Source organism: Streptomyces sp. SID12501, assembly GCF_010550245.1.
Taxonomy (GTDB): Bacteria; Actinomycetota; Actinomycetes; order Streptomycetales; family Streptomycetaceae; genus Streptomyces.
In genome coordinates this window covers 114571-170790 of record NZ_JAAGLU010000010.1, presented here as the reverse complement: position 1 = coordinate 170790, position 56220 = coordinate 114571, and the positions used below count along the sequence as shown (strand labels likewise).

56 protein-coding genes (2 of these 56 cut by a window edge) are annotated in these 56220 nt (G+C 70.4%); 16 read left to right on the top strand and 40 right to left on the bottom strand.

Features of this window, described 5'->3' with window-relative positions:
• The 4 genes in view from G3I71_RS14355 to G3I71_RS14340 are tightly spaced (each overlapping or abutting the next) and all read left to right on the top strand, a layout consistent with a single transcriptional unit that may run on beyond the window.
• Positions 1-296, top strand: the end of a protein-coding gene (locus G3I71_RS14355; RefSeq protein WP_164314675.1) for an ADP-ribosylglycohydrolase family protein. The gene continues 1087 nt to the left of window position 1, outside the view; 296 of the gene's 1383 nt are visible here — the last part of the coding sequence; its start codon lies beyond the left edge, outside the window; the stop codon is at positions 294-296.
• Positions 293-1225, top strand: a complete 933-nt coding sequence (locus G3I71_RS14350; RefSeq protein WP_164314673.1) for a ribokinase — start codon at positions 293-295, stop codon at positions 1223-1225. The genes G3I71_RS14355 and G3I71_RS14350 overlap by 4 nt, the downstream gene beginning before the upstream one ends.
• The gene (locus G3I71_RS14345; RefSeq protein WP_164314671.1) at positions 1222-2457 is read left to right on the top strand and encodes a CaiB/BaiF CoA-transferase family protein; all 1236 of its coding nucleotides are present in this window, start codon (positions 1222-1224) and stop codon (positions 2455-2457) included. Before G3I71_RS14350 ends, G3I71_RS14345 begins: the two co-directional genes overlap by 4 nt.
• Entirely contained in the window at positions 2454-3296 is an 843-nt protein-coding gene (locus tag G3I71_RS14340) for a CoA ester lyase (RefSeq protein ID WP_164314669.1), read from the top strand. The genes G3I71_RS14345 and G3I71_RS14340 overlap by 4 nt, the downstream gene beginning before the upstream one ends.
• Positions 3297-3360: 64 nt before the next feature.
• Here the strand turns inward: G3I71_RS14340 and lgt are convergent, their stop codons facing one another.
• From lgt to hisI, 11 genes are all read right to left on the bottom strand, one after another.
• Positions 3361-4395, bottom strand: a complete 1035-nt coding sequence (gene lgt / locus G3I71_RS14335; RefSeq protein WP_164314668.1) for a prolipoprotein diacylglyceryl transferase — start codon at positions 4393-4395, stop codon at positions 3361-3363.
• A gap of 137 nt (positions 4396-4532) precedes the next feature.
• Positions 4533-5309, bottom strand: coding sequence for a thioredoxin domain-containing protein (locus G3I71_RS14330; RefSeq protein WP_164314666.1), 777 nt, complete (start codon positions 5307-5309; stop codon positions 4533-4535).
• Between the two features lie 90 nt (positions 5310-5399).
• On the bottom strand, positions 5400-6233 hold the full coding sequence (gene trpA, locus G3I71_RS14325) for a tryptophan synthase subunit alpha (RefSeq protein ID WP_343242960.1): 834 nt from the start codon (positions 6231-6233) through the stop codon (positions 5400-5402).
• Positions 6230-7522 (bottom strand): tryptophan synthase subunit beta, encoded by a 1293-nt coding sequence (gene trpB / locus G3I71_RS14320; RefSeq protein ID WP_164314664.1) that lies wholly within the window; start codon positions 7520-7522, stop codon positions 6230-6232. Before trpB ends, trpA begins: the two co-directional genes overlap by 4 nt.
• Positions 7523-7756: 234 nt before the next feature.
• The gene (gene trpM / locus G3I71_RS52920; protein ID WP_369335569.1) at positions 7757-7924 is read right to left on the bottom strand and encodes a tryptophan biosynthesis modulator TrpM; all 168 of its coding nucleotides are present in this window, start codon (positions 7922-7924) and stop codon (positions 7757-7759) included.
• 21 nt (positions 7925-7945) lie between these two features.
• Positions 7946-8755 (bottom strand): indole-3-glycerol phosphate synthase TrpC, encoded by an 810-nt coding sequence (gene trpC / locus G3I71_RS14315; protein ID WP_164314661.1) that lies wholly within the window; start codon positions 8753-8755, stop codon positions 7946-7948.
• A 166-nt stretch (positions 8756-8921) separates the two neighbouring features.
• Positions 8922-9371, bottom strand: a complete 450-nt coding sequence (locus tag G3I71_RS14310; RefSeq protein WP_203730240.1) for a DUF2752 domain-containing protein — start codon at positions 9369-9371, stop codon at positions 8922-8924.
• 92 nt (positions 9372-9463) lie between these two features.
• Positions 9464-9718 carry an HGxxPAAW family protein gene (locus G3I71_RS14305; protein ID WP_164314659.1) on the bottom strand — a complete coding sequence of 85 codons (255 nt, stop codon included), beginning with the start codon at positions 9716-9718 and terminating at the stop codon, positions 9464-9466.
• Between the two features lie 275 nt (positions 9719-9993).
• Positions 9994-10641, bottom strand: a complete 648-nt coding sequence (locus G3I71_RS14300) for a TIGR02234 family membrane protein (RefSeq protein ID WP_164314657.1) — start codon at positions 10639-10641, stop codon at positions 9994-9996.
• Between the two features lie 70 nt (positions 10642-10711).
• Positions 10712-12190, bottom strand: coding sequence for an anthranilate synthase component I (locus G3I71_RS14295; RefSeq protein WP_164314655.1), 1479 nt, complete (start codon positions 12188-12190; stop codon positions 10712-10714).
• Between the two features lie 11 nt (positions 12191-12201).
• Positions 12202-12624, bottom strand: a complete 423-nt coding sequence (gene hisI / locus G3I71_RS14290) for a phosphoribosyl-AMP cyclohydrolase (RefSeq protein WP_164314653.1) — start codon at positions 12622-12624, stop codon at positions 12202-12204.
• A gap of 182 nt (positions 12625-12806) precedes the next feature.
• On the opposite strand from hisI, the gene G3I71_RS14285 reads away from it, so the two are divergent.
• On the top strand, positions 12807-13442 hold the full coding sequence (locus tag G3I71_RS14285) for a TIGR03085 family metal-binding protein (protein WP_164314651.1): 636 nt from the start codon (positions 12807-12809) through the stop codon (positions 13440-13442).
• A gap of 96 nt (positions 13443-13538) precedes the next feature.
• Here G3I71_RS14285 and hisF read toward each other — a convergent pair whose 3' ends face one another.
• Genes hisF through hisD form a run of 8 tightly spaced genes read right to left on the bottom strand, consistent with a single transcriptional unit; the run spans position 13539 to position 19259 of the window.
• Positions 13539-14294, bottom strand: coding sequence for an imidazole glycerol phosphate synthase subunit HisF (gene hisF / locus G3I71_RS14280; RefSeq protein ID WP_164314648.1), 756 nt, complete (start codon positions 14292-14294; stop codon positions 13539-13541).
• Positions 14291-14689 (bottom strand): RidA family protein, encoded by a 399-nt coding sequence (locus G3I71_RS14275; protein WP_164314646.1) that lies wholly within the window; start codon positions 14687-14689, stop codon positions 14291-14293. Before G3I71_RS14275 ends, hisF begins: the two co-directional genes overlap by 4 nt.
• Positions 14686-15426 carry a bifunctional 1-(5-phosphoribosyl)-5-((5-phosphoribosylamino)methylideneamino)imidazole-4-carboxamide isomerase/phosphoribosylanthranilate isomerase PriA gene (gene priA, locus G3I71_RS14270; protein ID WP_164314644.1) on the bottom strand — a complete coding sequence of 247 codons (741 nt, stop codon included), beginning with the start codon at positions 15424-15426 and terminating at the stop codon, positions 14686-14688. The genes G3I71_RS14275 and priA overlap by 4 nt, the downstream gene beginning before the upstream one ends.
• Positions 15426-16082: an imidazole glycerol phosphate synthase subunit HisH gene (gene hisH / locus G3I71_RS14265; RefSeq protein WP_164314642.1), complete on the bottom strand. Its 657-nt coding sequence runs from the start codon at positions 16080-16082 to the stop codon at positions 15426-15428. The genes priA and hisH overlap by 1 nt, the downstream gene beginning before the upstream one ends.
• On the bottom strand, positions 16073-16237 hold the full coding sequence (locus G3I71_RS50320) for a hypothetical protein (protein ID WP_203690639.1): 165 nt from the start codon (positions 16235-16237) through the stop codon (positions 16073-16075). The genes hisH and G3I71_RS50320 overlap by 10 nt, the downstream gene beginning before the upstream one ends.
• Positions 16238-16240: 3 nt before the next feature.
• Entirely contained in the window at positions 16241-16834 is a 594-nt protein-coding gene (gene hisB, locus G3I71_RS14260; RefSeq protein ID WP_006377508.1) for an imidazoleglycerol-phosphate dehydratase HisB, read from the bottom strand.
• The gene (locus G3I71_RS14255) at positions 16831-17940 is read right to left on the bottom strand and encodes a histidinol-phosphate transaminase (RefSeq protein ID WP_164314641.1); all 1110 of its coding nucleotides are present in this window, start codon (positions 17938-17940) and stop codon (positions 16831-16833) included. Before G3I71_RS14255 ends, hisB begins: the two co-directional genes overlap by 4 nt.
• Positions 17937-19259 carry a histidinol dehydrogenase gene (hisD, locus tag G3I71_RS14250; RefSeq protein WP_164314639.1) on the bottom strand — a complete coding sequence of 441 codons (1323 nt, stop codon included), beginning with the start codon at positions 19257-19259 and terminating at the stop codon, positions 17937-17939. Before hisD ends, G3I71_RS14255 begins: the two co-directional genes overlap by 4 nt.
• 225 nt (positions 19260-19484) lie before the next feature.
• On the opposite strand from hisD, the gene G3I71_RS14245 reads away from it, so the two are divergent.
• The 4 genes from G3I71_RS14245 to ybaK all read left to right on the top strand — a co-directional run bounded on the left by G3I71_RS14245 (position 19485) and on the right by ybaK (position 23523).
• Positions 19485-21083 carry an oxidoreductase gene (locus G3I71_RS14245; RefSeq protein ID WP_164314637.1) on the top strand — a complete coding sequence of 533 codons (1599 nt, stop codon included), beginning with the start codon at positions 19485-19487 and terminating at the stop codon, positions 21081-21083.
• Between the two features lie 98 nt (positions 21084-21181).
• On the top strand, positions 21182-22258 hold the full coding sequence (locus tag G3I71_RS14240; RefSeq protein ID WP_164314635.1) for a hypothetical protein: 1077 nt from the start codon (positions 21182-21184) through the stop codon (positions 22256-22258).
• An 11-nt stretch (positions 22259-22269) separates the two neighbouring features.
• On the top strand, positions 22270-23010 hold the full coding sequence (locus tag G3I71_RS14235) for an LON peptidase substrate-binding domain-containing protein (protein ID WP_164314632.1): 741 nt from the start codon (positions 22270-22272) through the stop codon (positions 23008-23010).
• An 18-nt stretch (positions 23011-23028) separates the two neighbouring features.
• Positions 23029-23523 (top strand): Cys-tRNA(Pro) deacylase, encoded by a 495-nt coding sequence (gene ybaK / locus G3I71_RS14230; protein WP_164314630.1) that lies wholly within the window; start codon positions 23029-23031, stop codon positions 23521-23523.
• A 90-nt stretch (positions 23524-23613) separates the two neighbouring features.
• On the opposite strand, the gene G3I71_RS14225 is transcribed toward ybaK, so the two are convergent.
• From G3I71_RS14225 to G3I71_RS14210, 4 genes are all read right to left on the bottom strand, one after another.
• Positions 23614-24342, bottom strand: coding sequence for a hypothetical protein (locus tag G3I71_RS14225; protein WP_164314628.1), 729 nt, complete (start codon positions 24340-24342; stop codon positions 23614-23616).
• 34 nt (positions 24343-24376) lie between these two features.
• On the bottom strand, positions 24377-25204 hold the full coding sequence (locus tag G3I71_RS14220) for an ABC transporter permease (RefSeq protein ID WP_164314627.1): 828 nt from the start codon (positions 25202-25204) through the stop codon (positions 24377-24379).
• A 121-nt stretch (positions 25205-25325) separates the two neighbouring features.
• Positions 25326-26297 (bottom strand): ABC transporter ATP-binding protein, encoded by a 972-nt coding sequence (locus tag G3I71_RS14215; protein WP_164314838.1) that lies wholly within the window; start codon positions 26295-26297, stop codon positions 25326-25328.
• A gap of 130 nt (positions 26298-26427) precedes the next feature.
• On the bottom strand, positions 26428-27648 hold the full coding sequence (locus G3I71_RS14210) for an NYN domain-containing protein (protein ID WP_164314625.1): 1221 nt from the start codon (positions 27646-27648) through the stop codon (positions 26428-26430).
• 250 nt (positions 27649-27898) lie between these two features.
• Between G3I71_RS14210 and G3I71_RS50315 the strand changes: the two genes are divergently transcribed.
• Positions 27899-28072 carry a hypothetical protein gene (locus G3I71_RS50315; protein ID WP_203690633.1) on the top strand — a complete coding sequence of 58 codons (174 nt, stop codon included), beginning with the start codon at positions 27899-27901 and terminating at the stop codon, positions 28070-28072.
• A gap of 115 nt (positions 28073-28187) precedes the next feature.
• Here the strand turns inward: G3I71_RS50315 and dnaE are convergent, their stop codons facing one another.
• Positions 28188-31724, bottom strand: coding sequence for a DNA polymerase III subunit alpha (gene dnaE / locus G3I71_RS14205; protein ID WP_164314623.1), 3537 nt, complete (start codon positions 31722-31724; stop codon positions 28188-28190).
• A 290-nt stretch (positions 31725-32014) separates the two neighbouring features.
• Between dnaE and G3I71_RS14200 the strand changes: the two genes are divergently transcribed.
• The 4 genes from G3I71_RS14200 (at position 32015) to G3I71_RS14185 (ending at position 36920) form a co-directional block, all read left to right on the top strand.
• Complete coding sequence (locus tag G3I71_RS14200; protein ID WP_164314621.1) at positions 32015-33340, top strand: DUF2252 domain-containing protein; 1326 nt, start codon at positions 32015-32017, stop codon at positions 33338-33340.
• A 114-nt stretch (positions 33341-33454) separates the two neighbouring features.
• The gene (locus G3I71_RS14195) at positions 33455-34150 is read left to right on the top strand and encodes a hypothetical protein (protein WP_164314619.1); all 696 of its coding nucleotides are present in this window, start codon (positions 33455-33457) and stop codon (positions 34148-34150) included.
• Between the two features lie 111 nt (positions 34151-34261).
• Positions 34262-35110 carry a thioredoxin domain-containing protein gene (locus G3I71_RS14190; RefSeq protein ID WP_164314617.1) on the top strand — a complete coding sequence of 283 codons (849 nt, stop codon included), beginning with the start codon at positions 34262-34264 and terminating at the stop codon, positions 35108-35110.
• Positions 35111-35246: 136 nt separating this feature from the next.
• Complete coding sequence (locus G3I71_RS14185; RefSeq protein WP_164314615.1) at positions 35247-36920, top strand: alkaline phosphatase D family protein; 1674 nt, start codon at positions 35247-35249, stop codon at positions 36918-36920.
• A 28-nt stretch (positions 36921-36948) separates the two neighbouring features.
• Here G3I71_RS14185 and G3I71_RS14180 read toward each other — a convergent pair whose 3' ends face one another.
• Positions 36949-37518 (bottom strand): dienelactone hydrolase family protein, encoded by a 570-nt coding sequence (locus G3I71_RS14180; protein ID WP_164314613.1) that lies wholly within the window; start codon positions 37516-37518, stop codon positions 36949-36951.
• A 79-nt stretch (positions 37519-37597) separates the two neighbouring features.
• Between G3I71_RS14180 and G3I71_RS14175 the strand changes: the two genes are divergently transcribed.
• Positions 37598-38713, top strand: coding sequence for a mechanosensitive ion channel family protein (locus G3I71_RS14175; RefSeq protein ID WP_164314611.1), 1116 nt, complete (start codon positions 37598-37600; stop codon positions 38711-38713).
• A gap of 37 nt (positions 38714-38750) precedes the next feature.
• On the opposite strand, the gene G3I71_RS14170 is transcribed toward G3I71_RS14175, so the two are convergent.
• The 4 genes from G3I71_RS14170 to G3I71_RS14155 all read right to left on the bottom strand — a co-directional run bounded on the left by G3I71_RS14170 (position 38751) and on the right by G3I71_RS14155 (position 41709).
• Positions 38751-39221 carry a GNAT family N-acetyltransferase gene (locus G3I71_RS14170; RefSeq protein WP_164314609.1) on the bottom strand — a complete coding sequence of 157 codons (471 nt, stop codon included), beginning with the start codon at positions 39219-39221 and terminating at the stop codon, positions 38751-38753.
• The gene (locus G3I71_RS14165) at positions 39218-40162 is read right to left on the bottom strand and encodes an RluA family pseudouridine synthase (protein ID WP_164314607.1); all 945 of its coding nucleotides are present in this window, start codon (positions 40160-40162) and stop codon (positions 39218-39220) included. The genes G3I71_RS14170 and G3I71_RS14165 overlap by 4 nt, the downstream gene beginning before the upstream one ends.
• A gap of 53 nt (positions 40163-40215) precedes the next feature.
• Positions 40216-40788, bottom strand: coding sequence for a signal peptidase II (gene lspA / locus G3I71_RS14160; protein WP_164314605.1), 573 nt, complete (start codon positions 40786-40788; stop codon positions 40216-40218).
• Positions 40789-40887: 99 nt separating this feature from the next.
• Complete coding sequence (locus G3I71_RS14155) at positions 40888-41709, bottom strand: TraR/DksA family transcriptional regulator (protein ID WP_164314602.1); 822 nt, start codon at positions 41707-41709, stop codon at positions 40888-40890.
• A gap of 579 nt (positions 41710-42288) precedes the next feature.
• Here G3I71_RS14155 and ileS point away from each other — a divergent pair.
• Complete coding sequence (ileS, locus tag G3I71_RS14150; RefSeq protein ID WP_164314600.1) at positions 42289-45447, top strand: isoleucine--tRNA ligase; 3159 nt, start codon at positions 42289-42291, stop codon at positions 45445-45447.
• Positions 45448-45614: 167 nt separating this feature from the next.
• On the opposite strand, the gene G3I71_RS14145 is transcribed toward ileS, so the two are convergent.
• The 11 genes from G3I71_RS14145 to mraY form a co-directional block, all read right to left on the bottom strand.
• Positions 45615-46901, bottom strand: coding sequence for a DivIVA domain-containing protein (locus tag G3I71_RS14145; RefSeq protein ID WP_164314597.1), 1287 nt, complete (start codon positions 46899-46901; stop codon positions 45615-45617).
• Between the two features lie 46 nt (positions 46902-46947).
• Positions 46948-47238, bottom strand: coding sequence for a YggT family protein (locus G3I71_RS14140; RefSeq protein ID WP_164314596.1), 291 nt, complete (start codon positions 47236-47238; stop codon positions 46948-46950).
• An 86-nt stretch (positions 47239-47324) separates the two neighbouring features.
• Entirely contained in the window at positions 47325-47984 is a 660-nt protein-coding gene (locus tag G3I71_RS14135) for a cell division protein SepF (protein WP_164314594.1), read from the bottom strand.
• Positions 47985-48113: 129 nt separating this feature from the next.
• The gene (locus G3I71_RS14130; protein ID WP_164314592.1) at positions 48114-48833 is read right to left on the bottom strand and encodes a YggS family pyridoxal phosphate-dependent enzyme; all 720 of its coding nucleotides are present in this window, start codon (positions 48831-48833) and stop codon (positions 48114-48116) included.
• A 6-nt stretch (positions 48834-48839) separates the two neighbouring features.
• The gene (pgeF, locus tag G3I71_RS14125; protein ID WP_164314590.1) at positions 48840-49586 is read right to left on the bottom strand and encodes a peptidoglycan editing factor PgeF; all 747 of its coding nucleotides are present in this window, start codon (positions 49584-49586) and stop codon (positions 48840-48842) included.
• On the bottom strand, positions 49583-50770 hold the full coding sequence (gene ftsZ, locus G3I71_RS14120) for a cell division protein FtsZ (RefSeq protein WP_164314588.1): 1188 nt from the start codon (positions 50768-50770) through the stop codon (positions 49583-49585). The genes pgeF and ftsZ overlap by 4 nt, the downstream gene beginning before the upstream one ends.
• 276 nt (positions 50771-51046) lie before the next feature.
• Positions 51047-51865: an FtsQ-type POTRA domain-containing protein gene (locus G3I71_RS14115; protein ID WP_164314586.1), complete on the bottom strand. Its 819-nt coding sequence runs from the start codon at positions 51863-51865 to the stop codon at positions 51047-51049.
• A 26-nt stretch (positions 51866-51891) separates the two neighbouring features.
• Positions 51892-52983: an undecaprenyldiphospho-muramoylpentapeptide beta-N-acetylglucosaminyltransferase gene (gene murG, locus G3I71_RS14110; RefSeq protein WP_164314584.1), complete on the bottom strand. Its 1092-nt coding sequence runs from the start codon at positions 52981-52983 to the stop codon at positions 51892-51894.
• Between the two features lie 6 nt (positions 52984-52989).
• Complete coding sequence (ftsW, locus tag G3I71_RS14105) at positions 52990-54360, bottom strand: putative lipid II flippase FtsW (protein WP_164314582.1); 1371 nt, start codon at positions 54358-54360, stop codon at positions 52990-52992.
• Between the two features lie 186 nt (positions 54361-54546).
• Positions 54547-56007, bottom strand: a complete 1461-nt coding sequence (gene murD, locus G3I71_RS14100; RefSeq protein WP_203730236.1) for a UDP-N-acetylmuramoyl-L-alanine--D-glutamate ligase — start codon at positions 56005-56007, stop codon at positions 54547-54549.
• Positions 55989-56220 carry the 3' portion of a phospho-N-acetylmuramoyl-pentapeptide-transferase gene (gene mraY, locus G3I71_RS14095; protein WP_164314580.1) on the bottom strand. It continues 842 nt past the right edge of the window, so 232 of the gene's 1074 nt are visible here — the last part of the coding sequence; its start codon lies off the right edge, out of view; it ends in the stop codon at positions 55989-55991. The genes murD and mraY overlap by 19 nt, the downstream gene beginning before the upstream one ends.

The window sequence follows — 56220 nt, the reverse complement described above, 5'->3', positions numbered from 1 at the left end:
TCCACGCCATCCCCAACACCGCTCTGATCGCCGCCTCCCTCACTCACGCCGACGGCGACTTCACCGGCTCCATCTGCCGTGCCGTGTCCGGAGGCTGGGACACGGACTCCAACGGCGCGACCGCCGGAAGTATCGCCGCCCTCCTCGCGGGCTCCCCCGGCGCCCTCCCCGAGCGCTGGACCAGCCCCCTGAAGAACCGGCTCGCCACCTCTGTCGCGGACTTCAACGGCACCGGCTTCGACACCCTCGCCCAACTGACCCACTCCCTCACCCACTTGGAGACAGCCCACCCATGACCCATATCGCCGTGCTGGGCAGCACGAACATGGACCTCGTCGCGTACGTCTCCAAGGCCCCACAGCGCGGAGAGACCGTGACAGGGCGGGAGTTCCGTACGATCCCCGGCGGCAAGGGCGCCAACCAGGCCGTCGCCGCGGCCCGCGCGGGCGCCGACGTCTCGATGATCGGCGCGGTCGGCAACGACGCGTACGGCACCCGACTCCGCTCCCCACTTGAGCTCCCCCACTCTCGACTTCGCTCGAGCGGGGGGACCCCCATGGGCATCGGCACCGACCACCTCCGCACCGCCGAGGGCGCCTCCGGCACCGCGCACATCGTCGTGGACGACGAGGGCGGCAACGCGATCGTCGTCATCCCCGCCGCCAACGGCACCGTCACCGCTCTCGCCCCCGGCGACGAGAGCCTGATCGCCACCGCCGACGCACTGCTGCTCCAGCTGGAGATCCCGCTCACGGCGGTCGTCGAGGGCGCCCGGGCCGCTCAGCGCCACGGCGTCCGCACGATCCTCACCCCGGCCCCCGTCCAGCCGCTCCCGCCCGAACTCCTCGCCGTCACCGACCTGTTGGTGCCGAACGAGCACGAGGCGGCGGCGCTGACCGGCCTGAGTGACCCGCACAAAGCGGCCACCGCACTCCTCGACCAGGTGCCGGAGGTGGTCATCACGCTGGGCGCGGCCGGCAGCCTCTACGCGTCCCGGGACCTCGCCGAACCGGTCACCGTCCCCGCGCCGCCCGTCACCGCCGTGGACTCGACCGGCGCCGGCGACACCTTCGTCGGCGCCCTCGCGGTGGCCCTGGCCGAGGGCCGCCCGATGCCGGACGCCCTGACGTGGGCCGCGGCGGCGGGGGCACTGTCCGTCCAACGGCCGGGCGCGTCGGCGTCGATGCCGTTCCGCTCCGAGATCGAGGCCCGGTACACGTCATGAACACACCGGAGACGACCGGACCCGCACCCGGTAGGGCCACAACCGCCGCGGCCCCCCTCACCGGTCTTCGCGTCCTCGACCTGGCCACCCTCTTCGCCGGCCCGCTCGCCGCCACCATGCTCGGCGACTTCGGGGCCGAGGTGATCAAGATCGAGCACCCGGTGAAACCGGACCCCTCCCGTGGCCACGGCCCGTCCAAGGACGGCATCGGCCTCTGGTGGAAACTGCTGGGCCGCAACAAGCGCACGATGACCCTCGACCTCTCCCGGCCCGGCGGCCGGACCACGCTCCTCCGACTCGCCGCCACCGCCGACGTCGTCATCGAGAACTTCCGCCCGGGCACCCTGGAGAAGTGGGACCTGGGCTGGCCGGAGCTGTCCGCCGCCAACCCGCGCCTGGTACTCGCCCGGGTCACCGCCTTCGGCCAGTTCGGCCCGTACGCCCATCGTCCCGGCTTCGGCACCCTCGCCGAGGCGATGAGCGGCTTCGCGGCCATCACCGGCGAACCGGACGCGCCCCCGACGCTCCCGCCCTTCGGCCTCGCCGACTCGATCGCGGGCCTGGCCACGGCGTACGCCGTCATGACGGCCCTCTCCGCCCGCGACCGCACCGGCGAGGGTCAGGTCGTCGACATGGCGATCATCGAGCCGATCCTCACCGTCCTGGGCCCACAGCCGCTCTGGTACGACCAGTTGGGCCACGTCCAGCCGCGCACCGGCAACCGCTCGCAGAACAACGCGCCCCGCAACACCTACCGCACGGCCGACGGCACCTGGGTCGCCGTGTCGACCTCGGCCCAGTCGATCGCCGAGCGCGTGATGCGCCTGGTCGGCCGCCCGGAGCTGATCGACGAGCCCTGGTTCGCCACCGGCGCCGACCGCGCCCGCCACGCGGACGTCCTCGACGAGGCGGTCGGCACGTGGATCGCCCGCCACTCCCACTCCGAGGTCATCGCCGCCTTCGAGAAGGCGGAGGCGGCGGTGGCCCCGGTCCAGGACGTACGGGAGGTGATGACCGACCCGCAGTACCAGGCCCTCGACACCATCACCACGGTCGACGACCCGGACCTCGGCCCGATCCGTATGCAGAACGTCCTCTTCCGGCTCTCCGCGACCCCCGGCGCGATCCGCTGGGCGGGCCGCGCGCACGGCGCGGACACCACGGCCGTCCTCACCGAACTGGGCCTGACCGGACCCGACATCGACGCCCTGCGAACCGAGGGAGCCCTGTGACGGCCACCCCCCTGACCTGGCTGTACGTCCCCGGCGACCGCCCCGAGGTGGTCTCCAAGGCCCTCGCCTCGGGCGCCGACGTGGTGGTCGTCGACCTGGAGGACGCGGTCGCCCCCGACCGCAAGGAGTACGCCCGCACCGCAACCGCCGAACGCCTCACCGACCCCCAGCCGGTCCCGGTCCACGTCCGGATCAACGCCCTGGACGGCCCCCTGGCCACCCGCGACCTCCGGGCCCTCGAAGGCCTCCCCGGCATCTCGGGCCTACGACTCCCGAAGGTGACGACACCGCAGGAGGTCGTACGCGTGGCCGGCCGCACGGCCGTCGCCCCGGCCACCGGGTCCGGGCTCCCGCTCCACGCCCTGCTCGAAACCGCCCTCGGCATCGAACACGCCTTCGCCATCGCGACCGCCCACCCCGCCCTGCACGGCATCGCGCTCGGCGAGGCCGACCTACGGGCCGATCTGGGAGTACGGGGAGACGCGGGCCTCGACTGGTGTCGCTCCCGGGTCGTCGTGGCCGCACGGGCGGCCGGGCTCGCCCCGCCGCCCCAGTCGGTCCACCCGGACACCCGGGACCTCGACACCCTGGCCGCGTCCTGCGCCCACGGCCGCGCCCTGGGCTTCCTGGGCCGGGCGGCGATCCATCCCCGCCAGCTCCCGGTGATCGAACGCGCGTACCTCCCCACCCCGGAGGAGATCGAGGACGCCGAGCAGATCGTCAAAGCGGCGGCGACGGACGAGGGTGCCCAGGCGCTCCCGGACGGCCGCTTCATCGACGCGGCGGTGGTCGCGACAGCCCGCAGAACCCTGTCCCTGGCCGACCGCGACCGCCCCTGACCCGCACAACGAACGAGGGCGCCCCGGTCCTACCGGGGCGCCCTCTTATTCGTACGGCCAACAATCAACTCTTCTTGGTCGGCTCCGCCTCGGCCCCGGACCCGGCCTCGACCTCGGCCCTGTCCTCGGAGTCGGCCTTGCTCTCGTCCTCGGCCTCGTCGTCGGGTCCGGTCTTGCCGTCCGTACCGGCCTCGGCCTTCACCTCGGCCGACTCACCATCACCAGCACTCTTGTCGCTGTCGGCACCCTCGGCACCGTCGTCCGCCGAACCGTCGGGGACATCCTCACCCGGTTCCACGACTTCCTCCCGGCCCGGCCGCTTCTTCGCCGAGAGCACGAAGTAGATCACCGCGAGGATGAAGACGAAGATCGCGGTCCAGTTGTTCAGCCGCATGCCCAGGATGTGGTGGGCATCGTCGACGCGCAGGTACTCGATCCAGAAGCGGCCGACGCAGTAGGTCGCGACGTACAGCGCGAACGCCCGGCCGTGTCCCAGCGTGAAACGGCGGTCGGCCCAGATGACCAGCAGCGCGACACCGACGCACCACAGGGACTCGTACAGGAACGTCGGGTGGTAGTAGCCCGGGACCCGGCCGTCGGTCGTGGAGGTGATGTGCAGCGCCCAGGGGAGGGTGGTCTCCCGCCCGTACAGCTCCTGGTTGAACCAGTTGCCCCATCGGCCGCAGGCCTGTGCGAGGGCGATACCCGGGGCGAGGGCGTCGGCCCACGCGGGCAGCGGGATACCGCGTCGGCGGCAGCCGATCCACGCGCCCAGCCCACCGACGGCGATCGCGCCCCAGATACCGAGGCCGCCCTCCCAGATCTTGAAGGCGTCCACCCAGTCGCGGCCCTCGCTGAAGTACAGCTCGTAGTCCGTGATCACGTGATAGAGGCGGCCACCGACCAGGCCGAAGGGCACGGCCCAGACCGCGATGTCGGCCACCGTGCCGGGCCGGCCACCGCGGGCGAGCCAGCGCTTGTTGCCGAGCCAGACCGCGACGAAGACACCGATGATGATGCAGAACGCGTAGCCGCGCAGCGGAATGGGTCCAAGGTGCAGCACCCCGCGCGACGGACTGGGAATGTAGGCGATTTCCATGGCAGCCCCGACGCTACCTTGACGGACGCGGCGGATGTGAGCCGCCCCGGGCAACGGCTCCATAACGGGCGGTGCCTCCGGTTCCGCTGAAGGCGGTGAACCGGAGGCGCTCGGGAAGCCCTGGGAACACCCGGGCCCTACGCCTTGTCGGCGGCCTCGACCATCTGCTTGAGCTTCGCCGGGGTCATCGTCTGGTCCTGGTAGATGTTCTTCCCGTTGAGCAGCACGGTCGGCGTACCGCCGAAACGGCCGCTCTGGAAGGCCTGGTTCGACTTCACGACCCAGCTGTTGTGCGTGCCGTCCTCGACACATGTCCGGAAGGTGGGCGTGTCGAGCCCCTCGGCCTTCGCCGCCAGCTCGATGAGCCTGCTGTCCTTCGCGAAGGCGTCGTCGGTCTCCTGCGGCTGGTTCTCGTAGAGCACGTCGTGGTACGCGGTGAACTTGCCGGCGTCCTGGGCACAGGCGGCGGCGTTGGCCGCGTGCCGGGAGCCACTGCCGCCCATGTTGCCGTCGATGATCGTCGCCAGGTGGTACTGCACCTTCAGCTTGCCCGCGTCCGTCAACTCATGGATGACCGCGCGGTAGTTGGTCTCGAAGGACTGGCAGGCGGGACAGCGGAAGTCCTCCCACACGGTGAGCGTCGACTTGGCGCTCTCCTCGCCCACGGGGATCGCGAGGCTGTCCTTGCCCTGCGCGCCAGAGGGCGCCACGACCGGGCCGGCGCTGTCACTCTTGCTGTCCTTTCCGGAGTTCGCGGCGACGACACCGATCACCGCCGCGAGTCCCAGCACGCAGACGACACTGGCGCCCACGACCAACGCCCGCCGCCGCTTCTCCACGGACTTCTGCTTCTCACGCTCGACCGCCAGCCGCTCACGGGCGGTGCGCTTTCCGTCACGATTCTTCTCGCTCACACCCCGCAGAACGAACCGGGGAGACGCATTGCGTCCCCCCGGCCCCAGGTCCACCCGTTCGGGCGACCTGTACGAAATGTCCCGCTCGCTCTACGCGGTGCCGCGCACGCCCTTCGCGAGGTCGGCGGCGAGTTCCCGCACGGCCTCGACACCGGCCGCGTGGTCCGGGGCGTCCAGCATCCGCTTCACGAAGGCCGACCCGACGATCACACCGTCGGCGAAGCCGGCGACCTCGGCGGCCTGCGCCGCGTCGGAGACACCGAGCCCGACACAGACCGGCAGGTCGGTGCCGGTGCCCCGGGTACGCCGGACCAGGTCCTGCGCCTGGGCGCCGACCGACACCCGGGTCCCCGTGACGCCCATGAGTGAGGCGGCGTACACGAACCCGCTGCCCGCCGCCGTGATCTCGGCGAGCCGCGCGTCCCTGCTGCTGGGCGCGACGACGAACACGGTGGCGAGGCCGTGCTTCCCGGCGTGCTCCCTCCACAGCGCCGACTCCTGCACGGGCAGGTCGGGCAGGATGCACCCGGCGCCACCCGCCTCCGCGAGCTCGGCGGTGAACCGCTCGACGCCGTAGCGGTCGATCGGGTTCCAGTACGTCATGACGAGCACCGGCTTCCCGGTGGCCTCGTACGCCTCCCGGACCGTGCGCATCACGTCCGCGATCTTGACGCCACCGCGCAGCGCGATGTCGTCGGCGGTCTGGATGACCGGCCCGTCGAGCACCGGGTCGCTGTGCGGCAGCCCGACCTCGACGATGTCGGCGCCGCCCTCGAACACCGCCTTGATGGCGTCGATCCCGCCGTCGACGGTCGGGAACCCGGCGGGAAGGTACGCGATGAGCGCGGACCGGCCCTCGGCCTTGGCAGCGGCGAGGGTGTCGCTCAGCAGCTCGCCATTCCCGGAAAGCACAGTGCCGCTCACTTGGCGTCCCCCTCGATCTCGGCGGCAACGCTGCCCGCGTTGGCCGCGACAGTGGCGTCGGCCTCGGTGTCGTACAGGTCGAAGTACCGGGCGGCGGTGTCCATGTCCTTGTCGCCGCGCCCGGAGAGGTTGATGACGATCAGCCCGTCCCTGCCGAGCTCCTTGCCGACCTCCAGCGCACCGGCCAGCGCGTGCGCGCTCTCGATGGCCGGGATGATGCCCTCGGTACGGGACAGCAGGCGCAGCGCCTGCATGGCGGCGTCGTCGGTCACCGCGCGGTACTCGGCGCGACCGCTGTCCTTGAGGTAGGAGTGCTCAGGCCCGATGCCCGGGTAGTCGAGTCCGGCGGAGATGGAGTAGGGCTCGGTGATCTGCCCCTCCTCGTCCTGCAGGACGTACGACCGCGAGCCGTGCAGGATGCCCGGCTCACCGGCGGTGAGGGTGGCGGCGTGCTCGCCGGTCTCGACACCGTGCCCGCCGGGCTCGCACCCGATGAGCCGGACGCCGGCGTCGGGGATGAAGGCGTGGAAGAGCCCGATGGCGTTGGATCCGCCGCCGACACAGGCGACGGCGGCGTCGGGCAGCCGCCCGGCCTGTTCCAGAAGCTGCCGCCTGGCCTCGACACCGATCACCCGGTGGAAATCGCGCACCATGGCCGGGAAGGGGTGCGGTCCGGCCACGGTCCCGAACAGGTAGTGCGTGCGGTCGACGTTGGCGACCCAGTCGCGGAACGCCTCGTTGATGGCGTCCTTGAGGGTGCGCGACCCGGACTTCACGGCGATGACCTCGGCGCCGAGCATGCGCATCCGGGCGACGTTGAGGGCCTGGCGCTGGGTGTCGATCTCGCCCATGTAGATGGTGCACTCGAGCCCGAACAGCGCACAGGCGGTCGCGGTGGCGACCCCGTGCTGACCGGCACCGGTCTCGGCGATGACCCGGGTCTTGCCCATCCTCTTGGTGAGAAGGGCCTGCCCGAGCACGTTGTTGATCTTGTGGGACCCGGTGTGGTTCAGGTCCTCCCGCTTGAGGAAGACCCGGGCGCCACCGGCGTGCTCGGCGAACCGGCGCACCTCGGTGAGGGAGCTGGGCCGCCCGGTGTAGTTGACGAGCAGATCGTCGAGCTCACGGGCGAACTCCGGGTCGGACTTCGCCTTGTCGTACTCGACGGCGACCTCGTCCACGGCGGCGACGAGCGCCTCCGGGATGAACTTGCCGCCGAAGGCACCGAAGTACCCGTCGACGTCGGGTACTTGGCCCGCCGGATCTGGAAAGAAGAACTCACTGGACATACGACTACCTCGCAGGGGCAGAGCCCCGGGGTCGATCGGACAAGGGTCACGTTCATGGCGTGCAGCGCGAGGGGCTGACAGGGGGTGCCGTGCAAACTCCGCTGCCCAGGACACGCCCTTCAGGGGCGCGGGGAACTGCGCGACCAGCCACAACGGGCCCGCAGCCGAAGAACTACCCCTGGCGAAGTGCTCAGCGCAGGGCGCAGCCCGATCAGACGGGCCGCACCCCTACCGTCAAGCCCCGCAGGGCCATCGCATGCCGTTGACCTGTCCGGGCTCGTCCCCGATGACATACCGGACACGCCGCCCGTGCACACGCCTCGCGGGCGCACGGCAGCCACGGGGGCGGCAGCCGCGCGCGAGGCGGGCGTACCGGTCCATGGGTGTCAGGGTGAGTGTCATCGGGACCAATTCTAGCGGGGATCAGCCGCGCCCGTGCCTCAGCGCCGGGTGCTCGCCGGCCGCCACCAGGTCCGACACCGCGGACTTGGGGTCACGGCCGGTGACGAGGGACTCGCCGACCAGCACCGCGTCGGCGCCCGCGTTGGCGTACGCGATCAGATCGTGCGGGCCGCGGATACCGGACTCGGCGATCTTGACGATGCTGTCGGGGATCTCGGGGGCGACCCGCTCGAACGTGGCGCGGTCGACCTCCAGCGTCTTCAGGTTGCGCGCGTTGACACCGATGATCCGGGCTCCCGCGTCCACCGCCCGCTCGACCTCGTCCTCGTCGTGGACCTCGACGATCGGCGTGAGCCCGATGGACTCGGCGCGCTCGATGAGGGACTCCAGGGCGGACTGCTCAAGGGCGGCGACGATCAGCAGGGCCAGATCGGCGCCGTACGCCCGCGCCTCCCACAGCTGGTACGACGTGACGATGAAGTCCTTGCGCAGCACCGGGATGTCCACCCGGGCGCGCACCGCCTCCAGGTCCGCCAGTGAGCCGCCGAAGCGGCGCTGTTCGGTGAGGACGGAGATGACGGCCGCTCCGCCCGCCTCGTAGTCCGCCGCGAGGCCGGCCGGGTCGGCGATCGCCGCGAGAGCGCCCTTGGAGGGGCTGGACCGCTTGACCTCGCAGATGACCTTGACGCCGTCACCGCGCAGTGCGGCGACCCCGTCCTTGGCGGCAGGAGCCTTCGCCGCGCGCTCCTTGAGCTCGTCGAGGCTGACACGCGCCTGCCGCTCCGCGAGGTCGGCACGGACTCCGTCGATGATCTCGTCGAGCACGCTCACGCGAGCGGCCCCCTTCCAGACGGTAGGCGATTGGCCGTTCAAGCCATTCACACCAATTGAAGCTGCACAAACTGTCAAAGTAGGTCACTCCGATGGTATCCGGAGGAGGGCAAGCCCCTCGCATCCGGTTGACACCGGTCCCACTACCTGGACATTTATCATTTGATCAAGGGTGGAGCCAGCCACCGAACGGCAGGTTCCGAACAACCGTGAAGACCAGCAGCAATGCCCCCAGGCTCCACAGCTGCACCGGCCCGAGGTCGATCCGTATCGGCAGTCCGCGCACCGCGCGAACCACCCAGACGGTCCACAGGACGGCGAAGGCCACGTATCCCGCCACGGCGAGCGCGTTCGCCCCGAGGGCCGTCACCCAGTCGCCGTGCACGAAGGCGTAGGCGCTGCGCAGTCCGCCGCAGCCTGGGCAGTACACGCCGGTCAGCCGCAGCAGCGGGCAGACGGGGTAGTGACCGGGTTGGTTGGGGTCTACCGTCCCGACGTAGGCGAAGGCCCCGGCCACGGCCGCGAGTACCCCGGCGGGCACGGCCACCCGTGCCGCCACGGCACCGGCGCCCGTCGACACGCCCTGCTGAGCCTGCTCGGTGTTCACTCCACGCATTCTGCCCCCTGCGGGGCGTACACGCGCGAGGGGCGGCCCGGCGCTTTCACCGGGCCGCCCCTGCCAGTCCGAAAACCGGTCCCCAACGGGGTTCAGCTCCCGGCACCCGCCGGCTCGCGCGTGACCTGATGGCCCTCGCGGCCCTGGGTGGTCGGCTTCTGCTTGCCGAGGCCCATCGCGGCCATGATCCAGCCGACGACACCGCCGAGAACCACGATCACCATGCCGGCCCAGAAGCCCAGCGGCTCGGCCATCACCATGAAGGCGCCCGATACGCAGAAACCGATGATGGTGATGGTGACGCCGGTCCAGGCGGCCAAAGTGTGACCGTGGCTGCTGCCCGCCATGACTTGCTCCTCGTTGCTGAGTTGCTGGTTGCTGAGTTGTCGCGTTGTCGAACGCAGTACGTGGTGAGCCGGACGCTCGGCGCTCATTGTCCCGCACGCGCACGCGTGGAGGACGCCCGGGGTCAACACAGCAAGTCGCCCCGGGCCTGAGCAGGCCCGGCGAAGGCGGCAGCGCCCGGCAGGGGCGCGAGGCTGCGTCCATCTGCGACTCCGCCGCGTGGGCGCGACCAGCCACGACGGACCCGCAGACGGCGCACCGCCCGGCCGGCGGAGCGCTACGCCCCCGTCGGGTCCTCGCCCCGGTCGAGGGCCTTCCAGATCTCCTCGGGCCGGTCGGGGTCGACGGCCCTCGCCCGGGGGCGCTGACGGGGGACGCCGCCGCGCTCGTACCGGCCGGACATGGTGGGCCACAGGCGGCCGTAGCGCAGGGCGAGGAGGCCGGCGAGGAGGATCAGCGCGCCGCCGACGGCAGCCGCGTACGGCCAGGGGGTGTGGCTGAGGGTGCTCACTGTGGCGGCGGTGTCGCCGGTGGCCCGCGCGGCCTTCTCGTCGAGCGCGGAGCTGTCGGAGGCGCCGAGGACGGCCGCGGCGACCGTGCCGGCGCCGGACAGCGCGAGCAGGGCGGCGACCAGGAGACGGCCGGAGCGGCGGACGGCGAAGACGGCGACGAGCGCGGCGAGGCCCACTATGGCGAGGGCCGCGGGCACGCCCGTGACGTCGCTGCCGCTGGCGGTCAGCGGGAAGGCGCCGCCGGCCACCGTCGTGGTGCCCTCCGACCATCGCTGTCGGGTGGCGAGCAGCGCGACGGCCGCGCCGAGCGCACCGGCCAGCAGGGCGACGGCGAGGCTGAGCCGGCCGGCCCGGCCGGGAAGAGGGGCTTCGGAACGCGGGGAAGGTACGGGTACGGCAGTCACGTACCCCACTATCGCCTGAACCCCGGGCGAACCGTCACCCGGGGCTCACGTGAGAAGCGCCCCATTCGCGGGAAACGCCCTACTGTCCGAGACGGTTCGCGGTGTGGACGGCGCGCAGGACCGCCGCCGCCTTGTTGCGGCACTCGTTGTCCTCCGCGACCGGGTCGGAGTCGGCGACGACGCCGGCCCCCGCCTGGACGTACGCCGTGCCGCCGCGCAGGAGGGCCGTGCGGATGGCGATGGCGGTGTCGGAGTCGCCCGCGAAGTCGAGATAGCCGACGGCTCCGCCGTACAACCCCCGCCTGGACGGCTCCAGTTCGTCGATGATCTGCATCGCGCGCGGCTTGGGCGCCCCGGAGAGCGTGCCGGCCGGGAAGCAGGCCGTCAGGACGTCGAAGGCGGTGCGGCCGGGCGCCACGCGGCCGGTGACGGTCGAGACGATGTGCATGACGTGCGAGTACCGCTCGACGGACATGAAGTCGACGACCTCGACGGAGCCGGGCTCGCAGACCCGGCCGAGGTCGTTGCGCCCGAGGTCGACGAGCATGAGGTGCTCGGCGCGCTCCTTGGGGTCGGCGAGCAGTTCCTCGGCGAGGGCCTGGTCCTCCTGCGGGGTCGCCCCGCGGTGCCGGGTGCCCGCGATGGGGTGGACCATGGCGCGCCCGTCCTCGACCTTGACGAGGGCCTCGGGGGACGATCCGACGACATCGAACCCGTCGAAGCGGAACAGGTACATGTACGGGGACGGGTTGGTGGCGCGCAGAACCCGGTAGACGTCCAACGCGCTTGCCGTGCACGGTGTTTCGAAGCGCTGGGAGGGGACCACCTGGAAGGCCTCCCCGGCCCGGATCCGCTCCTTGATGTCCTCGACGGCTACCTGGTAGTCGGGGCCGCCCCACAGGGCCGTGTACTCGGGGAGTTCGGAGGGCGGGAGCGCGGCGGGCGGCTGGGAGACCGCGCGCGAGAGGTCGGCCTGCATGGCGTCGAGGCGGGCCACGGCGTCGGCGTGGGCCTCGTCGACGCCGGTGTCGAGGTCGTTGTGGTTGATCGCGTTGGCGATCAGCAGGACCGAGCCCTCCCAGTGGTCCATGACGGCCAGGTCGCTGGTGAGCAGCATGGTCAGCTCGGGCAGCTCGAGGTCGTCGCGCTCGCCGGGGCCGATCTTCTCCAGGCGGCGCACGATGTCGTACCCGAGGTAGCCGACCATGCCGCCGGTGAAGGGCGGCAGGCCCTCCTGGTGGGGGGTGTGGAGCGTCTCGATGGTGGCGCGCAGGGCGGCGAGCGGGTCACCGTCCGTGGGCACGCCGACCGGCGGGGTGCCGAGCCAGTGGGCCTCGCCGTCGCGGGCCGTGAGGGTGGCGCCGGAGCGGACGCCGACGAAGGAGTAGCGGGACCAGGACCGACCGTTCTCGGCGGACTCCAGCAGGAAGGTGCCGGGGCGCTCGGCGGCGAGCTTGCGGTAGAGCGCGACCGGGGTGTCGCCGTCGGCGAGGAGCTTGCGGGTGACGGGGATGACGCGCCGGTCGGTGGCCAGCTTGCGGAAGGTCTCGAGGTCCATGGCGGCTGACCTTACTGACCCTGTGGGACGACGCCGGAATCGGCGTCGCCGAACGTCACGTCGAGCAGGACGTCGGCGTCGAAGCAGTTCCGCGCACCGGTGTGGCAGGCGGCGCCCACCTGGTCGACCTTGACGAGCACGGTGTCGGCGTCGCAGTCGAGGGCGACGGACTTGACGTGCTGGAAGTGGCCGGACGTGTCGCCCTTGACCCAGTACTCCTGGCGGCTGCGGGACCAGTAGGTGCAGCGGCCGGTGGTCAGGGTGCGGTGCAGTGCCTCGTCGTCCATCCAGCCGAGCATGAGCACCTCACCGGTGTCGTACTGCTGGGCGACGGCGGGGACGAGACCGTCGGGGCCGCGCTTGAGGCGCGCGGCGATCTCCGGGGCCAGGGGGCTGGGGCCGGTCCTGCTGGGCGGGGGCGTGCTGCTGGTCATGGGGCCATTGTGCCGCGCCCCACTGACACTCCCCCTGGATGTCCATTGAATGGATAGGGGCGGCGCGGTGGGGGTCCCCCAGGCCTCCAAGGCGGCCTCCAAGGCACTGGGGGAGTCTCGGTGAGGGGTGATGGCCGGGAGACGGGTGGGCGGACCGTGGGGACAGTCGTACGCTTGCTGGCATGTCTACCTACGCGAAGCGTGAACGACTTCTTCTCGCCGACCTGTTGGAGACCGAGGGTCCCGACGCGCCGACCCTGTGCGAGGGCTGGCGGACCCGTGATCTCGCGGCTCACGTGGTGGTGCGCGAGCGCCGCCCGGACGCCGCCGGCGGACTGCTGATCAAGCAGCTCGGCTCCCGGCTGGAGCGGGTGATGGCGGAGTTCGCCGAAAAGCCGTACGACGAGCTGATCCAGTTGATCCGTACCGGCCCGCCGCGTTTCTCGCCGTTCTCACTGAAGCAGGTGGACGAGGCCTCGAACACCGTCGAGTTCTACGTCCACACGGAGGACGTCCGCCGGGCTCGGCCCGACTGGACGCCCCGCGAGCTGGACCCGGTCTTCCAGGACGCCCTGTGGTCCCGGCTGGAGCGCACCGCCCGTCTGACGGGCCGCGGCGCGGCGACGGGCCTGGTACTGCGCCGCCCGGACGGCCAGACGGCGGTCGCCCACCGAGGCACCCCGGTGGTCACGGTGACCGGCGAGCCGTCCGAGCTGCTCCTGTTCGTGTACGGTCGCCAGGACGTCGCCGACGTGGAACTGGAGGGCGACAAGGACGCGATCACGAAGCTGCACGAGTCGAAGCGGCTGGGCATCTGAGGAGGCCCCCTGAACAGCGCCCCCGACAGGGGCGCTGTTCAGGGGCGCGGGGAACTGCGCGACCAGCCACAACGAACCCGCGGCGAAAAACGGCACTCAGCGAACAGGATGTCCCGCCACGCGCAGGACATCCTTGACCTGCCCGATCCGCAGATCCCCGAAGTGGAAGACAGACGCGGCCAGGACGGCGTCCGCCCCCGCCGCCACAGCGGGCGGGAAGTCGGCGAGCCGACCAGCACCCCCGCTGGCGATCAGCGGCACGCGTACGTGCTTGCGTACGGCCTCGATCATCTCGATGTCGTAGCCGTCCTTCGTGCCGTCCGCGTCCATCGAGTTGAGCAGGATCTCGCCGGCGCCCAGTTCGGCGGCCTGGTGCGCCCACTCGACGGCGTCGATACCGGTACCGCGCCGGCCGCCGTGGGTGGTGACCTCGAAGGACCCGGATTCGGTGCGGCGGGCGTCCACGGACAGCACCAGCACCTGGCGGCCGAACCGCTCGGCGATCTCGCGGATCAGGTCGGGACGCGCGATGGCGGCCGTGTTGACGCCCACCTTGTCGGCGCCGGCGCGCAGCAGCTTGTCGACGTCCTCGGCCGCGCGCACCCCGCCTCCCACGGTCAGCGGGATGAACACCTGCTCGGCGGTGCGCCGCACCACGTCGTAGGTGGTCTCGCGGTTGCCCGAGGAGGCGGTGATGTCCAGGAACGTCAGTTCGTCGGCGCCCTCGGCGTCGTACACCTTGGCCATCTCGACGGGGTCGCCCGCGTCGCGGAGGTTCTGGAAGTTGACGCCCTTGACGACCCGGCCGTTGTCCACGTCCAGGCAGGGGATGACTCGTACGGCGAGGGTCATGCCGCTGCCACCCCTCTGAACGCCTCCACCTCGACCTCGACGACCAGACTGGGGTCCACGAGGCCGGCAACGATGATCATGGATGCGGCGGGCCGGACGGAGTCGAACAGCTCCTTGTGAGCACGTCCGATGTCGTCCACGTCCCGCGCGTGGGTGATGTACATGCGCGTGCGCACCACGTCGTCGCGGCCGAGCCCCAGCTGCTCCAGCGCCGCGAAGGCGACGTTGAAGGCGTTGATCGCCTGCTCGTAGGGACCGCCGCCGGCGATCTCACCGTCCACGATGGAGGTGCAGCCGGAGACCAGCACCAGGCCGTTCGGCAGCTCCACCGCGCGGGAGTACCCGAAGGTGTCCTCCCAGGGCGCACCGGTCGTGACACGCCGTACATCACTCACTTCGCCACCGCCTCCAAGGCCTCTTCCAGGGTGAACGCCTTCGCGTACAGGGCCTTCCCGACGATGGAGCCCTCGACACCGAGGGGTACCAGCTCGGCGATGGCCCGCAGGTCGTCCAGCGACGACACGCCGCCGGAGGCCACGACCGGGCGGTCGGTCGCCGCGCACACGTTGCGCAGCAGCTCCAGGTTCGGGCCCTGGAGCGTGCCGTCCTTGGCGATGTCGGTCACGACATACCGCGCGCAGCCCTCGGAGTTGAGGCGCTCCAGCGTCTCGTAGAGGTCGCCGCCGTCCCGGGTCCAGCCGCGTCCGCGGAGGGTGGTTCCGCGTACGTCCAGACCGACCGCGATCTTGTCGCCGTGCTCGGCGATGACCTTGGCGACCCACTCCGGGGTCTCCAGGGCGGCCGTGCCGAGATTCACCCGGGTGCAGCCGGTGGCGAGGGCGGCGGCCAGCGTGTCGTCGTCGCGGATGCCTCCGGACAGCTCCACCTTGATGTCCATCGCGCCGGCGACCTCGGCGATCAGCTCGCGGTTGTCACCGGTGCCGAAGGCCGCGTCCAGGTCGACCAGGTGCAGCCACTCGGCGCCCGAGCGCTGCCAGGCGAGGGCGGCCTCCAGGGGGGAGCCGTACGAGGTCTCCGTACCGGACTCGCCGTGCACGAGGCGGACGGCCTGGCCGTCGCGGACGTCGACGGCGGGGAGGAGTTCGAGCTTCGCGGAAGAGAGCGAGGGCATCAGAGGGTTCCGATCCAGTTGTTCAGCAGCTGCGCTCCGGCGTCGCCGGACTTCTCGGGGTGGAACTGGGTGGCCCACAGGGCGCCGTTCTCGACGGCGGACACAAAGGGCTCGCCGTGCGTCGACCAGGTGACCCTGGGGGCGCGCATCGCCGCGTTCGTGATCTCCAGGGACCAGTCGTGGACGGCGTACGAGTGGACGAAGTAGAAGCGCGCGTCGGCGTCCAGCCCCGCGAAGAGCTGGGAGTCGGCCGGGGCCTCGACGGTGTTCCAGCCCATGTGGGGCACGATGTCGGCCTGGAGCGGCTCGACGGAGCCGGGCCACTCGTCGAGGCCCTCGGTCTCGACGCCGTGCTCGATACCGCGCGCGAAGAGGATCTGCATGCCCACGCAGATGCCCAGCACGGGTCGCCCGCCGGACAGCCGGCGCCCGACGATCCAGTCGCCGCGCGCCTCCTTGAGGCCCTGCATACAGGCGGCGAAGGCACCGACGCCGGGCACCAGCAGCCCGTCCGCGTTCATGGCCGTGTCGAAGTCACGCGTTATCTCGACGTCGGCGCCCGCGCGCGCGAGAGCGCGTTCGGCGGACCGCACGTTCCCGAAGCCGTAGTCGAAGACGACGACCTTCTTGGATGCTCCGGATGCGCTCAATTCCATACCTCCAGCCTCATGACACCGGCGACCAGACACATCGCGGCGCCGATCGAGAGCAGCACGATGAGGCTCATCGGCATCTTCTGCTTGACGAAGGAGTAGATCCCGCCGAGCAGGAAGAGTCCGACGACGATCAGGATGGTGGAGAGGCCGCTCATGGCTTACAGGGCGCCCTTCGTGGAGGGGAGGATGCCCGCCGCGCGCGGGTCGCGCTCGGAGGCGTAGCGCAGCGCCCGTGCGAGGGCCTTGAACTGGCACTCCACGATGTGGTGCGCGTTGCGACCGTAGGGCACGTGCACGTGCAGCGCGATCTGGGCCTGGGCGACGAAGGACTCCAGGATGTGCCTGGTCATCGTGGTGTCGTACTCGCCGATCATCGGCGCCATCTTCTCGGGCTCGGTGTGCACGAGGTACGGGCGGCCGCTCAGGTCGACCGTCACCTGGGCGAGGGACTCGTCCAGGGGGACCGTGCAGTTGCCGAAGCGGTAGATCCCCACCTTGTCGCCGAGCGCCTGCTTGAAGGCGGCGCCGAGCGCGAGGGCGGTGTCCTCGATGGTGTGGTGCGAGTCGATGTGCAGGTCGCCCTCGGTCTTCACGGTCAGGTCGAACAGACCGTGCCGGCCGAGCTGGTCGAGCATGTGGTCGTAGAAGCCGACGCCTGTCGACACCTCGACCTTGCCGGTGCCGTCGAGATCGATCTCGACGAGGACCGACGTCTCCTTGGTGGTGCGCTCCACGCGTCCGACGCGGCTCATGACTTGCCCTGCTCTTTCTTCAGTTCACGTACCGCGTCGAGGAACGCGTCGTTTTCGGCGGGAGTTCCGGCGGTGACCCGCAGCCATCCGGGGACGCCGTTGTCCCGGACCAGGACGCCCCGGTCGAGGATCCGCTGCCAGGCCTCGTGGGAGTCGGCGAAGGTGCCGAACTGTACGAAGTTGGCGTCGGACTCGGTGACGTCGAACCCGATGGCGCGCAGTTCGGCGACCAGCCGGTCCCGCTCGGCCTTCAGCTGCTCGACGTACTTGAGCAGCGTGTCGGTGTGCTCCAGGGCGGCCAGCGCGGTCGCCTGCGCCACGGCCGACAGGTGGTAGGGCAGCCGTACGAGCTGCACGGCGTCGACGACGGCCGGGTGTGCGGCGAGATAGCCGAGGCGCAGGCCCGCCGCGCCGAACGCCTTCGACATGGTCCGGGAGACGACGAGATTCGGCCGTTCTTCGATCAGCGGCAGCAGTGAGTCGCCGTGGCTGAACTCGACGTACGCCTCGTCGACCACCACCATCGACGGCCTGGCGGCCTGCGCGGCCTCGTACAGCGCGAGGACCGTCCCGGGCGGGACCGCGTTGCCGGTGGGGTTGTTGGGGGTGGTGATGAACACGACGTCGGGCCGGTGCTCGGCGATGGCCTTCTCGGCCGCCGCGAGATCGATGGTGAAGTCGTCGTTGCGGGGACCGGAGATCCACCCGGTACCTGTCCCGCGCGCGATGAGCCCGTGCATCGAGTACGACGGTTCGAAGCCGATCGCGGTACGGCCGGGCCCGCCGAAGGTCTGGAGCAGCTGCTGGATGACCTCGTTGGAGCCGTTGGCGGCCCAGACGTTGGCGAGGCCGACCTCGTGGCCCGAGGTGTCCGTCAGGTACCTGGCGAGCTGCGTGCGCAGCTCCACGGCGTCCCGGTCGGGGTAGCGGTTGAGGTTCCGGGCCGCCTCGCGCACCCGCTCGGCGATCCGCTCGACGAGCGCTTCGGGCAGCGGGTAGGGGTTCTCGTTGGTGTTCAGCCGTACGGGGACGTCGAGCTGGGGCGCGCCGTACGGCGACTTGCCGCGCAGTTCGTCCCGTACGGGGAGATCGTCGATGCCAGTCACTTGCCTTCAGGTACCTTCCACCCGAACCGGGCCTTGACCGCCGCCCCGTGGGCCGGCAGATCCTCCGCCTCCGCCAGCGTCACCACGTGATGCGCCACGTCGGCCAGCGCGTCCCGCGTGTAGTCGACGATGTGGATGCCGCGCAGGAAGGACTGGACGGAGAGGCCCGAGGAGTGGCAGGCGCAGCCGCCGGTCGGAAGGACGTGGTTGGACCCGGCCGCGTAGTCGCCGAGCGAGACCGGCGACCAGGGCCCGACGAAGATCGCACCGGCGTTGCGCACCCGGTCGGCCACGGCCGCCGCGTTCGCGGTCTGGATCTCCAGGTGCTCGGCGCCGTACGCGTCGACGACCCGCAGCCCCTCCTCCACGCCGTCCACGACGACGATCGCGGACTGCCGGCCGGCCAGCGCCGGGGCGACCCGGTCCTCGATGTGTTTGGTGGCCGCGACCTGCGGCTCCAGTTCCTTCTCGACCGCGTCCGCGAGCGCCACGGAGTCCGTGACGAGGACGGCGGCGGCCAGCGGGTCGTGCTCGGCCTGGCTGATCAGGTCGGCGGCGACGTGCACCGGGTCGGCGGTGTCGTCGGCGAGGATCGCGATCTCGGTCGGGCCGGCCTCGGTGTCGATGCCGATCTTCCCCGCGAAGTACCGCTTGGCGGCGGCGACCCAGATGTTGCCGGGGCCGGTCACCATGTTGGCGGGCGCGCAGGACTCGGTGCCGTACGCGAACATCGCGACGGCGGTGGCTCCCCCGGCCGCGTACACCTCGTCGACGCCGAGGAGGGCGCAGGCGGCGAGGATGGTCGGGTGCGGCAGTCCGTCGAACTCGGCCTGGGCCGGGGAGGCGAGGGCGATCGACTCGACGCCCGCCTCCTGCGCCGGCACGACGTTCATGATCACGGAGGACGGGTACACGGACCGCCCGCCGGGCGCGTACAGCCCGACCCGGTCCACGGGCACCCACTTCTCGGTGACCGAGCCGCCGGGCACGACCTGGGTCGTGTGAGTCGTACGGCGCTGCTCGCGGTGGACGAGCCGGGCGCGGCGGATGGACTCCTCCAGGGCCGCGCGGACGGCCGGGTCGAGCTGCTCCAGCGCGTCGGCGAGGGCGTGGGCGGGCACGCGTACGGATTCCAGCCGGACTCCGTCGAACTTCTCGGCGAAGTCGATCAGCGCCGCGTCGCCCCGATGATGCACGGCCTCGCAGATCGGACGCACCTTCTCCAGGGCGGCCGAGACGTCGAAGTCGGCTCGGGGCAGCAGGTCGCGCAGGGCGGGTCCCTCAGGGAGGGCGTCGCCGCGCAGATCGATTCGAGCCATCGAGAAATGTTGCAGCACGGGGTCAATTCTCTCAGACGCGGATCGGGCGCCGTTCTCGCGTATCAGTGGCTGATACAGAGCGTTGCGAACCCCTGCACGGGACCCGTACGGGAACCTGGAAGATCACCTTCCCGTCTTGAGTTCAGCGGGTTACCGAGCGGGCAGAACGGTTGTACGAAACCCGCCAGTAACACCTGGTGACACGGGGAGGAGTGGGAAAAAGTCGTGACAGAGGGTGCCGGCATCCGCACGGGGGGCTCGGCGAACACGGGGGAACCACCGGACGATCTCAGCGCCGCCGAGCTGGGCATGTGGCAGGCCTTCCGCAACGGCAGCGTGTATGACCTCAGCAGCGGTGACACCGTCGTCGACGATCCGCACGGCGGCCATCCATGGGGTGCCGACCGGACCGTACGGGCCCGCATCGTGTGCTGCCTGCTCCTCGACGGCCCACCCGCGCTCGCCGGGCGCGTGGCGTCCCTGAAGCTCACCGGCGTACAGATCAACGGCACACTGGATCTGTCGGGCGGCACGGTCGAGCCGTACGTCGAGCTGAAGAGCTGCCGGTTCGAGAAGGAGATCCTCCTGCCGGAGGCCCGCTTCAGGACCGTACGGCTGGTGAACTGCTCGGTGCCGCGGCTGGAGGCGGCCCGGGTGCACACCGAGGGCGATCTGCACCTCCCCCGCTGCCGCTTCCACAACGGCGCGCGGCTCACCGACGCGCAGATCGGTACGGATCTGCTGCTCAACCAGGCCATCGTCTACCGGGACCGGCGCGGGCGCTCGATCGTCGCGGACGGCATGAGCGTCGGCCAGGACCTCCAGGCCGAGATGCTGGAGTCGCACGGCGAGCTGAGCCTGCGCGGGGCCACGATCGGCGTCTCGCTGAGCCTGCGCGGCGCCCGCCTCGCCAACCCGTACGGGAGACTCGCGCTCAACGCACCCCAGCTGACCGTGGGCCGCACGCTGTATCTGACCCCCGCGGGCGTCTGGAACCCCATCCTGACCAGCGGCACGACCCCCGCGCGCGGGACGCGTATCCAGCGCTTCGAGTGCGAGGGCGGGATCCGGCTCGACGACGGCCGGTTCGGCGACGCCGTCGACCTCGAACGGGCCCGTCTCGTCTTCACCGACGATCAGCAGCTGTCGCTGCTCCGGGTGCAGACACCCGAGCTGCGCTTCCTCGGGGAGCGGCCGGAGCGCGGCAAGGTGGTGCTGTCGGGCGCCAAGGTCGTCAACCTCGTGGACCGGGCGGACAGCTGGCCGGGACCGGGCAACCTGCACATGGGCGGCTTCACGTACGAGAACCTCGTACCGCAGGGGCCGTTCCCGCCGGTGGATCGGCTGGCGTGGGTGGCGGCGGCGACCGCCGAGTACAGCCCGGAGCCGTACGAACGGCTCGCCGCCGTGCTGCGCGACAGCGGCGAGGACGAGGACGCGCGCGAGGTACTGCTCGCCAAGCAGCGCCGGCGCCGCGAGACCCTGCCGCCGGCGGCGAAGCTGTGGGGGTACGTGCAGGACTGGACGGTCGCCTACGGGTACCGGCCCGGCCGGGCCGCCGTGTGGATGGCGGTGCTGTGGGCGGCGAGCTCGGTGGCGTTCGCGCACGCGAGCCATCCGCCGCTGAAGAGCGGGGAGCACCCGCCGTGGAACCCCTCCCTCTTCGCCCTCGACCTGCTTCTGCCGGTGATCGACCTGGGCCAGGTGGGCTTCTGGCAGTTGCGCGGCGGCTGGCAGTGGCTGGCCGCGGCGATCATCATGCTGGGCTGGGTCCTGGCGACGACGGTGGCGGCGGGGGCGACCCGGTTGTTGCGCAGAAGCTGAGCACGACTCATTTTTCTTCACCATCCCCTCACCTCGGACCGTACAACTAAATACAGGTTGCGCATTTGGGCTGGCGCGGCCCCGACCTGCGCCTTTCAATGGTCGACACCATGGCCTCGCTGCGTGCGTTCCTCCGTGCCACCAGGGCGGAACGGAACACTCCGCCGTCTCCACGCCTCGCCGCCGCCGGACTGCCCGCCGACGACGAGGTACTGCTCGACGCGCCCGACGCCCGCCTCGGCCCCGCGCTCGTCGCGGCGGGCCGGGGTGAGTACGGACCGGCGGCCGAACTGCTGTCCGCCACCCGCGCCACGGCCGAGTGGGAGAACCGCGACCGGTACGTGATCCGGCTGGCCGCGTTCGCGCACTCCCGCGCCGAGTGGTTCACGTCCTGGCGCGCCGCCGCCCCGCACGACCCGGACGCGCTGCTGGTCGGCGCCGAACTGGCGGTGACCCGCGCCTGGGCCTCCCCGGCCCGCGCCGAGCTCCTCCACCAGACCGGCCCGCTGGTCGAGGCCGCCGCGGCGGGCGACCCGCGCGACCCGGTGCCCTGGCGCATCGCACTGGACCGGGCCCGGGGCAGCGGCGCGGCCCACGGCGAGTTCGAGAGGCTGTGGGGCGAGGCCGTACGCCGCTCCCCGCACCATTACGGCTGCCATGTGGCGGCTCTCCAGTACCTGTCCACGAGCCCCTTCCGGTCCTCGGGAGGACTCGGCTCGCACCGCGAGTGCTTCGACTTCGCCGAGCGGGCCGCGCAGGACGCCCTGCCCGGCTCGCTCGTCCAGGCGCTGCCACTGCACGCCGCCTTCGCCTGTCTGAGCGAGGGCGACGGCGGAACGGTGGTGGACCGGGCCCGTCTGGACGCGGCGGCGGACGCCGCCGTCGCCCTGTCGGCGACGCACCCGGCGGCCGACCCCTGGCCGGCCGAGCTGCGCAACCTGCTGACCTACGTCCTGGTGGGACTCGACCGCTGGCAGGACGCCCTCCTCCAACTGCGCCTGACCGGCCCGTACGCCGCGTCCTTCCCCTGGGACAGGTTCTCGGACGACCCCCTCGGGGGGTTCCTCGAAGCACGCGAGGAGGTCCGCCGGAACGCGCCCGCCGCCCGCTGCGCGGCCTGTTCCGGTCATCCAGGGAGTGAGCACGGCGGACGCGCACACTCCGGCGACCACTAGGCTTTCCCGTCGTGACCATTGTTCGGCTGCCCCTCTTTCCGCTGAACTCGGTGCTGTTCCCGGGACTCGTCCTCCCGCTGAACATCTTCGAGGAGCGATATCGCGCCATGATGCGCGAACTCCTGAAGACCCCCGAGGACGAACCACGCCGGTTCGCCGTCGTGACGATCCGCGACGGCCACGAGGTGGCGCCCAGCTCACAGGGCCTGCCCGAGCAGGCGGCGGTGCCCGAACCAGGGCCCACGGCGGGCTTCGGCGACGATCTGCTCAAGGCGTTCCACTCCGTGGGGTGCGTGGCGGACGCGGCGACGATCAGGGAACGCGCGGACGGCTCGTACGAGGTCCTGGCCACCGGTACGACCCGGGTACGGCTGGTGTCGGTGGAGGCCTCGGGCCCGTTCCTGACGGCGGAACTGGAGGAGCTGGAGGAGTCCGCCGGTGACGGGGCGGGCGCGCTGGCAGAAGGCGTCCTGAGGGCCTTCCGCCAGTACCAGAAGCGCCTGGCGGGCGCGCGGGAACGCTCCCTGTCGACGGGCGCCGACCTTCCCGACGAGCCGTCGGTGGTGTCGTATCTGGTGGCGGCGGCGATGATGCTGGACACCCCGTCCAAGCAGCGCCTGCTCCAGGCCCCGGACACGTCGTCCCGCCTCCGCGAGGAACTGAAGCTCCTGCGCACGGAGACGGCGATCATCCGCAATCTCCCGTCGCTGCCGGCGTCGGAACTGACGCGCGGCCCGACAAGTCTCAACTGAGGGGGAGCAGGACCCGGAATGGCGAAGAAGAAGCAGCAGTCGGGCGGAACCCCGGCGACGGTGGCGCTGACGGCGGCGGGCGTCACGTACACGGTGCACGCGTACGAGCACGACCCCGCGCATCCCTCGTACGGCGAGGAGGCCGCCGAGGCGATGGGGGTGTCGCCGGAGCGCGTCTTCAAGACCCTGGTGGCGGACGTGGACGGAGTACTGACGGTCGCGGTGGTCCCGGTCGCGGGCCAGCTGGACCTGAAGGCGCTGGCCACGGCGGTGTCGGGCAAACGGGCGTCGATGGCGGACCCCACCCTGGCGGAACGCACGACGGGCTATGTCAGGGGCGGCATCTCCCCCCTGGGCCAGCGCAGGAAGCTCCGGACGGTCCTGGACGCGTCGGCGGACGCCCACGCCACGATCTGCGTCTCGGCGGGCCGACGGGGCCTGGAGGTCGAACTGTCCCCCGCGGACCTCACCAGCCTCACCGGGGCGGTAAGGGCCCCGATCGCCCGCGCGTGATCACGCGACACCGGCCGGCACATCCAGCCCGTCCGGGGTCCCCCCTCTGGGGGAGGGACGGGTAAGGGCGGCGGGGGCGAGAACCGCACGTCAAGCCGGAGGAACCTGCCCATAACCCTCGGGCTCCGGATCCCGGGGCCCGAACAACCCCGTCAACCCCAGATGCACCACCAGCGCCCCCACGGACCACACCAGCAACGCCCCCTTCGCCCCCAACTTCAGCGGCGCCGAGAACGTGGCCCCCTTGCCCACGTCCTTCGCGTGCGCGAGCACATCCTGGGTGGGCCCCAGCCACACCCCCAGCCGCCACGCCAGCACCGACCCGAGCAGCCCCCCGACCATCAGCGCGGCCACCAGCGGCACACCCCCGCGCCGCCGCACCAGGAACGCCGCAAGCGCACTCACCGCACCCAGAGCCAACGCCAGCAGAGTGAACGTTCCGTCGACCCCGATCGCCTGCTCGCCCTCGCTGTCCTTGACGTACACGACCCATCTGTTCTCGACGATGTCGCCGACCAGCGGCACACTCGGCGCCAGCCACCACCACAGCACTCCGAGCAGCACCCCGCCGAGCGCGAGAGCCACCGTGACGACGGCGGCCTCCCGCAGTTCGGTCTTCGTCCCGGGGCCGTCCTGTCCGTACGCCGGTGCGAACCCGCTTCCGCCGGACGGGTCCGGCCAGAACTGCCGGGACCGGCCGTCCGGGGCCTGCTGGAGCGAGGGCTGCTGCTGCAGGGGCTGCTGGGACTGCGAGGCCTCGTCACGGTCGTGGGAGGGCTCTTGATGCGGCGGCGGAGGCGGAGTCAGCGGTGCGGTCACCCTGACATCGTGCCAGGCCCGTCTGTGCGGCGCGTCACCGGACGGCCGCCCGGCGGTACGCCCAGGTCGCGACGGCCAGCGAGACCACCCCGACCCCCGCGCACACGGCGAGGTCGCCGAAGACGAAGGCCCAGTCGGGGTGGGGTCCGAAGGTCCGGGCGAAGGCCTCCACGCCGTACGTGGAAGGCAGCAGATCCCGCGCGAACCGCACCACCCCCGGCATCCGGTCCGCCGGCAGCACCCCGAGCAGCAGCGCCGCCGACATGCCCAACTGCCCGAGCAGCGTGGCGAGTTCCGGCCGCGGCGCGAGCAGCCCGAAGGCGGCGCCGAGCCCGGCGAGCGCGGCACCCGCGAGCGGGATCACCAGGGCGAGCACCCACAGATGCGTCAGCGGCAGCCCGTACAGCAGGCACCCGAACACCGCCGTCACGACGGTTCCCGGCACGGTGAAGGAGGCGTACGCCCCCGCCGCGCCCAGCACCACGGCCGCGGGCGGTACCGGCAGCGTCGCGTAGTGGTCGAGTCCACCGCTGGCCCGCAGCTGCCCGAAGTACTGGGCGAGCAGATTCAGCGCGACGAAGGCCACGACCAGCACCGAAGCCCCGGCCACCACGGCCCGTGCCTCGCCGCCCCCGTCCACGACCCCCCGCATCAGGATCATGATCCCGACCGACTGGAAGGTCGCCACGAACAGCAGCGGAATCCGCGCGACCCTGGCCCGGGACAACTGCGCCCGGTACACAGCGACGAGCGCGGGCCACAGCCGGGCACGCGGTCCGAGCTCGGCCGGCGCGCGGCGCGCGGGCGTCTCCTCCATGGCCAGGTCACTGCCCGGCAGCACCTCGGCGGGTACGACACTCACGTCGAGCTGCTCCTCTTCGTCCCGGTCACGACAGCCGCCCTCTCCCCCGTCGGCGCCCGCACACCTACCCGTACGGATCCGGAGCCCCCCGCACTCACGCCGGTCGTACCCGCCATGCCGCTCACGCCTTCACCAGCCCCTGCCCGTTCCCGCCGAGCGCCAGGTAGACGTCCTCCAGGCTCGGCGTGGCCAGCGTGAAGTCGTCCAGCGCCGTGAAGGCGGCCCCGCCGGTGACGGTGGCGACGGCCGCGCGGGCCTCCTCGGGAGCCAGCCGCAACGTCCACCTGCGCCCCGACTCGACGGCCCGGTCCCGCAGCGCGGCGACCTCGGGGACATGCAGGGGAGCCGCCTCCCGCCAGACCAGATCGACCCGGACCTCGCCGGCCACCTGCTCCTTCAGCCCGGACGGGGTGTCGCACGCGATCACCCGCCCCCGGTCCAGAACGGCCACCCGGTCGAGAACCGTCTCGGCCTCGATCACGTTGTGCGTCACCAGCAGCACCGTCGTACCGCGCTCGGCACGCCGCCGGTCGACCGCCGACCACACCGCCCGCCGCGCCACCGGATCCATCCCGGTCGTCGGCTCGTCGAGGACGAGCAGCGGCCGTTCCCCGACGAGCGCGGTGGCGAAGCACGCGAGCCGCCGCTGCCCGCCGGACAGCTTACGGATGGGCCGGGCGGCAAGGGAGGTGATCCCGAGCTCCTCCAGGACCGCGTCCCGTTCCGCGCGCGCCTGGCGTACCTCCAGGCCGCGCAGTCGCGCGGTGGTCTCGACGGCGAGCGAGACGGTCAGTTCGTCGAGGGCGCTGGACTCCTGGCCGAGGTAGGCGAGGATGCGCGCCGCCCGCTCGGGGTGGCGCACGACGTCGTGGCCCAGGATCTCGACGCTGCCCCGGTCGGGGCGCATCAGGCCGGTGATCTGCCGGACGAGGCTCGACTTGCCGGCGCCGTTCGGTCCGAGCAGGCCGAAGATCTCACCGCGCCGGACGTCCAGGTCGACGGCGTCGGTGGCCTGCACCTCGGGTGTTCCGGGGGCGCCGCGTCGGCCGCGCACCGCGCGATAGGTCTTGGTGAGATCGCGCACCGCGCACACGACGTCGTCACCGTGTCGGGCTGCGTGTGCCGTGCGCGTACTCACGAAGGCGAGAGTACGGGGTGCCCGACTCCGCCTGAAATCCAACCCCCGCCCCGCCCTTCCCGCGCGCTGGCCCCGTGGGTGCCTCTCACTCCGCGGCGGGCGCGTGTTCCGCGGTCGTACGGACGTCGATCTCGCGCCAGAAACCGGCCCTGATCGCGTACCGGTCGTGCTCGTCGATCTGGTCGTCCTTGTGGGCGAGCAGGCCGAAGCGGGCGGCGTAGCGCAGCAGTTCGCCGTCGATGCGGTGCGGGATGCGGGGGTACATCGTGGACAGTTTCTGCACCTGGGCGGGTTCCGGGAGGCGCTCCATCCAGCGGCGCGAGAACACCTGTCCGACCTCGTACGGATCACCGCCGACCGTGGTGATGTCCTCCTCGCGGTCCGCCCAGCGCTGCTCGGCCGAGGTGAGCTGGGCGAGCGTCGGCATGGCGGCGATCTCGGGGGGCTCGGCGGCCACGCCCGGCCGGTCGACCCAGCCCTTGTCGGAGGACCAGCGCAGGGTCGCGTTGGCGGGATGCTGGGCGGGCTGGGCGCCGGGGGCCCGCAGTGCGGCCAGGTCCTTGGGGGTCGGTACGCCCTTTGCGGTGGGTACGCGCTCCTGCTCGCCGTCCTGCTCGGCGGGCGCCACCGAGTGCTCCTGCCGCTCGCCGGTGTCCCGCTCGGCCGCCTGCGCGTGCGCCGACTCGGGCAACGGCGCGGACAGGATCGCGGCGATCTCGGGACGGGGCACCGGCTGCGGCGCGCAGACCCCGCCGAGTTCCTTGGCCCGTACGGCCTTGGTGATCCACGTACGGTCGAGGACGCGCCGCTCGTCGGCCTCGGCGACCAGGTCCTCGGACTGGTTGTAGTCGCCGTCGGCGGCCTGCACGGCCCACAGGTGTACGGCGACTCCGTGCTCCTTGGCCGCCATCATGCCCGGCAGCAGATCGCCGTCGCCGGTGACGAGGACGATGTCGGAGCAGGCGCGGTTGCGGGCCAGCTCGGTCAGCTCGGCGTGCATGGCGGCGTCGACGCCCTTCTGGGCCCACCGTCCGTCGCTGCGGGTCAGGGCGCCGAGCCGGACGGTGACCCGGGGCATCACACGGAGTCTGCGGTGCTCGGGCTGGGGCACCCGGTCGGGGGCGCCGTCGAACCAGTAGATGCGCAGCAGTGGCCGTTCGGTGTCCGATTCGGCGCGTTCTCGCAGGCCCTGGATGAGGGCGGGGTGGTCGACGGTGATGCGGGACCGCGAGGGCTCTCCGGCGAGAAGACTCGCGGCGGCCCCCAGCAGATACCCGGCGTCCACCAGGACGATGCAGCGGTCCACGCGATCCACCCTCTTTCCGGGAGGTTTGCTTCGGGCTTGCTTCGAGTCTGCCCGACCGCGCGGGGGTTAACGGCCCGAACTCGATCTTCGGCGTGGCGTTCCCCGGGTCGGCCGAGGGTCCCAGCGCACGACTCGACCCTATTACGCACGGCATTACGCACGGTAATTCTCCGACATGCGCGCTTTGTCAGGTCATGTGAATCTGATTCCGGTCTCTGGCCCCCAGATCCCCCTCAGGAGGAAGATCACCATGGCCAAGAACAAGAAGCAGAGTCGCCCGCACGAACAGGCGTCACAGGCCGAGCGCGGTACCGAGCAGGCGAAGTCCTCCTCGATGGAGTCGCAGGCCGAGCAGCGCGCCACCCAGGTGACTCCCGGTGACATGGCACGCAAGGGCAGGCAGAAGCGCTTCGGCCACAACTGAACCGCCACTGAACCACCGCTGAGTACGACAGACAGCTGAACAGCGGGCTGTCGAAGCCCGGACACAGTGAGGGGCGCACCCAGAGCCGGGTGCGCCCCTCACTCACATCCGCCGGTCAGCCCGCGAGGCAGGCCGGTCCGAGGAGCACCTTCAGGTCGCCGAAGAGCGCCGGATCCGCCTTCACCCGGTGCCTGTCGAGCCGCAGCACGGTGGTCTTGCTCGGTCCCTGGAGTCTGATGCGGACCTCGCTCTCGCCCTTGTGGTGGCTGAGGATCTCGCCGAGCCTGCTGATCATCGGCGGGGTGACCTTCAGCGCGGGGATGGTGAGGATCACCATCGCGTTGGTTCCGGCGTTGGACAGGTCGGGGACCTGGAGTTCCATCGCGACCAGCCGGGGCACGTCCTCGCGCTTGTCGAGGCGTCCCTTGACGAAGACGACGGCGTCCTCGACGAGTTGGGTCGACACCAGCTGGTAGGTCGCCGGGAAGAACATGCACTCGATGGAACCGGCGAGGTCCTCCACGGTGGCGATGGCCCAGGCGTTGCCCTGCTTGGTCATCTTGCGCTGGAGGCCGGAGATGATGCCGCCGATGGTGACGACCGCGCCGTCCGCGTGCTCACCTCCGGTGAGCTGGGAGATGCCCGCGTCGGCCTTGTCGGACAGGACGTGCTCCAGGCCGAAGAGCGGGTGGTCGGAGACGTACAGGCCGAGCATCTCCCGCTCCTGGGCGAGCAGATAGGCCTTGTCCCACTCGTCGGTGGTGAACTCGATGTCGAGACCGAAGCCGGGCTCGTCGGTGTCCTCGTCGCCGCCGCCGAAGAGGTCGAACTGTCCCTCGGCCTCTTTCCTCTTCACCGCGACCACGTTGTCGATCATCGGCTCGAAGTGCGCGGTGAGGCCCTTGCGGGTGTGCCCCATGCTGTCGAACGCGCCGGCCTTGATCAGCGACTCCGTGGTCCGCTTGTTGCAGACGACGGCCTCGACCTTGTCGAGGTAGTCGGGGAAGGAGCCGTACTTCCCCTTGGCGTTGCGGGACTTGATGATCGACTCGACGACGTTCGTACCGACGTTGCGCACCGCGGAGAGGCCGAAGAGGATCACGTCGTCGCCCTGGGCGGCGAAGTTGGACATCGACTCGTTGACGTTGGGCGGGAGCACCTTGATGCCCATGCGCCGGCACTCGTTCAGATAGATCGCGGACTTGTCCTTGTCGTCCTTGACCGAGGTGAGCAGACCCGCCATGTACTCGGCCGGGTAGTTCGCCTTCAGATAGGCGGTCCAGTAGGACACCAGCCCGTAGGCGGCCGAGTGGGCCTTGTTGAAGGCGTATCCGGCGAAGGGGACCAGGACGTCCCACAGGGCCTTGATCGCCTCGTCGCTGTAGCCGTTCTTCTTGGCGCCGGCCTGGAAGATGGTGAAGTTCTTGGCCAGTTCGTCGGGCTTCTTCTTGCCCATCACGCGGCGCAGGATGTCGGCCTCGCCGAGGGAGTACCCGGCGATGATCTGGGCGGCCTTCTGCACCTGCTCCTGGTAGACGATCAGACCGTAGGTGACCGCGAGGACCTCCTGGAGAGGCTCCTCCAGCTCCTTGTGGATCGGGGTGATCTCCTGGAGCTTGTTCTTGCGCAGCGCGTAGTTGGTGTGCGAGTCCATGCCCATCGGGCCGGGACGGTAGAGCGCCGAGACGGCGGAAATGTCCTCGAAGTTGTCGGGCTTCATCAGACGCAGCAGCGAGCGCATGGGTCCGCCGTCGAACTGGAACACCCCGAGGGTGTCGCCGCGCTGGAGCAGTTCGAACGTCGCCGGATCGTCGAGCGGCAGGGCCAGCAGGTCGAGGTCGACGGCCTTGCCGGCCTTCACCATCTTGACGGCGTCGTCCATGATGGTCAGGTTGCGCAGGCCCAGGAAGTCCATCTTCAGCAGGCCGAGCGACTCGCACTGCGGGTAGTCCCACTGTGTGATGGTCACGCCGTCGGTGTGCCGCACCCAGATCGGGGCGTGGTCCACGATGGGCTCGCTGGACATGATGACGCCGGCCGCGTGCACACCCATCTGCCGGACCAGACCCTCGACGCCCTTGGCGGTGTCGATGACCTTCTTCACGTCGGGCTCGTTCTCGTACATCGCCCGGATCTCGCCGGCCTCGCTGTAACGCGGGTGCGTGGGGTCGGTGATGCCGTTGAGGTCGATGCCCTTACCGAGGACGTCGGCGGGCATCGCCTTGGTGAGCCGGTCGCCCATCGCGTACGGGTAGCCCAGCACGCGCGCGGAGTCCTTGATGGCGTTCTTCGCCTTGATCTTGCCGTACGTGCCGATCATGGCGACCTTGTCGGCGCCGTACTTCTCGGTCACGTACCGGATCACCTCGACGCGCCGGCGTTCGTCGAAGTCGATGTCGACGTCGGGCATGGAGACGCGCTCGGGGTTGAGGAACCGCTCGAAGATCAGACCGTGCGGGATCGGGTCGAGGTCGGTGATGCCCATGGCGTACGCGACGATCGAACCGGCCGCGGAACCGCGGCCGGGGCCGACCGCGATGCCCTGCTTCTTGGCCCACATGATGAAGTCGGCGACGACGAGGAAGTACCCCGGGAACCCCATCTGGATGATGACGTCCATCTCGTACTCCGCCTGCTTCTGGCGGTCGTCGGGGACACCGCCGGGGAAGCGCCGGTTCATGCCGAGCCGGACCTCCTCCTGGAACCAGGTGATCTCGGTGAAGCCGTCCGGGATGTCGAACTTCGGCATGAGGTTCCTGGCCTCGAACATGCCGGAGGTGTCGATCTGTTCGGCCACCAGGAGGGTGTTGGCGCAGCCTTCCTGCCAGGCGTCCGAGGAGTCGATGGCGTACATCTCGTCCGTGGACTTCAGGTAGTAGCCGGTGCCGTCGAAGCGGAAGCGGTCGGGGTCGGAGAGGTTCTTGCCGGTCTGGATGCACAGCAGCGCGTCGTGCGCGACCGACTCGTGCGCGTACGTGTAGTGCGAGTCGTTCGTCACCAGGGGCGGGATGCCGAGCTTCTTGCCGATCTCCAGGAGGCCGTCGCGGACCCGGCTCTCGATCTCGATGCCGTGGTCCATCAGCTCCAGGAAGTACCGGTCCTTGCCGAAGATGTCCTGGTACTCGGAGGCCGCCTTGAGCGCCTCCTCCTTCTGGCCGAGGCGCAGCCGGGTCTGGAGCTCGCCTGAGGGGCAGCCGGTGGAGGCGATGAGCCCCTCGGACCACTGGGAGATGGTCTCCTTGTCCATGCGCGGCCACTTCTGCAGCCAGCCCTCCGCGTACGCGTCCGAGGACAGCCGGAAGAGGTTGTGCAGGCCCTTCGCGTTGGACGCCCAGATCGTCTTGTGGGTGTAGCCGCCGGAACCGGACACGTCGTCGCGCTTCTGGTGCGGCTGGCCCCACTGGATCTTCCGCTTGTTGCGCCGCGACTCGGGTGCCACATACGCCTCGATGCCGATGATCGGCGTGACGCCGGCCTTCTTGGCGGTGTGGAAGAAGTCGTACGCGCCGTGGAGGTTGCCGTGGTCGGACATGGCGATATGGGTCATGCCCATCTCGTTGCACGCGTCGAACATGTCCTTGAGCCGCGCGGCACCGTCCAGCAGCGAGTACTGGGTGTGGACGTGCAGGTGCGTGAACGGCGGCTTTGACACGGCATGGCCTCCATGGGGCGGGGCAGTGGCGCGAAGCGCCTCGTTGAGGGGTGGTGGTCGGGAGACGGGTGGGCGCTCGGCGACAGGCTGCGGGCAGTCTGGGGGGACAGCGACGAAGTCTAAGCCTCGGCACTGACAGCGTGAGGCGCCTCCCCCGTACCTTCGTGGGCGGGTCGTGGGCACTCCGGCATACCCTCGGACGTTGGAGGGACGACGGAGTCATTCGTCTCCCCGGTCGGCCTGTCCGGCCCCATTCGTCTTGCATCACCTGCACCAGGAGGCACCAAGCGATGTCGGTTCCGCAGCTCAGCGCCGAGCACCGCGGCGAGGAGATCCTCACCGTCTTCGACACCGCGTTCGGCGAGCTCCTGGCCGCCGATCCGGCCGCGTTCCGCGTGAAGTTCCGCAAGATGGCGGCTTCCGCGTTCGCGTTCTACCGGGGTACGGCGTGCCTCTTCTACCACGATCTGGAGGCCGAGAGGCGGGGCGGACCGTACCTGGACGACCGCACCGCGCGCGTGTGGATCCACGGCGACCTGCACGCGGAGAACTTCGGCACGTACATGGACGCCGAGGGCCGGCTGATCTTCAACGTCAACGACTTCGACGAGGCGTACGTCGGGCCCTTCACCTGGGACCTCAAGCGCCTCGCCGCCTCCCTGGCCCTCATCGGGTACGCGAAGGCGCTCTCCGACGAGCAGATCACCGAGCTGGTGCGGACGTACGCGGGCGCGTACCGCGAGCGCATCCGCGCCCTCGCGACCGGCGCGAAGAGCGACGAGGTGCCGCCGTTCACCCTGGACACCGCCCAGGGTCCGCTGCTGGACGCGCTGCGTGACGCGCGCTCGCTGACGCGGTTCGGGCTGCTCGACTCGATGACGGAGATCCGCGACTTCGAGCGCCGGTTCGCGCCGGGCGGCGGCTCCATCGAGCTGGACGCGGCCACGCGCTACAAGGTGCTGGCCGCCTTCGACGGTTACCTGGAGACGCTGCCGGAGTCGTCCCTGACCCGCCCGGACTCGTACCGGGTGAAGGACGTCGTCGGCCGTCGTGGCATCGGCATCGGCTCGGCCGGGCTGCCCTCGTACAACATCCTCCTGGAGGGCGCCACGGACGCCCTGGAGAACGATGTGGTGATCTACATCAAGCAGGCCCAGACCCCGGCCGTCTCCCGGCACATCACCGACCCGGCGATCCGCGGCTACTTCCAGCACGAGGGCCACCGCACGGTGATCTCGCAGCGCGCCCTCCAGGACCACGCCGACCCGTGGCTGGGCTGGACCGAGCTGGACGGCCGCGGTCAGCTGGTCGCCGAGGTGTCGCCGTACGCCGTGGACCTGGACTGGGGTGACATCGACGACCCGGAGGAGATCGCGGACGTCGTCGCCGACCTGGGCCGGGCGACGGCCACGATGCACGCGGCGGCGGACGACCAGTCGGGCGAGTCCCTGGTGCCCTTCTCCACGGAGCGGGCCATCGACGCGGTGATCGCGGCCGACGAGGCGGGCTTCGCGGACGTCCTGGTGGACTTCGCCCACGAGTACGGCGCACGCGCACGTGCCGACCACCAGACCTTCGTGGACCTGTTCCGCAACGGCCGGATCCCGGGCCTCTAGACACCCCCTTTGGACACCCCCTTGGACACCCCTTCCGAATTTCCGGCAGTGCACACGCTCACAGGGAGCTTTTAGGGACCTCCTACAGGAGTCCGTGACACACTCACCTCCGCTATGGACATATCCGGGACCCACCTCAGAGCCGTACGCGCGGCACTGTTCACGGCACTCGTCGTGACGCTCAGCAGCGCGTCGCACGTGCTGCTGTCCCGGGTCCCGCTGCCGATGGGGACGGTGGCCGTGATCGCCGCCGCCGTCTTCGTCGTCGCGTACGCGCTGGCCGGCCGCGAGCGTGGCTTCGCCCGGATCGCTGTCCTGCTCATCCCGCTGGAGCTGGCTGCCGACACGGTCTTCACCACCGGCCAGACGGTCTGTTACGGCCGGGCGGGCGGGCCGGTCGCCGGCCCGCTGCGTTCGGTGGGCTTCGACGTACTGTGCGCCGGCGACGGCGTGAGCACCCCGCTGGCCCGGGTTGCGGGCACCGACACCGACCGGGTGGCGGCGCTGCTCGCCCACTCGGGCCCGTCGACCGCCTGGCTGCTGCTGGCCGCGCATGTCGGAGTGGGGCTGCTGGCCGCCGCCTGGCTGCGCCGGGGCGAGCGGGCCCTGGCCCAGCTGCTGGGCGCGCTCACCACCTCCACCTTCCGCCCGCTGCTGCTGGCCGCCGCCGCGGTGACGGTCCGGTCCGCCCCGGCGGTACGCCGTCTTCCGCGACCGGCTCAGCGCGTCGCCGCCCTCCGCGCGCGTCTGCTCGTGCACTCCCTGGGACGACGAGGACCGCCGCGCCCGAACCTGCTCGCCTTCGCCTGAGCGGCAACCCGCCCGAGCGACAGCCCCGAGCGACCAGCACCGGCAAGCCCTCCATTCACTTCCGTGTACGCCGCCCATGCCGCGTACGCGTTCCCCAGGGAGATCACCAGCATGAGCAAGCGGAACAGCCAGGCGTCCAAGAACGCGGCCCGTGAACGTCTGCGCGAGGAGCGCCAGCGCCAGGCCAAGCGGGACAAGGTGAAGCGGCAGGTCATCGTGGCCGGTGCCGTCGTCGCCGTCCTCGCGATAGCCGGCGGTATCGGCTACGCGGTCGTGCAGAACAACAAGCCGGGCTACTGGGCCACGGCGAAGGACGCGAAGGTCGTCGCGCCGGCCAACACCACGGGCACGAACGGCACGACAGTGGTCCTCGGCAAGAGCACCGCCAAGAAGACCCTCAAGCTGTACGAGGACCCGCGCTGCCCGATCTGCGCCCAGTTCGAGCAGACGGTCGGCTCGACCCTCAAGCAGGACTTCGACGCGGGCAAGTTCAAGATCCAGTACATCGGCGGCACATTCCTCGACGGTGACACCGACGACAACGGGAAGATCCAGATCGGCTCCCGCGGCGAGGGTTCCAAGAACGCGATGAGCGCCATGGGTGCCGCGCTGAACGTGAGCCCTGAGGCGTTCCTGGAGTACAAGACCGCGCTCTACTCGGCGAAGTACCACCCCGAGGAGACGGACGACAAGTTCAAGAGCGACGACTACCTGATCAAGGTGGCGAACACGGTCAGCGCGCTCAAGAACAACACGAAGTTCCAGACCGCCGTCGAGGACGGCACGTACGACGCCTGGGCGCTGGCGATGTCCCAGACGTTCAACACCAACAAGGACGGCGTCAACGGCACTCCGAGCCTGGTGATGGACGGCAAGAAGCTCACGGCCCCGAACAGCGAGAACGCGCCCATGACGGTCGCCGACTTCACCACGGCGATCACGGCGGCGCTGAAGGCCTGAGCAGCGGGTTCCGGAGCGTTCGGAGCGCCTGCCGTACGGTCCGCCGCTCGGCCCCGGTGGACGATCAGCCGAAGAGCGGGCGAACTTTTGTCGTTCGCCCGCTCTACTGGCCTACTGATCAGTAATCTCAGCGCCCGTGACGAGTCGAAGCTCTTCCTCCGAGTCCACGGGCGCCCGGGTCAACTCCCTCGCCCCACGCCGCCGTACGGTCGTCAAGGCCGCCGCCGCCACCGCCGGCCTGGCCGGTCCGCTGGCCGCCGCGCTGCCCGCCCGTGCCGCTGCCGAGGTTCCCGCCTTCCTGCACGGGGTCGCCTCAGGCGATCCGCTGCCGGACGGCGTCCTGCTGTGGACGCGCGTGACGCCCACCGCGGAGGCGATACCCGGGTCCGGGCTCGGCCCGGACACCGAGGTGAGCTGGACCGTCGCCCTCGACAAGGCGTTCACGAACGTCGTCTCCAAGGGCTCGACCACCGCGACGGCCGCCGCCGACCACACGGTCAAGGCGGACATCCGTGGCCTCGCGCCCGCCACCGACTACTGGTTCCGCTTCTCGGCCGGCGGCACGGACTCCCCCGCCGCCCGCACCCGGACCGCGCCCGCCGCGGACGCCGCGGTGACGGGCCTGCGCTTCGGCGTGGTCTCCTGCGCCAACTGGGAGGCCGGCTACTTCTCCTCGTACCGCCACCTCGCGGCGCGCGGCGACCTGGACGCCTGGCTGCACCTCGGCGACTACATCTACGAGTACGGCACCGGCACGTACGGCACCCGTGGCACTGTCGTACGCCCGCACTCCCCCGCGCACGAGATCCTCACGCTCGCCGACTACCGCGTACGGCACGGGCGTTACAAGACCGACTCCGACCTCCAGGCCCTGCACGCGGCAGCCCCCGTCGTCGCGATCTGGGACGACCACGAGTTCGCCAACGACGCGTGGTCGGGCGGCGCCGAGAACCACACCGAGGGCACGGAGGGCACCTGGTCGAGCCGGCAGTCGGTCGCGAAACAGGCCTACTTCGAGTGGATGCCGGTCCGCCCGGCGATCGCGGGCACCACCTACCGGCGCCTGCGCTTCGGCAAGCTCGCCGACCTCTCCCTCCTCGATCTGCGCTCCTTCCGCTCCCAGCAGGTGTCCACGGGCAGCGGTACGGTCGACGACCCGGAGCGTACGATCACCGGCCGAGCCCAACTCGACTGGCTGAAGGCGGGGTTGAAGGCCTCAGACACCACCTGGCGGCTGGTCGGGAACTCGGTGATGATCTCGCCGTTCGTCATCGGCTCTCTCACCGCCGACCTTCTGAAGCCGCTCGCCGAACTGCTCGGCCTGCCCAAGGAAGGCCTCGCCCTCAACACCGACCAGTGGGACGGCTACACGGACGACCGGCGTGAACTCCTCGCCCACCTCCGCTCCAACGCGATCCGCAACACGGTCTTCCTGACCGGCGACATCCACATGGCGTGGGCCAACGACGTGCCCGTGGACGCCGGCACCTACCCGCTGTCGCCCTCCGCCGCCACGGAGTTCGTCGTCACGTCGGTCACCTCCGACAACCTCGACGACATCCTCAAGGTCCCCGAGGGCACCGTCACCGCGCTCGCCGCGCCGATCATCCAGGCGGCCAACCGGCACGTCCACTGGGTCGACACCGACCGCCACGGCTACGGCGTCCTGGACATCACCGCGGACCGCGCGCAGATGGACTACTACGTGCTGTCCGACCGCACGAAGGCGAACGCGACCTCGACCTGGTGGCGCTCGTACCGCACGCTCACCGGCACCCAGAAGGTGGAACGGACGTACCGCCCGGTGTAGACGGCCGGCGAGTACCGGTGGTCCCGGTCTACAGGCTGTCGAGGAAGCCGAGCGCCACCCGCCAGGTGGCCTCGGCCGCCTCCTCGTCGTAGTCGGGGAGGTCGGGGTCGGTGTAGAGGTGACCGGCCCCGGCGTACCGGTAGATCTCCACGTCGGCGCCCGCCTTGCCCATCTGGAGATACCAGGAGCCCAGCCAGTCCTCGGTCTCGAACGCGTCCGGCTCGGCCACGTGCAGCTGAACCGGCAGATCGTCCACCGACGCTGTCTCGGCGATGTCCGACGTGCCGTGCAGCAGCAACAGCCCGCGTGCCTTGGCGTCGCCGAGCGCGAGGGTCTGCGCGGTCGCGGCACCGAACGAGAACCCCGCGTACACCAGACCCCGCCCGGAGTAGGGCGCGGCGGCCAGGACCGCCCGCCTGAGCAGCTCGTCCTTGCCTGTGGCGTCCTTGAAGGCCATACCTTCCTCGACGGTCCCGAAGGTGCGCCCGCCGAAGAGGTCGGGGGTCCACACCTCGTGTCCGGCCGCCCGCAGCCGGTCCGCCGCGGCGCGTACGGCAGGGCGGAGTCCGTAGGTCGAGTGAAAGAGCATGACGTTCATGTGGACATCGTGCCAGGGACCACTGACACAGAAGCCCCCGCATGTTCAAGGCCGCCCTTCACCGGTTACGTTCTCCGGCATGGAGAACGTACTGCGCCCGCTGATCGTCCTCGGTGGATCGGTCGTGCTGACGCTGCTCATCGGCTGGGCCACGGACCGCTTGCTGCGCAAGGCGGACGAACGGCAGACCGAGACTCCGCTGTGGGGACTGCTGCGCCGGGGCCGTGTGCCCTACCACCTCGTCCTGTGCGCGGCGCTGCTCAGAGGGTCCTACCACCAGGCCGACCTGCTCAAGGAGCACCAGGTCGCCGTCGGCCGGGCCCTGACGCTGGTGCTGATCGGCTCGACGGCCTGGCTGATCGTCCGGATCGCGGCGGCGGTCGTGGACACCTCGTACACCCGTTACGCCCGCGTCCACCCCGACCCGGCCCGGGTGCGCCGGGTCCGCACCCAGGTGTCGCTGATCACACGGGTGGTCGCGGCGGTCGTGGGCGTCGTGGCGGTGGCGGCGATGCTGCTGACGTTCCCGGCGATGCGCGCGGCCGGCGCCTCGCTGCTGGCGTCGGCCGGAATTCTGGGCATCGTCGCGGGTGTGGCGGCCCAGTCGACGCTGAGCAACATGTTCGCGGGGTTCCAGATCGCCTTCGGCGACATGGTGCGCCTTGGCGACACGGTCGTGGTGGACGGCGAGTGGGGCACGGTCGACGAGATCACTCTGACGTTCCTGAGCGTGCGCACCTGGGACGAGCGCCGCATCACGATGCCGGTGTCCTACTTCACCTCGAAGCCCTTCGAGAACTGGTCGCGGGGCGGGGCCCAGATGACCGGCATCGTCTTCTGGCACCTGGACCACAGCGCGCCCATGGAGGCGATGCGGGAGAAGCTCCGCGACCTCCTGCGCGAGTGCCCGGCCTGGGACGGCCGCGCCTGCGACCTGTCCGTCACGGACGCCACGCCGAGCACCATGGAGGTACGCGCCCTGGTGACGGCGAAGGACGCGGACGACGTCTGGAAGGTCCGGGTGCACGTCCGCGAGGGCATGATCCGCTGGCTGGCCGAGCAGCACCCGTACGCCCTCCCCCGGGTCAACACGGCGGACGCGGCCCTGCCCCCGGGCAACGAGACGGCCCGCCGCTCCCAGGACGGAACACCGCGCAGGGCCCACGAAACACCAAGGACAGCCGGCCGAGGCTAGACACCTTCGACGGGCGGTGCGGTGGTGGGAGAAAACCTCAAAAAGAGCGGCGCATCGCAAGATGCGCGATACCCGCCTCGTGGAACTCGACCCCGTACCCCGTATATCCCAGCCGCTCGTAGAACCCCGCCGCGGCCGTCTGCGCATGCAGATCCACGGCGGCAAGCCCCAACCCCCGAGCCGCCTCCTCGATACCCCGCACGAGCGCGACCCCGACCCCCAGCCCCCGCGCTTCCTTCCGCACCGCGAGCCGCCCGAGGGACCCCACGGACAGATCGCCGCCGGTCCGTCCGACCGCGGCCTCCCCGTGCAGCAACCGCCCCGTGCCGAGCGCGACCCCGTCCTCCCGGACGGCCACCACATGCAGCGCGCCCGCGTCGAACTCGTCGTACTCCAGGTCCTCCGGCACTCCCTGCTCGGCGACGAAGACCTCCTTGCGCACCGCGAAACAGGCCTCGCGGTCGGCGGGATCCCCGGCGACGCGCACCACGTAGGACGGCCGGGTCATGCGTAGGTCTCCTCGCGCACCCGCTCCAGGGCGCTGGCCAGGTCCTCCGGGTAGTCGCTCTCGAACTCGACCCACGTCCCGTCCCCGGGGTGCTCGAAGCCGAGGCGTACGGCGTGCAGCCACTGGCGGGTCAGGCCGAGCCGCTTGGAGAGCGTCGGGTCCGCACCGTACGTCAGGTCGCCGACGCAGGGGTGCCGGTGGGCGGCCATGTGGACGCGGATCTGGTGGGTGCGGCCGGTCTCCAGCTTGATGTCGAGCAGGGAGGCCGAGCGGAACGCCTCGATGAGGTCGTAGTGCGTGACGGACGCCTTGCCCTCGGCCGTGACCGCCCACTTGTAGTCGTGGGTGGGGTGCCGGCCGATGGGCGCGTCGATCGTGCCGCTCATCGGGTCGGGGTGGCCCTGGACCAGCGCGTGGTAGCGCTTGTCGACCGTGCGCTCCTTGAACTGGCGCTTGAGCGACGTGTACGCGCGCTCCGACTTGGCGACCGCCATCAGGCCGGACGTGCCGACGTCGAGCCGGTGCACGATGCCCTGACGCTCGGCGGCACCGGAGGTGGAGATGCGGTATCCGGCGGCGGCGAGCCCGCCGATGACGGTCGTCCCGGTCCAGCCGGGCGAGGGGTGCGCGGCCACGCCGACGGGCTTGACGATCACGACGATGTCGTCGTCGTCGTGCACGATCACCATGCCCTCGACGGGCTCGGCCACCACCTGCACGGGCGCGGGTGCCTGCGGCATCTCCACCTCGAGCCAGGCACCGCCGTGCACCCGCTCCGACTTGCCGACCACCGAGCCGTCGACCATGACCTTCCCCGCCGCGGCCAGCTCGGCGGCCTTCGTACGGGAGAAGCCGAACATCCTGGAGATGGCGGCGTCGACGCGCTCGCCCTCCAGGCCGTCCGGCACGGGCAGGTTGCGGATCTCGGGAACGGTGCTCACCCGTCGAGTATGCCGGACGGGTCGGACACTCTCGTACGAGAGTGCAGGGGCCCTCAGTCCTTGTGGACGGTCCCGTCCGGGTCGAGCCCCTTGAAGGACAGCAGGACGATCAGGATGCCGCCGCAGACGATCGCCGAGTCGGCCAGGTTGAAGACCGCGAAGTGCTTGGGCGCGATGAAGTCGACGACCGCGCCCTCGAAGACGCCCGGGGAGCGGAAGATCCGGTCGGTCAGATTGCCCAGCGCGCCGCCGAGCAGCAACCCGAGCGCGATCGCCCAGGGCACGCTGTAGAGCTTGCGGGCCAGGCGGGCGATCACGACGATCACGGCCGCGGCGATGACCGTGAAGATCACCGTGAAGGCCTCACCCATGCCGAAGGCGGCGCCCGCGTTGCGGATCGCCTCGAACTTCAGCCAGTCCCCGATGATCTCGATCGGCGCGTGGTGCTCCAGCTTGGCGACGACGACCATCTTGCTGGCGAGGTCCAGCGCGTACGCCAGCGCGGCGACCGTGAACAGCACGAGGATCCGGCGCCTGCCACGGGGCCGCTCCTCCGGGGTTTCCGGCTCGGCTCCCGCCGCGTCCGGGATGTCCGGCGTACCGATGATGCGCTCCGCCTCTGCCACGTGAGTCCCTCAACCTAGGTTCCTGACTGAGGACGAGGGTACGACACGCCTCCTGGCACACAGGAGTGCAGGAGGCACACGGCGAGGATCGGCGGCCGGTCAGTAGCGACGCTCCTGCTTCTGCTTGCATTCGACGCACAGCGTCGCGCGCGGGAAGGCCTGCATACGGGCCTTCCCGATCGCCTTGCCGCAGTCCTCGCACAGGCCGTACGTGCTCGTGTCCAGCCGCTCCAGGGCCCGCTCGTCCTGGACGAGCATCTCGCGCGCGTTGGCCGCCAGCGCCATCTCGGCCTCACGCGTCGTGTTCTTGGTGCCGGTGTCCGCCTGGTCGTCGCCAGCGCCGTCGCCGGAGTCCCGCATCAGACCCACGAGCGACTGCTCGGACGCCGTGATCTCGGCGCGCAGCCGCTGTACCTCGGACTGCAGCTCGGCGCGTGCCTCCGCCACTTCCTCCGGTGTCCATGGGTCCTCACCGGGGCGTACGGCGAGTTCACCCGGCTCCAGCGCCGCGACGATCCGCGCCTTGGGTACCGCGCTGCGCTTCTTCGCGGTCGTGGTCGTGCCCGCAGTCTTCTTCGCAACCACCGTCGTGGCTCCCGTCGTCTTCGCGGCCTCGGCCGCGCCCGCCTTGTTGGCAGTGCTCTTCCTGGCCGTGCTCTTCGTGGAGGTGCGTGTACCGGCGCCGCTCTGAACTGCGGTGCTTCGGGGAGCGACAGCCTTCTTCTCGACGGCTGCCTTCGCGGTAGCCGTCTTGACCACAGCCGCCGTTTTCACGACAGCCGCCGTCTTCTTCACGGCGCCCTTCTTGAGAGCGCTCTTCTTCGCGTCCGTGCCCTTGCCGCTGCCGGACGCTCCCGCGGCCGTGGATCCGGTGGATCTGCCGGTCGTCGCCTGCTGCTCGGCGGTCTTTTTCGCCACCATGGCCGCGGCCCCTTCACACGTCGTGATCTTGCTCGCGAATCGTGCTGGGACGATAAATCGACTTGAGTCCCGCGGCAACGCGTGCACCACCCGATTCGCCCGCCCAGCCGCTCCCGCGGGGCAAGCCTGCAAGCGTTGTTCCCAGCTCCCCGCCGAGTAATCCGCCGAGCCGCGCGTCCCGGAATGCGGACAGCCGGCCCTGGCCATTCGGGTGGCCCGGAAACCCGGTCGGCCGCTGTCCGTGGGGCGCCGTACACTGACCGGAGCGAGAAGCGTGGATGGGGACGAGTAGCGGCGTACGCAGCCCAGAGCGACCCGGGGACGGTGGAAGCCCGGGGGCGAGCGCGACGCGAAGATCACCCCGGAGCCGCCGGAAGAAAGCCGCAGTGAGGCGAGCAGCACAGCCGAGGCCAGTAGACCCGGTATCGCGACCCCAATGAGGGGGCTCATCGGTGCGCAGGACGCACCGGGGAGCCAAGGAGGGTGGTACCGCGGGAGTACGCCGTACACGGCGTCCGGAGAATTCCGGCTCTCGTCCCTCCGACGGAAGGCAGAAAGTCCGCCGGAGGAAGCTCGCTGATGACAACGCCGACGTACCGCCAGGTGCCCGCCCAGGTCGACCTGCCCGCCCTTGAGCACGCCGTGCTCGACTTCTGGCGCGACCAGAAGATCTTCGCCAAGAGCCTTGAGCAGTCCGAGGGGCGCCCCGAATGGGTGTTCTACGAGGGCCCGCCCACCGCGAACGGCATGCCGGGTGCCCACCACATCGAGGCCCGCGTCTTCAAGGACGTGTTCCCGCGCTTCCGCACCATGCGCGGCTACCACGTGGCCCGCAAGGCCGGCTGGGACTGCCACGGCCTTCCGGTGGAGCTGGCGGTCGAGAAGGAGCTCGGCTTCTCCGGCAAGCAGGACATCGAGACGTACGGCATCGCCGAGTTCAACGCCAAGTGCCGCGAGTCGGTGACGCGTCACACGGACGCCTTCGAGGCGCTCACGACCCGCATGGGGTACTGGACCGACCTCCACGACCCCTACCGCACGATGGACCCCGAGTACATCGAGTCGGTCTGGTGGTCGCTGAAGGAGATCTTCAACAAGGGCCTGCTGACCCAGGACCACCGCGTCGCCCCCTGGTGCCCGCGCTGTGGCACGGGCCTGTCGGACCACGAGCTGGCGCAGGGCTACGAGACGGTCGTCGACCCCTCCGTGTACGTCCGTTTCCCACTCACCTCCGGTCCGCTGGCCGGCGAGGCCGCCCTCGTCGTCTGGACGACGACGCCCTGGACGCTGGTCTCCAACACCGCGGTCGCCGCCCACCCCGACGTCACCTACGTGGTGGCGACGAACGGTTCGCCCGACAGCGAGAAGCTCGTCGTCGCCGAACCGCTGCTCACCAAGGCGCTCGGCGAGGAGTGGCAGCCCACCGGGCAGACCTTCACCGGCGCCGAGATGGAGCGCTGGTCCTATCAACGTCCGTTCGACCTCGTCGAGTTCCCGGCGGACGTCCCCACCCACTACGTGGTGAACGCGGACTACGTGACGACCGAGGACGGCACGGGTCTGGTCCACCAGTCCCCCGCCTTCGGTGAGGAAGACCTCAAGGTGTGCCGCGCGTACGGCCTGCCGGTCGTGAACCCGGTCCGCCCGGACGGCACCTTCGAGGAGGACGTCCCCCTCGTGGGCGGTGTCTTCTTCAAGAAGGCGGACGAAAAGCTCACCGAGGACCTCCAGCAGCGCGGTCTCCTCTTCAAGCACATCCCGTACGAGCACAGCTACCCGCACTGCTGGCGCTGCCACACCGCGCTCCTCTACTACGCGCAGCCGTCCTGGTACATCCGCACCACGGCCGTCAAGGACCGTCTCCTCCAGGAGAACGAGAAGACCAACTGGTACCCGGAGACGGTCAAGAACGGCCGCTTCGGCGACTGGCTGAACAACAACATCGACTGGGCCCTGTCCCGCAGCCGTTACTGGGGCACCCCGCTCCCGATCTGGCGCTGCGAGGAGGACCACCTCACGGTCGTCGGCTCCCGCGCGGAGCTGACCGGGCTCACGGGCACCGACCAGTCGGACCTGGACCCGCACCGCCCCTTCATCGACGCGGTCACCTTCGCCTGCCCCCAGGACGGCTGCGGACAGACGGCCACGCGCGTGCCGGAGGTCATCGACGCCTGGTACGACTCGGGTTCGATGCCGTTCGCGCAGTGGGGATACCCGTACAAGAACAAGGAACTGTTCGAGTCGCGCTACCCGGCGCAGTTCATCAGCGAGGCCATCGACCAGACGCGCGGCTGGTTCTACACGCTGATGGCGGTCGGCACGCTCGTCTTCGACAAGTCGTCCTACGAGAACGTGGTCTGCCTCGGCCACATCCTCGCCGAGGACGGCCGCAAGATGTCCAAGCACCTGGGCAACACCCTGGACCCGATCCCGCTCATGGACCGGCACGGCGCGGACGCGGTGCGCTGGTTCATGGCGGCCGGCGGTTCCCCGTGGGCGGCCCGCCGCGTCGGCCACGGCACCATCCAGGAGGTCGTCCGCAAGACGCTCCTCACGTACTGGAACACGGTCGCCTTCCAGGCCCTTTACGCGCGCACGTCGAACTGGGCCCCGTCCGCGGCCGACCCGGCCCCGGCCGACCGCCCGGTCCTGGACCGCTGGCTCCTGTCCGAACTCCACGCCCTCACCGACCAGGTGACGCAGGCTCTGGAGACGTACGACACCCAGCGCGCCGGCAAGCTCCTGTCGGCATTCGTCGACGACCTGTCCAACTGGTACGTACGCCGGTCCCGGCGCCGCTTCTGGCAGGGCGACAAGGCCGCGCTGCGCACCCTGCACGAGGTCGTCGAGACGGTCACGAAGCTGATGGCCCCGCTGACCCCGTTCATCACCGAGCGGGTCTGGCAGGACCTGGTGGTGCCGGTGACCCCGGGCAGCCCCGAATCCGTCCACCTGACGTCCTGGCCCGAGGCGGACCTGTCCGCGATCGACCCGGAGCTGTCGAAGCAGATGGTGCTCGTACGACGGCTGGTAGAGCTGGGCCGTGCCACGCGCGCGGAGTCGGGCGTGAAGACGCGTCAGCCGCTGTCCCGCGCGCTGGTCGCGGCGGCCGGCTTCGACACCCTCGACCGCGAACTGCACGCGCAGATCACGGAGGAGCTGAACGTCAGCTCCCTCGCGTCCCTCTCCGAAGTGGGCGGCTCCCTGGTCGACACCACCGCCAAGGCCAACTTCCGCGCCCTGGGCAAGCGGTTCGGCAAGCGCGTCCAGGACGTCGCGAAGGCCGTCGCGAACACCGACGCGGCAGCGCTGTCCCTCGCCCTGCGCGCGGGCACGGCATCGGTCGAGGTCGACGGCGAGACGGTCACCCTCGCCCCGGACGAGGTCATCATCACGGAGACCCCGCGCGAGGGCTGGTCGGTGGCGTCCGACTCGGGTGCGACGGTCGCCCTCGACCTGGAGATCACGGAGGAGCTGCGTCAGGCGGGCCTCGCCCGTGACGCGATCCGGCTGATCCAGGAGGCCCGCAAGAACAGCGGCCTCGACGTGGCCGACCGCATCGCGCTCCGCTGGACGTCCACGGACCCGGCGGTCACCGCGGCTCTGGCCGAGCACTCGGGCCTGATCGCCGACGAGGTTCTCGCCACGGACTTCGGTCAGGGCGAAGCTGACGACAAGTACGGGGACGCCTTCACGGACGAGGGCCTGTCACTGACGTTCCGCCTGCGCAAGGCGTAACGGCACGCACAGCGCGTACGAAGGCCCGGTTCCGCCAGCCAACCTGGTGGAACCGGGCCTTCGGCGTCGCCGGCAGGAAAGAGGGCAACGCAAAAGGGCGGGGCCCCGGAAGAAAATCCGGGGCCCCGCCCTGAACGCCGACGACGCCTAAGGCGTACTAAAGGCCGTCAGTTGTCGTCCTCGTCGATCAGAAAGCCGCGCATCGGTGAGGGAGCCTGACCCATCGGAGACGGGCCCTGCGGCCGGACCGGAGCCATGGGCTGGGTCATGGCCGGGGACATCTGCTGCTGGCCGCCGTAGGACGGACCGGCCGGGCCGGGACCGCCCATACCCTGGCCACCCATGCCTTGGTTGCCCATGCCCTGGTTCCCGCCGTACGACGGGGCACCGGCGCCGGCCGGAGCCATCGAGGGCGCCGGGGACGGCGGCAGGGACGCCGCGGCCGGAGCACGCGGTGGGGCCAGCGAGTCGTCGGCCTGGGTCTCCAGCTGACGCAGCTGCGACTCCAGGTAGGACTTCAGGCGGGTGCGGTACTCGCGCTCGAAGCCGCGCAGATCCTCGACCTTGCGCTCCAGCGTGGCGCGGGCGGACTCCAGGGAGCCCATCGCGACGCGGTGCTTCTCCTGCGCGTCCCGCTCAAGAGCGTCGGCCTTGGCACGGGCGTCGCGCTCCAGGCCCTCGGCGCGGCTGCGGGCCTCGCCGACGATCTTGTTGGCCTCGGAACGGGCCTCGGCGATCGCCTGGTCGGCGGTCTGCTGGGCCAGCGAGAGAACACGCGCGGCGCTGTCGCCGCCGGGACTCTGACCGGGGCCGCCCATCATCTGCGGGGGACCGCCCATCGGGCCGCCCATCTGCTGCATCTGACCCTGCATCTGCTGACCGGGCATCTGCTGCATCTGGCCGGGCATACCGCCCTGGCCCATCTGTCCCTGCATCGGGCCCTGGCCCATGGGGCCCTGACCCATCTGTCCCTGCATCGGGTTCTGGCCCATGGGGCCCTGACCCATCGGGCCCTGACCCTGCGGGCCACCCTGGCCACCGGGGCCCGGGGGCAACTGCGGGGCACCGCTGGGCAGCTGGGGCGGGCCGCCCATGGGGCCGCCCATCTGCTGCTGCGGCGGACCCGATATGCCGGCGGGCACCGGGCCACCGGGGCCCCGCATGCCCTGGGGCATGCCTTGCTGGGGCATGCCCTGTTGCTGCATACCCTGTTGCTGCATGCCCTGCTGCTGGTCCTGGTCCGGAGGCTTGCGCATGCCCTGCTGCTGGTTCTGGGCAGCGGCACGCGTGGCAGCGGCCAGCTTGGCGCGCAGGTCCTCGTTCTCGCGGAGCAGGCGGGTCAGTTCGGCTTCAACCTCATCGAGGAAGGCATCGACCTCGTCCTCGTCATAGCCTTCTCGGAGGCGGACGGTCGTGAACTGCTTGTTCCGCACATCCTCGGGGGTCAATGGCATCTCTTCACCTCAACGTAGTCGTCGGCATTCGGCAAGACCGTATCGTTCACACCAACACCTTCGAGACGACGGTGATCAGGATGTACACGATGATCATCAGTACGAAGAAGGACAGGTCGAGCGCCACGCCCCCGAGACGCAACGGCGGGATGACCCGCCGCAGAAGCTTGAGCGGTGGATCAGTGACAGTGTAGGTGGCCTCCAGAACGACCACCATCGCCTTGCCGGGCTGCCATGAGCGGGCGAACTGGAAGACGTAGTCCATGACCAACCGGAAGATCAGCACGATGAGGAAGCACATCAGCGCGATGTAGAGAACCTGTCCAACCACGCTCATGATCCGCGCTTCCCTCTCCCCAAGTTTCCGTGCTGTCGGTACTGCTGTTGGTACTGCCTTGTTACAGCTGTTTCCGGTCGTGCGTCTCAGCTCTGGTTGAAGAACCCGCCCTCTGCGATGCGGGCCTTGTCCTCCGCCGTGACATCGACGTTAGCAGGCGACAACAGGAACACCTTCTGCGTCACCCGCTCGATGCTGCCGTGAAGACCAAACACCAAACCGGCCGCAAAGTCGACAAGTCGCTTCGCATCTGTGTCATCCATCTCAGTGAGATTCATGATCACAGGCGTGCCCTCACGGAAGTGTTCCCCGATGGTACGGGCCTCGTTGTAGGTCCGGGGGTGGAGAGTCGTGATCCGGTAAGGCTCTCGTTCCGACACGACCTTGGGCATGATCACCGGTGGGTTCTTCTCCAAGCCTTGACGTTCTTGTGTGATGGACGCCACGGGCGCGATCCGCGCCGGACGCCCGGATTCCGCACCCAGCGAAGCGGAATGCGCCACCGGATCACGCGGGGCGGACGGCTGCACCACTCGTACCGATTCGTCCCTTTGGGACTGATGCGACTGGTGGGACTGGTGGGAACCGTGCGGCTGGTGCGAGGGCTCACGCCGCCGCAGGTCGCGCTCCGGTTCCGGGTCGAGTTCGGGCTCGAAGTCGTCATCGGGGTCGAATCCCCGGCCGTCATACCCATCGTCCTCCACGAGGCCGAGGTAGACCGCCATCTTGCGCATCGCGCCGGCCATGCTCTGAGTCCTCCGCTCTGTGGTGGATCGACTGACGAATGCCAAGTGCCCGCGATCCACGAGGTCGTTATTACCGCCTCGCAGCGGTAATGACCATATTTTCTGCTGTGGTCCGACTTCCTGGCGACGTTACCCGAGCCTGGGACGGACTCCGAGTACCGCACTGCCGACGCGTACATGTGTCGCCCCGGCCGCCACGGCCTTTTCGAGGTCCGCACTCATCCCTGCGGACACCATGTTCGCAGCAGGATGCGTGCGGCGCATAGCAGTCGACAAATCCATCAGCCGCTCGAACGCCACAAGTTCACGTCCGGCGTACTGTCCGGTCAGCGGCGCGACGGTCATCAGCCCCTCCAGGCGGAGCCCCTCGGCCCCGGCGACCAGGTCGGCCAACTCCCCGATTCCGCCCGGCCCCACGCCTCCGCGCTCTCCTCGCGCGCTCTCCTCCGCGTCCAGCGCGACCTGGATCAGACAGCCCACCTCGCGCCCGGCCCGTACGGCCTCCCTGGACAGTCCGGAGACCAGCCGGTCACGGTCGACGGACTGCACGACACCGGCGTAACCGACCACGGAACGCACCTTGTTGGTCTGCAGCTGGCCCACGAAATGCCAGGTGAGAGACAGATCCGCGCACGCCTCGACCTTCGGTGCCGCGTCCTGGTCGCGATTCTCGGCCACGTGGCGCACACCGAGCTCCCACAGAATCCGCACATCGCTCGCAGGGTAGGTCTTGGTGACGACGATCAGCGTCACCTCCTCGCGCTTGCGGCCCGCCGACGAGCAGGCCGTCGCGATACGCTCCTCGACCGCCGCCAGATTTGCGGCGAGTTCGCCGTTACGGTCCGTCATGTCCTATCAGTCCAGCCAGACATAGCCTGCGAGCCGCCCGGTGGTCCGGTCGCGGCGGTACGAGAAATGGTCGGCGGACTCCCGTGTGCACACCGGCGACTGCTGCCGGTCACGCACCCCGAGCCGCTCCAACTGGGCGTGCACTCCCGCGACCACGTCGACCGCCGGGGTTCCCCAGCCGGTCTCGGCGTACGCGGCGGGTTCGACGGCGGCGACGTCGGCGCGCATCTCCTCCGGTACCTCGTAGCACCGGCCGCAGACCGCGGGGCCGGTGCGGGCGACGATCCGGGCGGGGTCGGCGCCGAGCGATGCCATGGCGTCCACTGCGGCGGGGACGATCCCGGCGACCATACCCGGCCGGCCCGCGTGGGCCGCGGCGACCACCCCGGCGACCGGGTCGGCCAGCAGGACCGGGACGCAGTCGGCGGTGAGGACGGCGAGGGCGAGCCCGCGGGTCACGGTGACCAGGCCGTCGACGGACGGGGTGTCCCGGGTGGGCCGGGTGCTCGACGGACCGTCGACCTCGGCGACGTCGTTGCCGTGCACCTGGTTCATCCAGACCACCCGGTCCGGGTCGAGACCCAGGGACTTGGCGGCCAGTTCACGATTCGTGCGGACGGCTTCCGGGTCGTCGCCGACCGCTCCGCCGAGGTTGAGCTCCTCGTACGGAACGGCGCTCACCCCGCCCCACCGGTCGGTGAAGGCGAAGTGCGCGCCGCTCGCGTCGCTCGCTTCGGAGCGTTGTCCTATCACTTCAGGAAGTCCGGCACGTCCAGCTCCTCGGCCGTGCTGTCCGAGTAGGACCGGGACGGCGGGACCGGCGGGGAGACCGGCAGTTCGTTGACCGGCTCCGGAGCGGACGCCGGGGCCTCCCTCGGCGTGACACTGCCGAGCGACCCGAAGGACGGACGGCTCTCGGCGCGTACCGGCGTGGGTTCGTCGCGCTTGGCGCCGGCCGAGCCGAGGATGTTGTCGCGCTTCGGCGGAGGCTGGCCCCCGTCGAAGCCGGCCGCGATGACCGTGACCCGGACCTCGTCGCCGAGCGCGTCGTCGATGACCGCGCCGAAGATGATGTTCGCCTCGGGGTGCGCGGCCTCGCTGACCAGCTGGGCGGCCTCGTTGATCTCGAACAGGCCGAGGTCGGAGCCGCCGGAGATGGAGAGGAGGACGCCCCGGGCGCCGTCGATGGAGGCCTCGAGGAGGGGCGAGGAGATCGCCATCTCCGCCGCCGCCACCGCGCGGTCGTCGCCGCGGGCCGAGCCGATGCCCATGAGGGCCGAACCGGCCTCGGACATCACGGACTTGACGTCCGCGAAGTCGAGGTTGATCAGACCGGGGGTGGTGATCAGGTCGGTGATGCCCTGGACGCCGGAGAGCAGGACCTGGTCCGCCGACTTGAAGGCGTCGAGGACCGAGACCTGGCGGTCCGAGATGGACAGCAGCCGGTCGTTGGGGATGACGATGAGGGTGTCGACCTCTTCGCGGAGTTCCGCGATGCCGTCCTCCGCCTGGTTGGCGCGGCGCCGTCCTTCGAAGGTGAAGGGGCGGGTGACCACGCCGATGGTGAGGGCGCCGAGGTTGCGGGCGATGTTGGCGACGACGGGCGCGCCGCCGGTGCCGGTGCCACCTCCCTCGCCGGCTGTCACGAAGACCATGTCGGCCCCCTTGAGGACCTCCTCGATCTCCTCGCGGTGGTCCTCTGCCGCCTTGCGGCCGACGGCCGGGTTGGCGCCGGCGCCGAGTCCGCGGGTGAGTTCGCGGCCGACGTCGAGCTTGACGTCGGCGTCGCTCATCAACAGCGCCTGAGCATCGGTGTTGATGGCGATGAACTCGACGCCCTTCAGACCGACCTCGATCATCCGGTTGATGGCATTGACACCACCGCCGCCGACACCGATGACTTTGATGACTGCGAGGTAGTTCTGCGGTGCTGCCACGTCGAAGGCCTCTCGCCTCGAGTTACGTGTCGCCGTTCGCGATTGCGGCGAACGGACAACTCATGCCGAAGTGGGACGGTCCGAACGCCGACCCGAACCCTAACGTTGAAGTTTAGGGTTACCAGTGTGTCTGTTCCTTGGACTCTTCCGAACAGGACACTAAGTCGACAAGTGGCGCACGTTCAACGAACACGCCGAACCTCCCGTTTTTCTTTTCACCCTATGTGATCAGCCATAGCGATGCCCAACCAGGGTGGTGGCCTGCATGGACAGGCGTCAACTCCCTGATGACGCAGGCGCGGTGGGGACGCTCACGTCGAAGTGCCGGGCGCCCGGAGCCGCTTTCATGAGGGCGGTGAGCGCACGGGCTTTCGCGCCGCCCTTCTCACTGCTCCCCCAGTCGACGGTCCGCCCGTCGCCCAACTCCAGCGAGACGGAGTCGTACGAGCCCACCTTGACAGTCCGGACGGCGTGCGCGACGCCACTCGGCAACTCGCCCGCCACCCGCACCGCCTCGCGCACCAGCCGGTCGCTGCCGAAGCGGCGCAGACTGGCGGTCTGCGAACCGGTCCGGGACAGCGTCAATTCCAATACGGGTACACCTTTGGGGGCATCTGAAACCGTCGCGAATCGCACGCCTTTCGCGTCCACTTCGACATACTTGCCCGCATTCCCGGCGCTTTCGACAATCAGGACAGGGGTACGTTCGACCACTTTCAGCCCGATTCCGTGCGGCCAGGATCTAGTGACCTCAACCGAGTCAATTCGGGGCAATTCCCGGAGCAGTCGGGACTCGATCGCGTCGGTGTCGACGGAAACGAGCGGATCCCCGACCGGCACGTCGGCGGCTTCCCGCACCTGTGCCTGCGTCAGAACGCCGGTCCCCGACACCGATACGCGCTCCACACGCGTCCACCGGGAGCCGTAGAGGACCCAGAGGACGCCCCCGCCGAGGACGAGCAGGGCCAGGGCCAGGAGGACGGCCGCGCGAAGCCTGCGCGGCCCCAGGCGGCCGAGGAGGCCCGGCCGGCGGGGCGGGCCGGAGGTGTCCTGCTGCCGTTCGCCGCGTTCCGCGGTCGTCGCTCCTCCGGCCACGCCCTTTCCTGCCTTCCTTACGTTGCCTAGCGGTGGCGCGAGGCGATCGCCTCGTACACCATGCCGACGAGCAGCTCGTCGGCGTCCCGGCGGCCGAACTCGCTGGCGGCGCGGGACATCTCGTACAGCCGGTGCGGGTCCGCGAGGACGGGCAGGACGTTCTGCTGCACCCATTGGGGCGTCAGTTCCGCGTCGTCGACCAGGAGTCCGCCGCCGGCCTTGACCAGCGGCTGGGCGTTCAGCCGCTGTTCGCCGTTGCCGATGGGCAGCGGGACGTAGGCGGCCGGGAGTCCGACGGCGGAGAGTTCGGCGACGGTCATCGCGCCCGCGCGGCAGAGCATCATGTCGGCCGCGGCGTACGCGAGGTCCATCCGGTCCACGTACGGTACCGGGATGTAGGGGGGCATCCCCGGCATCTGCTGCACCTGCGGCAGTTCGTTCTTCGGGCCGACCGCGTGCAGCACCTGGATGCCGGCCTGCTGGAGGTACGGCGCGACCCGCTCGATCACCTCGTTGAGGTGCCGGGCGCCCTGCGAGCCGCCGGAAACCAGCAGCGTCGGCAGGCTCGGGTCGAGCCCGAACGCGGCCCGCGCCTCGGGGCGTACGGCGGCCCGGTCGAGGGTGGCGATGGAGCGGCGCAGCGGGATGCCGATGTAGCGGGCACCGCGGAGCTTGCTGTCCGGGGTGGAGACGGCGACCTGGGCGGCGTACCGCGAGCCGATCTTGTTGGCGAGGCCGGGGCGGGCGTTGGCCTCGTGGACGACGATCGGCACGCCCAGGCGCTTGGCGGCGAGGTAGCCGGGCAGGGCCACATAGCCGCCGAAGCCGACGACGCAGTCCGCCTTGGTGCGCTCCAGGATCTGCTCGGCGGCCTTGATCGTGCCGCGCAGCCGTCCGGGGACGGTGATCAGTTCGGGGGTGGGCTTGCGCGGCAGAGGGACCGCTGGGATCAGCGCCAGGTCATAGCCCCGCTCGGGGACGAGCCGGGTCTCCAGACCGCGTTCCGTGCCCAGGGCCGTGATCCCCACTGTGGGATCAGCCCTGCGCAGGGCGTCCGCGAGGGCGAGCGCGGGCTCGATGTGACCGGCGGTCCCCCCACCGGCGAGTACGACATGCACCGAAATTCACCGCTCTCCGGACGAACGCGCCGCCGAGGCACGCCGTCTCATCGTGTTCCATCTCCGGGGGCTCCGATCGGACACCGGGTCCCCAGTTCCCCGCTTTCTACCAAAGCGGGGTTGCCGCAACGAAAGCGCCGCCCGCGCACCCGGTTCGTCGCGGGCGAAGGCGATCAGCAGTCCGACGGCGAACATGGTCGGAAGCAGGGCGGAGCCCCCGTAGGAGAACAGCGGGAGCGGGACACCGGCGATCGGCAGCAGGCCGAGCACCGCACCGATGTTGATCACTGCCTGAGCGGTGATCCAGGTGGTCACACCTCCCGCGGCGTACCTCACGAAGGGGTCCTCCGTGCGTCCGGCCACGCGGATACCCGCATAGCCTAGGGCCGCGAAGAGGGCGAGTACCGACAGCGTCCCCGCCAGGCCCAGTTCCTCACCGGTGACGGCAAAAATGAAGTCGGTGTGCGCTTCGGGCAGTTGCCCCCATTTTTCCACACTCGCGCCGAGGCCCGAACCGAACAGGCCACCGGAGGCGAGCGCGTAGATGCCGTGCACGGCCTGCCAGCAGGAGGTGGCCCCGGTGCCGGGCTCGGTGGCTCCGATGCACTGGAAGCGGGCCATGCGGTTGGGGCTGGTCTTGATGAGGACCAGGCCGATGAACGCGGCGACGGACAGCACGCCCACGAACAGTCGCGTGGGCGCCCCGGCCAGCCACAGCAGGCCGAACAGGATGGCGGTGAGAATGATCGCCGTCCCCATGTCGCCGCCGAGCATGATCAGGCCGAGCAGCATGAACGTCACCGGGACCAGCGGCACCAGCATGTGCTTCCACTGGGTGAGCAGCCGCTTGTCCTCCTTGCGCGCGATCAGGTCCGCTCCCCACAGCACCAGGGCGAGCTTGCCGAACTCGCTCGGCTGCACCTGGAAGGAGCCGCCCAGCGGGATCCAGTTCTGGTTGCCGTTGATCGCGACTCCTATCCCGGGCACCTGCACGAGAACCATCATGAAGACGGACCCGGCGAGGATCGGGTAGGCGAGGGCCCGGTGCAGCTTCACCGGCATGCGCGCGGCGACGAACAGCAGCACGCCGCCGATGGAGGCCGCGAGGAACTGCTTGCGGAAGAAGTAGGAACCGGGCAGCGAGTACTGGAGCGCCTTGATCTGGGAGGCCGAGTAGACCATCACCAGCCCGAGCACCGTGATCAGCAGGGAGCCGCCGAGGATCACGTAGTACGCGGTCAGCGGCCGGTCCCAGGCCCGCTGCACACGCCCGTGGAGGCGGCGTACGGGGTTGTCACGGGGCGGCCGGGGAGCGGCGGGCCGCCGAACCCGCACGCGCCCCTGAACGGGCGCCTGCCCGGTACGACTACTGGGCATCAGAGCCTCCGCGCGCCCGAGAGTGGCGCGGGGATGTGTCCGAGAGTGGCGCGCAGCGCCCTCGAAGGGGCGCGGGGAACTGCGCGACCAGCCCCCACCGGGCCCGCACCGGACAACCCACCGACAGTGACCGAGCCATATCCGACCTCACGCGTCCCTCCAGGCACCGCGGCCGAAGACCGACCGTCAGGTCCCCGCAGCGAGTTCGCGAACGGCCTGCGCGAACGCGTCACCGCGCTTGTTGTAGTTGGCGAACATGTCCATGGAGGCGCAGGCCGGTGCCAGCAGCACCGTGTCGCCCGCCTCGGCCAGCCGCCGGGCCTCCTGAACAGCCGCGAGCATCGCCCCAGTGTCTGTCCGGTCGAGGTCGACGACGGGTACTTCCGGGGCGTGTCGCGCCAGGGCTTCGCCGATCTGCGCCCGGTCGGCGCCGATCAGCACCACCCCGCGAAGTCGTTTTGCCGACTTGGCGACCAGTTCGTCGAAGGTCGCGCCCTTGGCGAGCCCGCCGGCGATCCACACGATCGACCCGTACGCCGCCAAGGATGCCTCGGCCGCGTGGGTGTTGGTCGCCTTGGAGTCGTCGACGTAGGCGACCCCGTCCACGTCGGCCACGTGCGCGATGCGGTGCGCGTCCGGGGTGAAGGCCCTGAGGCCGTCGCGGACCGCCTTCGCGGGCACCCCGTAGGCGCGTGCGAGGGCAGCCGCGGCAAGGGCGTTGGCGATGTTGTGCGGGGCCGGCGGGTTGACATCCGCGACCTCGGCCAGTTCCTGGGCGTTCCGCTGCCGGTTCTCGACGAACGCGCGGTCGACCAGGATGCCGTCCACGACGCCGAGTTGGGACGGTCCGGGCGCGCCGAGCGTGAACCCGACGGCCCGGCAGCCCTCCTCGACGTCCGCCCCGCGCACCAGGTCCTCCGTGGATGGTTTGTCGGTGGCATCCACGTTGTAGACACAGGCGACCCGATTGCCCTCGTAGACACGGCCCTTGTCGGCGGCGTACGCCTCCATGGAGCCGTGCCAGTCGAGGTGGTCGGGGGCGAGGTTGAGGACGGCGGCGGAGTGGACGCGCAGGGAGGGCGCCCAGTGGAGCTGGTAGCTGGAGAGTTCGACGGCGAGGACGTCGTAGGTGTCCTCGCCGAGGACCACGTCGATGATCGGCGTGCCGATGTTGCCGACGGCGGCCGTACGCAGGCCTGCCGCGCGCAGGATCGAGGCGAGCATCTGGGTGGTGGTCGTCTTGCCGTTGGTGCCGGTGATCGCCAGCCAGGGGGCTGGTTCCCGACCGTCGCGGCCGCGCAGGCGCCAGGCGATCTCGACGTCGCCGACCACGTCCACGCCCGCCTCGGCCGCCGCCGCGAAGAGCGGTGAACTCGGCTTCCAGCCGGGCGAGGTGACGACGAGTCCGGTCCCCTCGGGCAGCGTCGACGCGTCCCCGAGGCGTACCTCGATGCCCTCCAGGGCCTCCAGGGCAGCCGCGCGTTCCCGGTGGGCCTCGGAGTCCCCGCCGTCCACGACGGTGACCGACGCGCCGAGGGCGGCCAGGGCGCGGGCGGCGCTGATGCCGCTCACGCCGAGGCCCGCGACGGTGACGTGCGTGCCCTTCCAGTCGCCGCCCTGACCGGACGTCACTTGTCGGCCGCCCATCCCGCGTAGAAGATGCCCAGTCCGACGATCACGCAGATGCCCTGGATGATCCAGAAGCGGACCACGACAAGGACTTCGGACCACCCCTTGAGTTCGAAGTGGTGCTGGAGCGGCGCCATGCGGAACACACGCTTGCCGGTCGTCTTGAAGGAGCCGACCTGGATGACCACCGACATGGTGATCAGCACGAACAGGCCGCCGAGGAGCGCCAGC

What these genes read in the sequence shown, in the direction of transcription:
- hisI (WP_164314653.1), bottom strand. Translation starts at nt 12,624, where the DNA reads ATGACCAGCAGCACGCCCCCGCCCAGCAGGACCGGCCCCAGCCCCCTG.
- G3I71_RS14295 (WP_164314655.1), bottom strand. Translation starts at nt 12,190, where the DNA reads ATGGACCTCGAGACCTTCCGCAAGCTGGCCACCGACCGGCGCGTCATC.
- G3I71_RS14305 (WP_164314659.1), bottom strand. Translation starts at nt 9,718, where the DNA reads ATGGCGGGCAGCAGCCACGGTCACACTTTGGCCGCCTGGACCGGCGTC.
- G3I71_RS14240 (WP_164314635.1), top strand. Translation starts at nt 21,182, where the DNA reads ATGGTCGACACCATGGCCTCGCTGCGTGCGTTCCTCCGTGCCACCAGG.
- hisH (WP_164314642.1), bottom strand. Translation starts at nt 16,082, where the DNA reads ATGGAATTGAGCGCATCCGGAGCATCCAAGAAGGTCGTCGTCTTCGAC.
- G3I71_RS14190 (WP_164314617.1), top strand. Translation starts at nt 34,262, where the DNA reads ATGAGCAAGCGGAACAGCCAGGCGTCCAAGAACGCGGCCCGTGAACGT.
- G3I71_RS50315 (WP_203690633.1), top strand. Translation starts at nt 27,899, where the DNA reads ATGGCCAAGAACAAGAAGCAGAGTCGCCCGCACGAACAGGCGTCACAG.
- trpM (WP_369335569.1), bottom strand. Translation starts at nt 7,924, where the DNA reads ATGACACTCACCCTGACACCCATGGACCGGTACGCCCGCCTCGCGCGC.
- G3I71_RS14155 (WP_164314602.1), bottom strand. Translation starts at nt 41,709, where the DNA reads ATGGTGGCGAAAAAGACCGCCGAGCAGCAGGCGACGACCGGCAGATCC.
- G3I71_RS14345 (WP_164314671.1), top strand. Translation starts at nt 1,222, where the DNA reads ATGAACACACCGGAGACGACCGGACCCGCACCCGGTAGGGCCACAACC.
- murD (WP_203730236.1), bottom strand. Translation starts at nt 56,007, where the DNA reads ATGGGCGGCCGACAAGTGACGTCCGGTCAGGGCGGCGACTGGAAGGGC.
- priA (WP_164314644.1), bottom strand. Translation starts at nt 15,426, where the DNA reads ATGCCCTCGCTCTCTTCCGCGAAGCTCGAACTCCTCCCCGCCGTCGAC.
- ybaK (WP_164314630.1), top strand. Translation starts at nt 23,029, where the DNA reads ATGGCGAAGAAGAAGCAGCAGTCGGGCGGAACCCCGGCGACGGTGGCG.
- G3I71_RS14310 (WP_203730240.1), bottom strand. Translation starts at nt 9,371, where the DNA reads ATGCGTGGAGTGAACACCGAGCAGGCTCAGCAGGGCGTGTCGACGGGC.
- G3I71_RS14285 (WP_164314651.1), top strand. Translation starts at nt 12,807, where the DNA reads ATGTCTACCTACGCGAAGCGTGAACGACTTCTTCTCGCCGACCTGTTG.
- ileS (WP_164314600.1), top strand. Translation starts at nt 42,289, where the DNA reads ATGACAACGCCGACGTACCGCCAGGTGCCCGCCCAGGTCGACCTGCCC.
- G3I71_RS14170 (WP_164314609.1), bottom strand. Translation starts at nt 39,221, where the DNA reads ATGACCCGGCCGTCCTACGTGGTGCGCGTCGCCGGGGATCCCGCCGAC.
- lgt (WP_164314668.1), bottom strand. Translation starts at nt 4,395, where the DNA reads ATGGAAATCGCCTACATTCCCAGTCCGTCGCGCGGGGTGCTGCACCTT.
- trpB (WP_164314664.1), bottom strand. Translation starts at nt 7,522, where the DNA reads ATGTCCAGTGAGTTCTTCTTTCCAGATCCGGCGGGCCAAGTACCCGAC.
- G3I71_RS14195 (WP_164314619.1), top strand. Translation starts at nt 33,455, where the DNA reads ATGGACATATCCGGGACCCACCTCAGAGCCGTACGCGCGGCACTGTTC.
- hisD (WP_164314639.1), bottom strand. Translation starts at nt 19,259, where the DNA reads ATGGCTCGAATCGATCTGCGCGGCGACGCCCTCCCTGAGGGACCCGCC.
- G3I71_RS14145 (WP_164314597.1), bottom strand. Translation starts at nt 46,901, where the DNA reads ATGCCATTGACCCCCGAGGATGTGCGGAACAAGCAGTTCACGACCGTC.
- hisF (WP_164314648.1), bottom strand. Translation starts at nt 14,294, where the DNA reads ATGACCCTCGCCGTACGAGTCATCCCCTGCCTGGACGTGGACAACGGC.
- ftsW (WP_164314582.1), bottom strand. Translation starts at nt 54,360, where the DNA reads ATGCCCAGTAGTCGTACCGGGCAGGCGCCCGTTCAGGGGCGCGTGCGG.
- G3I71_RS14200 (WP_164314621.1), top strand. Translation starts at nt 32,015, where the DNA reads ATGTCGGTTCCGCAGCTCAGCGCCGAGCACCGCGGCGAGGAGATCCTC.
- G3I71_RS50320 (WP_203690639.1), bottom strand. Translation starts at nt 16,237, where the DNA reads ATGAGCGGCCTCTCCACCATCCTGATCGTCGTCGGACTCTTCCTGCTC.
- G3I71_RS14350 (WP_164314673.1), top strand. Translation starts at nt 293, where the DNA reads ATGACCCATATCGCCGTGCTGGGCAGCACGAACATGGACCTCGTCGCG.
- G3I71_RS14180 (WP_164314613.1), bottom strand. Translation starts at nt 37,518, where the DNA reads ATGAACGTCATGCTCTTTCACTCGACCTACGGACTCCGCCCTGCCGTA.
- G3I71_RS14130 (WP_164314592.1), bottom strand. Translation starts at nt 48,833, where the DNA reads ATGACGGACCGTAACGGCGAACTCGCCGCAAATCTGGCGGCGGTCGAG.
- G3I71_RS14140 (WP_164314596.1), bottom strand. Translation starts at nt 47,238, where the DNA reads ATGAGCGTGGTTGGACAGGTTCTCTACATCGCGCTGATGTGCTTCCTC.
- G3I71_RS14135 (WP_164314594.1), bottom strand. Translation starts at nt 47,984, where the DNA reads ATGGCCGGCGCGATGCGCAAGATGGCGGTCTACCTCGGCCTCGTGGAG.
- G3I71_RS14175 (WP_164314611.1), top strand. Translation starts at nt 37,598, where the DNA reads ATGGAGAACGTACTGCGCCCGCTGATCGTCCTCGGTGGATCGGTCGTG.
- hisB (WP_006377508.1), bottom strand. Translation starts at nt 16,834, where the DNA reads ATGAGCCGCGTCGGACGCGTGGAGCGCACCACCAAGGAGACGTCGGTC.